The sequence below is a fragment of the Micromonospora sp. NPDC003241 genome, from assembly GCF_053589795.1.
In genome coordinates, this window is the sequence record NZ_JBSFSO010000019.1 from 55,429 (window position 1) to 110,615 (window position 55,187).

The 55,187-nt window shown below is 71.1% G+C and carries 49 protein-coding genes and 1 riboswitch; of the genes, 37 read left to right on the forward strand and 12 right to left on the reverse strand.

Going from position 1 to position 55,187, the window contains the following annotated elements:
• Positions 1-9: 9 nt before the first annotated feature.
• Both ACWDVW_RS17250 and ACWDVW_RS17255 read right to left on the reverse strand, forming a co-directional pair.
• Positions 10-1,563, reverse strand: coding sequence for a hypothetical protein (locus ACWDVW_RS17250; protein WP_449949665.1), 1,554 nt, complete (start codon positions 1,561-1,563; stop codon positions 10-12).
• Positions 1,564-2,258: 695 nt separating this feature from the next.
• A complete protein-coding gene (locus ACWDVW_RS17255) occupies positions 2,259-3,818 on the reverse strand; it encodes an NlpC/P60 family protein (protein ID WP_449949667.1) in 1,560 nt (519 codons plus the stop codon).
• Between the two features lie 293 nt (positions 3,819-4,111).
• Between ACWDVW_RS17255 and mqnE the strand changes: the two genes are divergently transcribed.
• From mqnE to ACWDVW_RS17290, 7 genes are all read left to right on the forward strand, one after another.
• Positions 4,112-5,281 (forward strand): aminofutalosine synthase MqnE, encoded by a 1,170-nt coding sequence (gene mqnE / locus ACWDVW_RS17260; RefSeq protein WP_449949670.1) that lies wholly within the window; start codon positions 4,112-4,114, stop codon positions 5,279-5,281.
• Between the two features lie 24 nt (positions 5,282-5,305).
• Entirely contained in the window at positions 5,306-5,728 is a 423-nt protein-coding gene (locus ACWDVW_RS17265) for a hypothetical protein (RefSeq protein ID WP_449949673.1), read from the forward strand.
• 76 nt (positions 5,729-5,804) lie between these two features.
• Positions 5,805-6,146, forward strand: a complete 342-nt coding sequence (locus ACWDVW_RS17270; RefSeq protein ID WP_449949676.1) for a DUF4229 domain-containing protein — start codon at positions 5,805-5,807, stop codon at positions 6,144-6,146.
• Between the two features lie 142 nt (positions 6,147-6,288).
• Positions 6,289-8,166 (forward strand): M14 family zinc carboxypeptidase, encoded by a 1,878-nt coding sequence (locus ACWDVW_RS17275; protein ID WP_449949678.1) that lies wholly within the window; start codon positions 6,289-6,291, stop codon positions 8,164-8,166.
• A gap of 171 nt (positions 8,167-8,337) precedes the next feature.
• A riboswitch (cobalamin riboswitch) is annotated at positions 8,338-8,398 on the forward strand.
• A 107-nt stretch (positions 8,399-8,505) separates the two neighbouring features.
• Positions 8,506-9,441, forward strand: coding sequence for an ABC transporter substrate-binding protein (locus ACWDVW_RS17280; RefSeq protein ID WP_449949680.1), 936 nt, complete (start codon positions 8,506-8,508; stop codon positions 9,439-9,441).
• Positions 9,442-9,473: 32 nt separating this feature from the next.
• A complete protein-coding gene (locus ACWDVW_RS17285) occupies positions 9,474-10,562 on the forward strand; it encodes a FecCD family ABC transporter permease (protein WP_449949683.1) in 1,089 nt (362 codons plus the stop codon).
• Positions 10,559-11,356, forward strand: coding sequence for an ABC transporter ATP-binding protein (locus ACWDVW_RS17290; protein ID WP_449949685.1), 798 nt, complete (start codon positions 10,559-10,561; stop codon positions 11,354-11,356). Before ACWDVW_RS17285 ends, ACWDVW_RS17290 begins: the two co-directional genes overlap by 4 nt.
• 20 nt (positions 11,357-11,376) lie before the next feature.
• On the opposite strand, the gene ACWDVW_RS17295 is transcribed toward ACWDVW_RS17290, so the two are convergent.
• The 4 genes from ACWDVW_RS17295 to ACWDVW_RS17310 all read right to left on the reverse strand — a co-directional run bounded on the left by ACWDVW_RS17295 (position 11,377) and on the right by ACWDVW_RS17310 (position 15,989).
• Positions 11,377-12,141, reverse strand: a complete 765-nt coding sequence (locus ACWDVW_RS17295; RefSeq protein WP_449949688.1) for a VOC family protein — start codon at positions 12,139-12,141, stop codon at positions 11,377-11,379.
• A gap of 96 nt (positions 12,142-12,237) precedes the next feature.
• The gene (locus ACWDVW_RS17300; RefSeq protein WP_449949690.1) at positions 12,238-12,975 is read right to left on the reverse strand and encodes an ABC transporter permease; all 738 of its coding nucleotides are present in this window, start codon (positions 12,973-12,975) and stop codon (positions 12,238-12,240) included.
• Between the two features lie 13 nt (positions 12,976-12,988).
• The gene (locus tag ACWDVW_RS17305) at positions 12,989-13,873 is read right to left on the reverse strand and encodes an ABC transporter ATP-binding protein (protein WP_449949693.1); all 885 of its coding nucleotides are present in this window, start codon (positions 13,871-13,873) and stop codon (positions 12,989-12,991) included.
• Positions 13,874-13,934: 61 nt separating this feature from the next.
• Positions 13,935-15,989 carry a HelD family protein gene (locus ACWDVW_RS17310; RefSeq protein ID WP_449949696.1) on the reverse strand — a complete coding sequence of 685 codons (2,055 nt, stop codon included), beginning with the start codon at positions 15,987-15,989 and terminating at the stop codon, positions 13,935-13,937.
• Positions 15,990-16,350: 361 nt separating this feature from the next.
• Between ACWDVW_RS17310 and ACWDVW_RS17315 the strand changes: the two genes are divergently transcribed.
• Entirely contained in the window at positions 16,351-17,202 is an 852-nt protein-coding gene (locus tag ACWDVW_RS17315; RefSeq protein ID WP_449949698.1) for a menaquinone biosynthetic enzyme MqnA/MqnD family protein, read from the forward strand.
• Between the two features lie 90 nt (positions 17,203-17,292).
• On the opposite strand, the gene ACWDVW_RS17320 is transcribed toward ACWDVW_RS17315, so the two are convergent.
• Positions 17,293-18,231 carry a serine hydrolase gene (locus ACWDVW_RS17320; protein ID WP_449949701.1) on the reverse strand — a complete coding sequence of 313 codons (939 nt, stop codon included), beginning with the start codon at positions 18,229-18,231 and terminating at the stop codon, positions 17,293-17,295.
• Positions 18,231-19,214 carry a hypothetical protein gene (locus ACWDVW_RS17325; protein ID WP_449949704.1) on the reverse strand — a complete coding sequence of 328 codons (984 nt, stop codon included), beginning with the start codon at positions 19,212-19,214 and terminating at the stop codon, positions 18,231-18,233. The genes ACWDVW_RS17320 and ACWDVW_RS17325 overlap by 1 nt, the downstream gene beginning before the upstream one ends.
• Before the next feature lie 360 nt (positions 19,215-19,574).
• Between ACWDVW_RS17325 and paaA the strand changes: the two genes are divergently transcribed.
• The 26 genes from paaA to ACWDVW_RS17455 all read left to right on the forward strand — a co-directional run bounded on the left by paaA (position 19,575) and on the right by ACWDVW_RS17455 (position 47,713).
• Entirely contained in the window at positions 19,575-20,630 is a 1,056-nt protein-coding gene (paaA, locus tag ACWDVW_RS17330) for a 1,2-phenylacetyl-CoA epoxidase subunit PaaA (protein ID WP_449949706.1), read from the forward strand.
• Positions 20,631-20,744: 114 nt separating this feature from the next.
• On the forward strand, positions 20,745-21,035 hold the full coding sequence (gene paaB / locus ACWDVW_RS17335) for a 1,2-phenylacetyl-CoA epoxidase subunit PaaB (protein WP_449949709.1): 291 nt from the start codon (positions 20,745-20,747) through the stop codon (positions 21,033-21,035).
• Positions 21,032-21,757 (forward strand): 1,2-phenylacetyl-CoA epoxidase subunit PaaC, encoded by a 726-nt coding sequence (gene paaC / locus ACWDVW_RS17340; RefSeq protein ID WP_449949711.1) that lies wholly within the window; start codon positions 21,032-21,034, stop codon positions 21,755-21,757. The genes paaB and paaC overlap by 4 nt, the downstream gene beginning before the upstream one ends.
• A gap of 19 nt (positions 21,758-21,776) precedes the next feature.
• Positions 21,777-22,253 carry a 1,2-phenylacetyl-CoA epoxidase subunit PaaD gene (paaD, locus tag ACWDVW_RS17345; protein ID WP_449949713.1) on the forward strand — a complete coding sequence of 159 codons (477 nt, stop codon included), beginning with the start codon at positions 21,777-21,779 and terminating at the stop codon, positions 22,251-22,253.
• Positions 22,250-23,371, forward strand: coding sequence for a 1,2-phenylacetyl-CoA epoxidase subunit PaaE (paaE, locus tag ACWDVW_RS17350; protein WP_449949715.1), 1,122 nt, complete (start codon positions 22,250-22,252; stop codon positions 23,369-23,371). Before paaD ends, paaE begins: the two co-directional genes overlap by 4 nt.
• Before the next feature lie 199 nt (positions 23,372-23,570).
• Positions 23,571-24,371: an SGNH/GDSL hydrolase family protein gene (locus ACWDVW_RS17355; protein WP_449949718.1), complete on the forward strand. Its 801-nt coding sequence runs from the start codon at positions 23,571-23,573 to the stop codon at positions 24,369-24,371.
• Positions 24,372-24,578: 207 nt separating this feature from the next.
• Complete coding sequence (mqnC, locus tag ACWDVW_RS17360) at positions 24,579-25,769, forward strand: cyclic dehypoxanthinyl futalosine synthase (protein ID WP_449949721.1); 1,191 nt, start codon at positions 24,579-24,581, stop codon at positions 25,767-25,769.
• A 294-nt stretch (positions 25,770-26,063) separates the two neighbouring features.
• Positions 26,064-27,239 carry an LPXTG cell wall anchor domain-containing protein gene (locus ACWDVW_RS17365; RefSeq protein WP_449949724.1) on the forward strand — a complete coding sequence of 392 codons (1,176 nt, stop codon included), beginning with the start codon at positions 26,064-26,066 and terminating at the stop codon, positions 27,237-27,239.
• Positions 27,240-27,389: 150 nt separating this feature from the next.
• Positions 27,390-28,097 carry a demethylmenaquinone methyltransferase gene (locus tag ACWDVW_RS17370; RefSeq protein WP_449949726.1) on the forward strand — a complete coding sequence of 236 codons (708 nt, stop codon included), beginning with the start codon at positions 27,390-27,392 and terminating at the stop codon, positions 28,095-28,097.
• 75 nt (positions 28,098-28,172) lie between these two features.
• Positions 28,173-28,379, forward strand: coding sequence for a hypothetical protein (locus ACWDVW_RS17375; protein WP_350697430.1), 207 nt, complete (start codon positions 28,173-28,175; stop codon positions 28,377-28,379).
• A gap of 167 nt (positions 28,380-28,546) precedes the next feature.
• A complete protein-coding gene (locus ACWDVW_RS17380; RefSeq protein ID WP_449949729.1) occupies positions 28,547-29,821 on the forward strand; it encodes a geranylgeranyl reductase family protein in 1,275 nt (424 codons plus the stop codon).
• Between the two features lie 109 nt (positions 29,822-29,930).
• Positions 29,931-30,296: an NADH-quinone oxidoreductase subunit A gene (locus ACWDVW_RS17385; protein ID WP_350697428.1), complete on the forward strand. Its 366-nt coding sequence runs from the start codon at positions 29,931-29,933 to the stop codon at positions 30,294-30,296.
• Positions 30,297-30,309: 13 nt separating this feature from the next.
• Positions 30,310-30,987 (forward strand): NuoB/complex I 20 kDa subunit family protein, encoded by a 678-nt coding sequence (locus ACWDVW_RS17390; protein ID WP_117229654.1) that lies wholly within the window; start codon positions 30,310-30,312, stop codon positions 30,985-30,987.
• Positions 30,984-31,718, forward strand: a complete 735-nt coding sequence (locus ACWDVW_RS17395; RefSeq protein ID WP_449949732.1) for an NADH-quinone oxidoreductase subunit C — start codon at positions 30,984-30,986, stop codon at positions 31,716-31,718. The genes ACWDVW_RS17390 and ACWDVW_RS17395 overlap by 4 nt, the downstream gene beginning before the upstream one ends.
• Before the next feature lie 55 nt (positions 31,719-31,773).
• Positions 31,774-33,099: an NADH-quinone oxidoreductase subunit D gene (locus ACWDVW_RS17400; protein ID WP_131054079.1), complete on the forward strand. Its 1,326-nt coding sequence runs from the start codon at positions 31,774-31,776 to the stop codon at positions 33,097-33,099.
• Positions 33,096-34,142, forward strand: a complete 1,047-nt coding sequence (nuoE, locus tag ACWDVW_RS17405) for an NADH-quinone oxidoreductase subunit NuoE (RefSeq protein WP_449949734.1) — start codon at positions 33,096-33,098, stop codon at positions 34,140-34,142. The genes ACWDVW_RS17400 and nuoE overlap by 4 nt, the downstream gene beginning before the upstream one ends.
• Positions 34,139-35,455 carry an NADH-quinone oxidoreductase subunit NuoF gene (gene nuoF, locus ACWDVW_RS17410; protein WP_449949737.1) on the forward strand — a complete coding sequence of 439 codons (1,317 nt, stop codon included), beginning with the start codon at positions 34,139-34,141 and terminating at the stop codon, positions 35,453-35,455. Before nuoE ends, nuoF begins: the two co-directional genes overlap by 4 nt.
• A gap of 58 nt (positions 35,456-35,513) precedes the next feature.
• Positions 35,514-38,009, forward strand: a complete 2,496-nt coding sequence (locus ACWDVW_RS17415; protein WP_449949740.1) for an NADH-quinone oxidoreductase subunit G — start codon at positions 35,514-35,516, stop codon at positions 38,007-38,009.
• A gap of 61 nt (positions 38,010-38,070) precedes the next feature.
• Positions 38,071-39,423 carry an NADH-quinone oxidoreductase subunit NuoH gene (gene nuoH / locus ACWDVW_RS17420; protein ID WP_396741125.1) on the forward strand — a complete coding sequence of 451 codons (1,353 nt, stop codon included), beginning with the start codon at positions 38,071-38,073 and terminating at the stop codon, positions 39,421-39,423.
• Position 39,424: 1 nt separating this feature from the next.
• Positions 39,425-40,066, forward strand: coding sequence for an NADH-quinone oxidoreductase subunit NuoI (gene nuoI / locus ACWDVW_RS17425; protein WP_449949744.1), 642 nt, complete (start codon positions 39,425-39,427; stop codon positions 40,064-40,066).
• Entirely contained in the window at positions 40,063-40,830 is a 768-nt protein-coding gene (locus ACWDVW_RS17430) for an NADH-quinone oxidoreductase subunit J (RefSeq protein WP_449949746.1), read from the forward strand. Before nuoI ends, ACWDVW_RS17430 begins: the two co-directional genes overlap by 4 nt.
• A 109-nt stretch (positions 40,831-40,939) precedes the next feature.
• Complete coding sequence (gene nuoK / locus ACWDVW_RS17435; protein WP_013731028.1) at positions 40,940-41,257, forward strand: NADH-quinone oxidoreductase subunit NuoK; 318 nt, start codon at positions 40,940-40,942, stop codon at positions 41,255-41,257.
• A 12-nt stretch (positions 41,258-41,269) separates the two neighbouring features.
• Positions 41,270-43,228 (forward strand): NADH-quinone oxidoreductase subunit L, encoded by a 1,959-nt coding sequence (gene nuoL / locus ACWDVW_RS17440; RefSeq protein ID WP_131054361.1) that lies wholly within the window; start codon positions 41,270-41,272, stop codon positions 43,226-43,228.
• 79 nt (positions 43,229-43,307) lie between these two features.
• Positions 43,308-44,840, forward strand: coding sequence for an NADH-quinone oxidoreductase subunit M (locus ACWDVW_RS17445; protein WP_449949750.1), 1,533 nt, complete (start codon positions 43,308-43,310; stop codon positions 44,838-44,840).
• A 148-nt stretch (positions 44,841-44,988) separates the two neighbouring features.
• A complete protein-coding gene (gene nuoN, locus ACWDVW_RS17450; RefSeq protein ID WP_449949753.1) occupies positions 44,989-46,539 on the forward strand; it encodes an NADH-quinone oxidoreductase subunit NuoN in 1,551 nt (516 codons plus the stop codon).
• 106 nt (positions 46,540-46,645) lie between these two features.
• Positions 46,646-47,713 carry a polyprenyl synthetase family protein gene (locus tag ACWDVW_RS17455; RefSeq protein ID WP_449949756.1) on the forward strand — a complete coding sequence of 356 codons (1,068 nt, stop codon included), beginning with the start codon at positions 46,646-46,648 and terminating at the stop codon, positions 47,711-47,713.
• A 47-nt stretch (positions 47,714-47,760) separates the two neighbouring features.
• Here the strand turns inward: ACWDVW_RS17455 and ACWDVW_RS17460 are convergent, their stop codons facing one another.
• On the reverse strand, positions 47,761-48,948 hold the full coding sequence (locus ACWDVW_RS17460; RefSeq protein WP_449949759.1) for an MFS transporter: 1,188 nt from the start codon (positions 48,946-48,948) through the stop codon (positions 47,761-47,763).
• A 154-nt stretch (positions 48,949-49,102) separates the two neighbouring features.
• On the opposite strand from ACWDVW_RS17460, the gene ACWDVW_RS17465 reads away from it, so the two are divergent.
• Positions 49,103-49,885, forward strand: coding sequence for an IclR family transcriptional regulator (locus ACWDVW_RS17465; protein WP_396692105.1), 783 nt, complete (start codon positions 49,103-49,105; stop codon positions 49,883-49,885).
• A 135-nt stretch (positions 49,886-50,020) separates the two neighbouring features.
• Here the strand turns inward: ACWDVW_RS17465 and ACWDVW_RS17470 are convergent, their stop codons facing one another.
• A complete protein-coding gene (locus tag ACWDVW_RS17470; RefSeq protein ID WP_449949762.1) occupies positions 50,021-52,144 on the reverse strand; it encodes a PhoX family protein in 2,124 nt (707 codons plus the stop codon).
• A gap of 243 nt (positions 52,145-52,387) precedes the next feature.
• Between ACWDVW_RS17470 and ACWDVW_RS17475 the strand changes: the two genes are divergently transcribed.
• The gene (locus tag ACWDVW_RS17475) at positions 52,388-52,882 is read left to right on the forward strand and encodes a sigma-70 family RNA polymerase sigma factor (RefSeq protein ID WP_233527450.1); all 495 of its coding nucleotides are present in this window, start codon (positions 52,388-52,390) and stop codon (positions 52,880-52,882) included.
• Positions 52,879-53,574, forward strand: a complete 696-nt coding sequence (locus tag ACWDVW_RS17480) for an anti-sigma factor family protein (RefSeq protein ID WP_449949765.1) — start codon at positions 52,879-52,881, stop codon at positions 53,572-53,574. Before ACWDVW_RS17475 ends, ACWDVW_RS17480 begins: the two co-directional genes overlap by 4 nt.
• Positions 53,575-53,621: 47 nt before the next feature.
• On the opposite strand, the gene rarD is transcribed toward ACWDVW_RS17480, so the two are convergent.
• Positions 53,622-54,557 (reverse strand): EamA family transporter RarD, encoded by a 936-nt coding sequence (rarD, locus tag ACWDVW_RS17485; RefSeq protein WP_449949768.1) that lies wholly within the window; start codon positions 54,555-54,557, stop codon positions 53,622-53,624.
• Complete coding sequence (locus ACWDVW_RS17490; RefSeq protein ID WP_449949771.1) at positions 54,554-55,051, reverse strand: GNAT family N-acetyltransferase; 498 nt, start codon at positions 55,049-55,051, stop codon at positions 54,554-54,556. Before ACWDVW_RS17490 ends, rarD begins: the two co-directional genes overlap by 4 nt.
• Between the last annotated feature and the right edge of the window lie 136 nt (positions 55,052-55,187).

Sequence of the window (55,187 nt, forward strand, 5' to 3'; positions counted from 1 at the left end):
ACCCGCTGTTCACCCCGGCAGAGCGCCGGTCAGACCGCTCAGGGCGTCGTTGGTCAGCAGGACGACCAGCACGCTGAACGCCACCAGCAGGCCCAGCGCGACCGCCAGCACGATCGCCACCCGCAGGGTGCTACCGGACCGCTCGGCCGGAGTGTCCGTCCAGCCCTGCGCCAGGATGTGACCGGTGAGTGACCCGGAGTTCTCCTCGCCGGCCGGGAAGGCCACGGTGTTGGCCCCCGGCCCGTCCGCGTAGTAGGCGCTCAGATCGGACCCGCGGGGACGGTGCGTCGCCGATCCGGCCTGACCGGAGGCGTCCGACCGAGGTCCGGGACCGGCCGCCGCCGGTGGCCCGGCCGCCGTCGACGGCGGGTTCGGCCGGAGGACCGGCCTGGTGACGTCGGGGTCGTCCAGCGGCACCGGGCGGGTCCGGTCCGGGTCGGTGCCGAGCGGGGCCGGCCGGGTCCGGTCCGGGTCCGTGCCGAGCGGGGCCGGCCGGGCTCGGTTCGGATCGGTGCCGAGCGGGGCCGTCGGTGGCTCGGCCGGAAGCAGCCCAGGCCGTGCCGAGACCCGAGGTGCGACCCCCGGTGCGCCGGAGACCGGCTCGTCCCGACGCCCGGCCGGAGTGGTCGGCGGCGGCCACACCGGCAGCGCCGGAGCGGGCACCACCGGCGGTGCCGAGCCGGGCGCGGCCGACGGCCTGGTGACCGGCGGCACCGCTGCCGACGCTGCCGCAGCCGCCGTGGTCGAGGTAGCCGTGGCCGATGCTGCCGTTGCGGAGACGGTGGTGGCCGGTGGCGGCGGGAACGGCGGTGCGGGCATCGGGCCGGGCGGCGGCGGGGGCGGCGACACGGGTGGGCCGGGCGGAGGGGACGGCGGGCCGGGCACCGGCGGTGCCGGCCGGGGAGCGGGTGGCGGTGCGGGCACCGGTCCCGGCGGGTACGGCCCGGGCGTCGGCGGTGCGGGCACCGGGACGGGTGGCGTCGGCGACGGCGGATTGGGTCCCGGCACCGGCGCGGGCGGCGTCGGCGCGGGCTCCGCCGGTGCCGGATCCGGCACCGGCAGGGGCTCCGGCGTCGTGGGCTGCGGTGGCTCGGCCGGTCCGGCGGGCTCAGCCGTTTCCGGGGCGACCGGCGTCGACCGGTAGACCCCGCTGGCCCGGCCACCACCGGCGGCTGCGGCCTCGTCCGCGCTCACCTGGCCCATGCCGGCGACCCGGACGCTGGCACGAGCCGCAGTGGGCGGCACCGGCTCGCGCTGCCCCGGCACGCTCGCCGTCCCGACCTTGGCGGCACCGCTCACGCCCGCGCTGCCGACAGCCCTGTTCATGCCCGTGCCGCCGGTGAGGGCGCTGGTGCCCGTGCTGCTCGCGGCTCCACTCGTGCCCGCGACGCTGGCGGTGCCGTTCGTGCCCGCGACGCTGGCGGTGCCGGTGACACCGCTCCCGCCTGCAACGGCCGACGGTGCGTTCGAATCGGCGGGCTGGGTCGTGCCGGCACCCGCTGCGCCGGCCACGCTGACCTGCGCTCGGGCGATCACCGGCGGCCGATCGGACTCGGAGGACACCGGGGAACCGGCCCGGTACGTGGTGCCGCCGCCCGTCGCGGGAGCGCCGGTTCCGGGCCCGCCGGTGGCCGGGGCGGCTGGTCCGGTGCCGACGACCGCCGAACTCCCTGGGACGGTTACGCGGGCGACTCCCGCCCGGCCGCGTGCCGGTGGCGGATCCGTGTCGCTCGGCGCCGCCGGTGACGGCGCGGGGCCCGTGCCGACCAGGTCGGCAGCGGTGCCGATGACGGCCGCCGGGCCGGATGCGGATGGCGTCGGCTCCAGGCTGGAAGTGGATGGCGTCGTCTCGGGGCCGGACGCGGAAGGCGTCGGCTCCGGGCCGGCCGGAGCGGGCTCAGGGACCGTCGGAGCAGGCTGCGCAGCCGAAGCCGCAGGCTCGGAGGCGGAAGGCGCAGGCTCAGGGGCGGATGGCGCAGGCTCAGGGCTGGAGAGTGCAGGCTCGGCGGTGGCCGGAGGCGGTTCGGCGGTGGTGCTCGGCGCGGCGGTGGACGCAGGGTCGGCCGGCTTCGCCGGAACCTCGTGCTCGGTCATCCTCGTCCTCCGTGCCACGCTCGCACCCGGATCCGTGCCCCGGACCGGCAGTGCCTGTGTGACACCGTGCCACATCCCGACCGGCTGGCACACCTGTAGCCCGCACAGTGTCCCTCGTGTACGGGCGGGTCGGGCCGAAGATCGCCTCGGCGGGCCCCGTCCGGTCAGCGACCGCCGACGGTGGACGGGGAGGCCGAGGCGCTCTCCTCGACAGCCCTGCTGCTCGCCGCCGTGGTCGGGGCGAGGTTGCTGCTCGTCGGGGCGAGGCTGCTGCTCTCCGTGCTCGGGGTCGCCGGGGCCGACGGGCTCTCCGACGGCGAGGTGGTCGGCGACGGCGTCACCGACGGCGAGGGGGAGGGGGAGTCGGTCGGCTTCGGCGTGGGCGAGCCCGTGGGCGAGGGGGACGGCGACGTGGGTCGCGGCGTCGGCGTCGGCTTCGGAGTGGTGGTGGGCTTCGGCGTCGGCTTCGGAGTGGGCTTGGGTGCCGGCGGCTGCGACGGGGTGGGGGGCGTGGCGGGGGCGGGCACCGCACCGACCACCCGGGTCGCGGCGTAGAACCGGGACCAGCGCACCGTCGAGATCTTCACCACGTCGCCGGTGGTCGGTGCGTGGATCATCTTGCCGCCGCCGACGTACATGCCCATGTGGTGGATGGTCCGCCAACTGCTGCCGGAGGCGAAGAAGATCAGATCGCCGGGGAGCAGCGCGTTGCGCGGCACAGTGCGGGACCGGGTCGCGTAGTACTGGTCGCGGGCGACCCGCGGCAGTTTGTAGTGCCCGGCCGACCGGTACGCCGACCAGACCAGACCGGAGCAGTCGAACGAGTTCGGCCCGGTGGCCCCCCAGACGTACGGGTCGCCGAGCTGGCGGCGGGCGTACGCGAGGGCGGCCAACGCGGTGGGGTGCGCGACCAGCCCGTCGGCCGACTGGTCGCCGTAGTCGGTGCCGAGTCGCTGCTCGGCGGCCTCCTGCTGGCGGGCCAGCGTGATCAACTGCGCCGAGTTCTCCTCGCGCAGCTTGACCAGCTTGGCCTCTTCCTCCCGCAGCGACTGCTGGGTGGCGGCGTACTGCTGCTGGACGCCGCGCAGCCGCTGCTCGGCGGCGGTGTACGCCTGCGTGGCCACCTGCTCGTCGGCGCGGGCGCGGCTGACCTGGCCGGCGGCCGGGCCGGTGGCGCCCTCGCTGCGCTCACCCCGGTTGGCCCGGTGCAGCAGTTCCAGGTCCCGGAGGGTGGCCGCCCAGTCGCCGGGCGGTTGGGCGGCATCGACCTTGATCGCCTCGGCGGCGACCTGGTCGGCGCGCTGCTCGGCCTGCGTGACCGCGGCCCGGGCGAACTCCAGGGTGCGTCCGGCGGCGGTGTGCTGGGACTCGGCCTCGGTGCGCTGCTGTTGCAGGTCGAGGAGTTGGGTGCCGAGTTCACCGATCCGTGCCTCGACGGCGTTGATCTGAGTTTCGAGCGCGTTGCCGGCGGGGGTGACGATCGGCGCCACCACACCGGGGGTGCCGCCGGTCGGTGCGCCGGGCAACTGGAGTTGGCCGGCGACGGCCGGGCGGGAGCCGGTGTCGGGCACCGTGACCGGGACGCTCGGCTCGGCGTACGCGGGAGCCGCGAGGACTGCGGTGGCGACGGCGCTGAGCAGGGCGGACCAGAGCATCGGCCGCAGCACCGGCGAGACCACCGGACTCCGTCGCCGTCGCCGTCGTCCGTCCGTGCTGTCGACCATTGCGCTCCCGTCCGGACCTGCTACGCCGCGCCGGGGGTCGGACGCGGCGGTGGGGACGCTACCGCCAGGTGTCGCCAGATCGCCAGGTGTCACCGGTGTGAGGTGTGGCGTGCCCCATCCTGTCTTACCTCACCTGGTGCGTGGTGTCGATGTTTGGACGGGTTAAAGAAAACTGTGAGTTCGGGAGACGCTGGTCACCGATGGACCACGGTGTGAGCAGCCCGGGTGTGCGACGTAGGCTCTGACTGCGGCCGGTAACGGTCGCGGACGCAGGGGAAAGGGACGGGCTTTCGATGGACGCCGGACTCAAGCGCGAGCTCGAAGCGAAGGTGTACGCCGGGGAGCGGCTGACCCGTGAGGACGGCATCGCGCTCTACTCCAGCGACGACCTGACCTGGTTGGGGCGGCTGGCCCACCACGCGCGCACCGAGCGCAACGGCGACCGGGTGATGTTCAACGTCAACCGGCACCTCAACCTGACCAACGTCTGTTCCGCCTCCTGCGCGTACTGCTCCTTCCAGCGCAAGCCGGGCGAGAAGGACGCGTACACGATGCGCATCGACGAGGCGGTCCGCAAGGCCAAGGAGATGGAGGACGAGCAGCTCACCGAGTTGCACATCGTCAACGGCCTGCACCCCACGCTGCCCTGGCGCTACTACCCGAAGGTGCTGCGCGAGCTGAAGGCCGCGCTGCCGAACGTCAAGCTCAAGGCGTTCACCGCCACCGAGGTCCAGTGGTTCGAGAAGATCAGTGGGCTGACCGCCGACGCGATCCTCGACGAGCTGATGGAGGCCGGTCTGGAGTCGCTGACCGGCGGCGGCGCGGAGATCTTCGACTGGGAGATCCGCCAGCACATCGTCGACCACGCCTGCCACTGGGAGGACTGGTCGCGGATCCACCGGCTGGCGCACAGCAAGGGCATGAAGACGCCGTCGACGATGCTCTACGGCCACATCGAGGAGCCACGGCACCGGGTCGACCACGTGCTGCGGCTGCGGGAGCTCCAGGACGAGACCGGTGGCTTCATGGTCTTCATCCCGCTGCGCTACCAGCACGACTTCGTCGACTCGGCGGACGGCAAGGTCCGTAACCGGATCCAGGCCCGCACCACGATGGCCTCGCCGGCCGAGTCGTTGAAGACCTTCGCGGTCTCCCGGCTGCTGTTCGACAACGTGCCGCACGTGAAGTGCTTCTGGGTGATGCACGGGCTCTCGGTGGCCCAGCTCTCGCTCAACTTCGGCGTGGACGACCTGGACGGCTCGGTCGTCGAATACAAGATCACGCACGATGCGGACTCGTACGGGACGCCGAACACGATGCACCGGGACGACCTGCTGCACCTGATCTGGGACGCCGGCTTCCGCCCGGTCGAGCGGAACACCCGCTACGAGGTGGTCCGCGAGTACGACGCCGCGCCGAGCATGGCGGAGCGCCGTTCCGAGCCGCAGCAGGTCTGGGCCTGAGTCGACGCGTACCCTGGCACGACGATGAGCGAGCAGCAGGGCGCGTTTCCGCGCCGGGACGACGACGGGCGCATCCGGTTCCTGGGTGATCTGCTCGGCGTCAGCCTGGCCGGGGTGGTCATCGGGATGCTGGTGCTGGTGCTCTTCGACACCGCCTTCGCCTGGTTCGGTGCCGGTGACTTCGGCCAGGCCAACGGGTGGCTGGCGGTGATCCTGGCGGTCTGGTTGTTCTGGGAGGACTTCCGGGCCTGGGAGTTCGGCGCGCCCCGGGTGGTGGCCGGGTTGGTGGCGCTGGCGATGGCGGTGGTCTCCGGCCTGCTGGTGGCGGGCGTGGTGACCGGGCTGCCGCCGCTGCTCTCCGGCGGTCTGGCGGCGGTGACGTTCACAGTCGTGTACGCGCTGGTCTGGTTCCCCGGCGTCCGCTGGTTGGTCGATCGGACGACCTGAGGTCGCCCTGCGTCGTGCGGCGGGGCCGCACGGAGGAGCTGAGAGACGCCGCCCCCGGCGGAGAATGGAGTACGACGTGAGCGCGGCGGCCAAGTACACCCTCGGCCGGATCGGCCTGTTCGTGGTCGTGATGCTGGCCCTCTGGCCGGTCGACATGGACATCTTCCTCAAGCTGATCCTGGCCCTGCTGTTCTCCGCTACGGTCTCCTTCTTCCTGCTCAAGGGCGTACGCGACCAGATGGCCGAGGAGATGGCCGCCGCCGCCGAGCGTCGCCGCTCGGAGAAGGAGCGGCTGCGGTCCGCACTGGCCGGCGAGGACCAGGCCGAGGCCGACACGGTCTCCGGCGGCCAGGCCGACGGCGGATCGGCCGACCAGCCCGGCTCGTCCACCGAGCCGGGGCGCGGTCCCTCCTCCTGACCTGCGGCGACGGGACCATGTCGTCGGCATGAGGATCCGACTGGGATGGGCCGGACAGCGATCGATGTTGATATGACCATGTGACCGGTGGTGGGCTGTCCGCTGCCGGGCGGGGAACCCCCGCGCCTCCAGGAGGTTGTCCATGGCCTTCCGTTCGATCCCCGTCCGCCGTGCCCTGGCGCTCATCGTCGCCGCCGGGCTCGGCCTGCTCACCATCTCCGCACCACCGGTGTCCGCCGACCCGGCCCCGAACCGGGACGAGCAGCCGGCCGCCGTGCCCTACCGGGTGCTCGGGCCGAAGACGCTCGCCGACCGCAACGCGATCGCCGGCACCGGTGCCGCGATCGACTACTCCGAACACGGCGTGCTGCACGTCTCGGCGACCCGCGCCGAGGCCGCCGCGATCAGCCGCCTCGGGTTCCGGCTGGAGGCTATCGCCGCCCTGCCCACCGATCGGGGCGCGACGGACGGGCAGGTCGGCGCGTTGGCCTTCCCGCCGGCCGACGCGAACTACCACGACTACGCGGAGATGACCGCCGTGGTCAACCAGGTCGTCGCGGACCACCCGTCGATCGCCCGCAAGGTCAGCATCGGCAGCTCGTACGAGGGCCGGGACCTGGTGGCGGTGAAGATCTCCGACAACGTCGCCACCGACGAGAACGAGCCGGAGATCCTCTTCAACGCCCAGCAGCACGCCCGCGAGCACCTGACCGTCGAGATGGCGATCTATCTGCTCAACCTCTTCACCGACAACTACGGCTCCGACTCCCGGATCACCAGCCTGGTCAACAACCGGGAGATCTGGATCGTGCCGACCGTCAACCCCGACGGCAGCGAGTACGACATCGCCACCGGCTCCTACCGGTCCTGGCGGAAGAACCGGCAACCCAACAGCGGCTCGTCGTACGTCGGCACCGACCTGAACCGCAACTGGAGCTACAACTTCGGGTGCTGCGGCGGCTCGTCCGGCTCGACCTCCTCGGACACCTACCGGGGCCCGTCGGCGTTCTCCGCTCCCGAGACGCAGGCGCTGCGCAACTTCGTCAACAGCCGGGTGGTCGGCGGGGTGCAGCAGATCAAGGCCAACATCGACTTCCACACCTACTCCGAGCTGGTGCTCTGGCCGTACGGTTACACGACCAGCAACACCGCCACCGGGATGAACGCCGACCAGTACAACACCTTCGCGACCATCGGCCAGCAGATGGCGGCGACCAACGGCTTCACCCCGCAGCAGTCCAGCGACCTGTACATCACCGACGGCAGCAGCATCGACTGGATGTGGGCGACGCACGGCATCTGGGCGTACACCTTCGAGCTGTATCCGGGCTCGGCCTCCGGCGGCGGCTTCTACCCGCCCGACGAGGTCATCCCGGCGCAGACCTCGCGCAACCGGGAGGCGGTGCTGATCCTCTCCGAGTACGCCGACTGCCCCTACCGGGCCATCGGCAAGCAGTCGCAGTACTGCGGCGGTGGCAGCGGGACCACGGTCTGGTCGGACACCTTCGAGACCGCGACCGGCTGGACGATCAACCCCAACGGCACCGACACGGCCACCTCGGGGCAGTGGGAGCGGGGCGCCGCGCAGGCCACCAACTCCAGCGGCGCCAAGCAGCTCACCCCGTTCGCCGGTAGCAACGACCTGGTCACCGGCCGGTTGGCCGGCAGCGCCGCCGGAGACTACGACGTGGACGGCGGCGTGACCAGCGCCCGGTCCCCGGCGGTCACCCTGCCGTCCAGCGGTACGTTGACCCTGTCGCTGGCCTGGTACCTGGCACACGGATCCAACTCGTCGTCGGCCGACTACCTGCGGGTCAGCGTGGTGCACAACGGCGGCACCACGGCACTGCTGACCCAGGCCGGTGCGGCGAGCAACCGCAACGGCGCCTGGACCCAGGCCAACCTCAACCTCACCCCGTACGCGGGACAGTCCGTCCGGATCCTGGTGGAGGCCGCCGACGCGTCGACGGCCAGCCTGGTCGAGGCGGCTGTGGACAACGTCACCATCACCGCCTCCTGAAATCGGCGGGGCCCCGCCACACCCCCTCGCGCGGGGCCCCGTCCCAGGGGCCAAACGGACAACAGCGAACTAGACGGGCTGCCGGTGGCCGCTCGTGACCGGGACCGCGACCTGCTCAGCGGGGTCGCGGTCCCGCCGTGCGCTACCGTCGTACCGACCCGCCGCAGCGAAGCCGGTGCGAAACCGGCGCTGTCCCGCAACTGTGATGCCCCGAAGCCGGGGACGAGTCAGGTCGCCTGGGGCGCGTCGCGATCCGCGCTCTCGAGGAAGGGCGCCTCGCGGACGGGTCGCTCCGGCTCCTGTCGGCGAAGCAGCACTCCTCGACCGACAGGAGGACCGATGTTCAGCCGTACCCCCCGGGTCTTCGCCGCGACTCTCGCGGTGGCCGCGCTCGCCCTCGGCGCCTGCGCCGAGACCAGCAGCGAGACACCCAGCACCGGCGAGCGCCCGAGTGGCGCCGCCTTCCCCGTCACCGTCGGGTCGTTGACCCTGGAGCAGCGTCCCGAGAAGATCGTCTCGCTCTCCGCGACCGCCACCGAGATGCTCTTCGCCATCGGTGCCGGGCCGCAGGTCACCGCCGTGGACGACCAGTCGAACCACCCGGCCGACGCGCCGAAGACGGACCTCTCCGGTTACCAGCCGAACGCCGAGGCGGTCGCCGCGAAGAACCCCGACCTGGTGGTGCTCAGCGACGATCGCAACAAGATCGTCGACCAGCTCACCACACTGAAGATCCCGGTCTACCTGACCCCGGCGGCGCAGACCCTGGACGACTCGTACCGGCAGATCACCGAGCTGGGCACGCTCACCGGTAACGCCGACGCGGCGGGCGACGTGGTGCAGCGGATGAAGGACGACATCACGAAGATCGTCGCCGAGGTGCCGCAGCGGGTCCAGGCGCCCACCTACTTCCACGAGCTGGGGCCGGAGCTGTACACCGCCACCAGCAAGACCTTCATCGGCTCGATCTATGCCCTCGCCGGGCTGGAGAACATCGCCGACGCGGCGGACGCCGACGGCAAGAACGGCGGCTACCCGCAGCTCTCCCAGGAAGTGATCGTCCAGGCCAACCCGGACTTCGTCTTCCTCTCCGACGTGAAGTGCTGCCAGCAGAGCGCCGCGACGGTCAAGGCGCGCAGCGGCTGGTCCGGCATCGAGGCGGTCAAGAACGACCAGATCGTCGAGCTGGACGACGACGTCGCCTCGCGCTGGGGCCCGCGTGTGGTGGACCTGCTCCGCACCATCGTGGACGCCACCAGCAAGGTTGCCGAGTGACCGACGTCAGGCGTTAGCAGGGGACCCTTCCTATGCACCAGGCGTTAGCAAGGGACCCTTCCTTACCGGTCGTCGCCCGGCCGGCGGGCCTGCGGAAACGCTGGCTCGCCATCGGCGTGCTCGCCGTCTTCGTCGCCCTGGTGGCCGGCGTCTCGCTCGGGCCGGTCAGCCTGCCGCCCGGCAGTGTCGCGATCGAACTGCTCAACCTGCTGCCCGGGGTACGCCTGGAGAGTGGGCTGACCGAGCGCGAGATCGCCATCGTCACCGAGTTGCGGCTGCCCCGGGTGGTGCTGGGTCTGCTGGTCGGTGGACTGCTGGCCCTGGCCGGTGGCGCCTACCAGGGTGTGTTCCGCAACCCGCTGGCCGACCCGTACCTGCTCGGTGTGGCCGCCGGGGCGGGCCTCGCGGTCACCGTCGTGCTGACCCTGGGCACCGCGACCGGCGGTGCGCTCAGCGGGCTGCCGCTCACCATCCCGCTGGCCGCCTTCGTCGGCTCGCTCGGTGCGGTCGCCATGACGTACCTGCTCGGGGTGGCCGGCGGACGCAGTCGTTCGCCGGCCACGCTGATCCTGGCCGGGGTGGCCGTCTCCGCGTTCCTCTCCGCCGGGCAGACGTACCTGCTGCAACGCAACGCGGACAGCATCCAGGAGGTGTACTCCTGGCTGCTCGGGCGGCTGGCCACCGCCGGTTGGCACGACGTCCGGCTGGTGCTGCCGTACTTCCTGCTCACCAGCCTGGTCATCCTGCTGCACCGGCGGGAGTTGGACGTGCTCTCGGTGGGTGACGACGAGGCGGCCGGGCTCGGCCTGCACCCGCAACGCTCCCGGTACCTGCTGATCGCCGCCGCCTCGCTGGGCACCGCCGCCGCGGTGTCCGCCTCCGGCCTGATCGGCTTCGTCGGGATCATCGTGCCGCACACCGTGCGGCTGCTCGCCGGATCGAGTTACCGGGTCATCCTGCCGCTGTCGTTGCTGTTCGGCGGCGCCTTCCTGGCCCTGACCGACGTGGCGGCCCGGACCGCCGCCGCGCCACAGGAGATCCCGATCGGGGTGGTCACCGCGCTGCTCGGCGGTCCCTTCTTCGTGTTGATCCTGCGGACCGCCCGACGGGTGCTGACATGACCGCGCCCGACGCGTCCGGGGCCGCCGCCGTGCGGGTGCGAGACCTGCGGATCAGCCTGGACGGCACGCCGATCCTGGGCGGCGTCGACCTGACCGTCCAGCCTGGCGAGTGGGTCACCGTGATCGGTCCCAACGGCGCCGGCAAGTCGACCCTGTTGCGGGCCGTCGGCGGCTTGCTCGCCGCGCCGGGCGCCGTCCACCTCTTCGGTACGCCGCTGAGCGCCCTGCGCCGCCGCGAACGGGCCCGGGTGGTGGCGACCGTGGCCCAGTCCCCGGTCGTACCGCCCGGAATGGCGGTGCTGGACTACGTCCTGCTCGGACGTACCCCGTACATCCCGCCGCTGGGCCGGGAGTCCGCCGCCGACCTGGCCGTGGTGCACGAGGTGCTCGGCCGGCTGGACCTGGCCGGCTTCCAGGGCCGGGAACTGGCCACCCTCTCCGGCGGTGAGCGGCAGCGGGTCTTCCTGGCCCGCGCGCTGGCACAGGGCGCCACCCTGCTGCTGCTCGACGAGCCGACCAGTGCGCTGGACATCGGTCACCAGCAGGAGGTCCTGGAACTCGTCGACCAGCTGCGCCGTACGCACGGCCTGACCGTGCTGGCCACCATGCACGATCTCTCCATCGCCGGCGAGTACGCCGACCGCATGGTGCTGCTGGCCGACGGCCGGATCGTCGCCGAGGGCACCCCGACCGAGGTGCTCACCGAGGAGATGCTCGCCCGCTACTACCGGGCCCACGTCACGGTCGTCCCCGGCCCCCACGGCCCCCTGGTCCTCCCCACCCGCCCCCGCTGACGGGTGGGGGTGGGAGCGGGTCAGGAGGTCAGGGCGATGAGGGAGAAGAGCGCGCCGTGCGGGTCGCGTAGGGCGGTGACGCGGCCGGCGGGAATGTCCCGGGGCGGGACGAGGATGGTGCCGCCCAGCTCGGCGGCGCGGGCGGCGGTGGCGTCGGCGTCGGCGACCGAGAAGTACAGCGTCCAGTACGCCGGTGAGTCGGCCGGGAACTCCGCACCCACCGGCGGCATCATCCCGGCCACCAGGCGGTCACCCAGGCGCCAACCGGTGTAGGCGACCTGCCCCATCGGCTCCTCCTCGGGCTGCCACCCGAAGACCAGCTCGTAGAAGACCCGTGCCCCGTCCGGGTCGGGGGTGACCAGTTCGGTCCAGCACATCGCGCCCGGCACGTCGAAGACGTCGGCCCCGGCGAAGGTCATCGGCTGCCACACGCTGAACGCGGCACCGGCCGGGTCGCTGAACACCGCCATCCGACCCCGGTCGAACACCTCGAACGGGGGTACCACCACCTGCCCGCCGGCCCGCTCCACCCGGCCCGCGACCAGGTCGGCGTCGTCGGTGGCGACGTACGTCGACCAGATCGGCACCTGGTCCGGTACGGCCGGCGGCCCCACACCGGCCACCGGTCGCCCACCGAGCAGGAAGACCGTGTAACCGCCCGCCTCCGGTTCGGGATCGACCCGACCGGTCCAGCCGAACAGCTCGGGATAGAACCGTCGGGCCGCGTCCAGCTCAGGGGTGGCCAGATCGGCCCAGCAGGGGGTGCCCGGCGCGACGTCGACCACTCCCCGCCCCTCTCGGCTCGGGGCGCTCGACGCTCGACCGCCCTCACCGGCATCGTGGCACCGCCCGGCCGCCGCCCGAGGGAAACGGCCGGAACGTCAACTGAACCGGCGACCCTCGTCCCGCCGGTACGCCCACGCCCCGATCGCGGCCAGCGCCACCACCCAGACCCCGAGCATGACCAGCGACAACGTGCTGACCTGGAAGTCGCCGACGGCCGCCCACATCAGCTCCACCGCGCCCCGGGTGGGCAGGAACGGCGCGATCGCCTCGATGAAGCCGGGCGCGTCACCGGGGGAGGAGAGCAGCCCACCGCCGAAGGCCATCGGAAAGAAGACGACCTGGGCCACCACGATCGCCGCCTTGCTCGGCAGTGAGTACCCGATGGCGAGCCCCAGCAGGGTGAACGGCACCGCGATCACGGCCACGGTGGCCAGCGCCAGCAGGAACCGGAGCGGGGTGATCTCGGCCGCCGTCAACGTCGCGGCGATCACCACCAACGGGATGAGCGACAGGTAGGTGATCAGCAGTCCGGCCAGCACGCGGCCGGCGAAGCGTGGTCCGGGCCCGACGGGCAGGGTCCGGGTGTACGGGTCCCAGGGCTGTTGGCGATCCTCGGCGACGCCCATGCCGTACTGGAAGATGTTGGCGCTCATCACCGAGAAGGTGACCATCGAGGCGGTGGCGAAGGTGGCGCCGACCGGGTCGTCGCCGGCCCACGGCACGACGAAGAAGAGCATCGCGACGGCGGGGAAGAAGGCGCTGCCGAAGAGCGCGATCGGGATGCGGACCGTCTCCAGCAGTTGGTAACGCGCGTGGGTCAGGGCGAGTGGCACGGCAGGCACTTCCTCAGACGGGGGTCGGCTCGGTGTCGGCGGTGGTGATGGCGAGGAACGCCTCCTCCAGCGAGGTCGGCCGTACCTCCAGGTCGCGGAAGTCGACGCCGCTGGTTACCAGGTCCCGGACGAGCTGGTCGGCGTCGGCGGTGAGCAGGTGCGTCCGGCCGTCGACGTGTTCGGTGCGGGCCACCCCGGGCAGCGTGGGCAGCGCGTCGGTGGTCAGGCTGACCCGGCGTACGCCGACCACGGCCCGGACGGCGTCGACGCTGTCGTCGGCGAGTACCCGACCGTGCCCGATCACCACGATCCGTCGCGCCAACGCCTCCACCTCCTCCAGGTAGTGGCTGCTCAGCAACACTGTGCCGCCGTCGGCGTGAAAGGAGCGGATGGCTTCCCACAGGGTGTGTCGGGCCTCCACGTCCAGCCCGGTGGTCGGCTCGTCGAGCACCACCAGCCGGGGGCGACCGACGAAGGCCAGTGCCACGGCCAGCCGCCGTTTCTGGCCACCGGACAACCCGCCGCTCTGCCGCTTGACCTGGGCGGTGAGGCCGAACCGGTCGAGCAGTTCACCCCGGGGCACCGGGTCCGGGTAGTGGGCGGAGACGAAGTCGATCACCTCGCCGACGCGCAGGGTGGCGGGCAGCCCGGTCTCCTGCGGCGTCACACCGATCCGTTGGCGGTTCGCCGCGTCCCGGGGGTCGCCGCCGAACAGCTCCACCCGGCCCGAGGTCGGCCGGCGCAACCCGACCAGCAGGTTGAGCAGGGTGCTCTTGCCGGCACCGTTCGGCCCGAGCAGACCGACCAGTTCGCCCGCGCGAACCTCCAGGTCGACCCGGTCCAGCGCGAGGACTTCGCCGTAGCGGCGGCTGACCTGGTCGGCGCGGGCGAGAATCACGGGAGGCTCCTTCCACGTTGCTCCGTGTACAACGGTCTATCGGGTCGGTGCCACCGCGCAATCAGCCGAGTGGGGCGGGAAGTGGCGCGACGTGCACCACCGAGAGCCGGGACACCGCCCGGGTGAGCACCACGTACAGGCGGTGCAGGCCACGCGGTTCGGCCGCCACGATGGCGGCCGGTTCGGCGACGACCACGTGGTCGTACTCCAGACCCTTGACGGTGGTGGCCGGCATGACCCAGACCCGCGTACCCGCCGTCGGTTCGTCGACGGTGGCCGTCTCGATCCCCGCCGCCGCCAGCGCCGCGCGCAGCCCGGGCACCGCGCCGTCGGCGGCGATCACCGCGATCGACCCCTCGTGCGCGAGCGCCGCGCGCACCTCGGCCACCGTCGCCTCGGCCAGCTCGGTCACGGTACGCACCGTCAGCGTGCCGTCGTGGCGTAGCGACTCGGCCGGCGGTACGTCGACGGCGAGCGCCGGCAGCAGCCGGTTGGCGAAGGCGAGCACCTCCGCCGGTACCCGGAAGCCGACCGTCAACGGCACCACCGTGGCGTCCGGCTTGCCCAGGTGCCGCAGGGTCTCCCGCCAGTCGGTGGCGGCCCACGGCGCGGTCGCCTGGGCCAGGTCGCCGAGGAGGGTGAGTGAACCGTGCTCGCTGCGCCGGGCGATCACCCGGCACTGCATCGCAGAGAGGTCCTGTGCCTCGTCGATGACCACGTGCCCGAAGCCGGTCGGCCGCTCGATCAGCCCGGCCGCCTCGTCGATCAGGACGGCGTCGGCGGCGGTCCACCGGGTGGCCTTCGGCGTACGGGCCAGCTTCCCGGCGGTGAGCAGGGCCTGCTCGTCGCCGGTGAGCAGACCCTGCGCCGCCGCCGCGAGCCGGGCCGGGTCGCCGAGCAGGGCGTGCACCAGCCCTTCCGGGGTGAGCGCGGGCCAGACCGCGTCCAGGAACGTGGTGACCGGCGTCGAGCGGCCCGTCCGGCGTAGCCAGGCGTCGCTGGGCGACTCCGCCCGCCGGGCCTCGGCCTGCCGTTGCAGCAGCCCGACCACCCGGGCGCGGATCCGTTCCCGGCCGACGGCGTACGGCAGCCCTTCCGCGCGGGTCTCGTGGACCAGCCGGTGCAGCGGCTCCAACCCGATCCGCCAGCGGTACGAGCCGTCGGAGACGGTCATCGCCTCGGTCGGCTCGCCCACGTACGCGTCGACGGCCCGGCGCAGCACCTCGGCCATCCGGGCGTCGTGTTTGATCCTCGCCACCTCCGGCGGTTCCACCGCGCGCACCGCCACCCGGTCGACCAGGTCCTCGACGGTGGCCTGCGCGACCTCCACCTCACCGAGGGCGGGCAGCACCGCCGCGATGTACCCGAGGAAGGCCCGGTTCGGGCCGACGACCAGCACCTTCGACCGGCGCAGCCGCTCCCGGTGCAGATAGAGCAGGTACGCGGCGCGGTGCAACCCGACCGCAGTCTTCCCGGTGCCGGGCGCGCCCTGTACGCAGATCGAGTCGGCCAGGTCGGCGCGGACCAGCTCGTCCTGCTCCGGCTGGATGGTGGCGACGATGTCGCGCATCGGCCCGATCCGGGGGCGTTCGATCTCGGCGGTGAGGATCCGGCTGGCGGTGCCGAGTTCCTCGCCACGGTCGAGGTGCTCGTCCTCGAAGCTGGTCAGCACGCCGTCGCCGAAGCCGAACCGGCGGCGGACGGCGAGCCCCTGCGGGTCGCGGGCGCTGGCCCGGTAGAACGACCGCGACACCGGGGCCCGCCAGTCCAGCACCAGCGGTTCGCCCTGCTCGTCGGTGACGTGCCGGCGGCCGACGTGGTAGCGCCGCCCAGCGTGCTCGGCGTCGGCGTCACCGAAGTCGAGCCGACCGAAGAACAGCGGCGTCCGTGGGTCGTCGGCCAGTTCGGCCACCCGACGGGCGAGGTGCCGCCCGAGCTGCTCGGCGGTGTACGAGTCACCGGCCACCGTGTCGCCGGTGGCGAAGAGCGCCTCGGCGCGTTCGCGCATCCGGTGCAGTGCGGCTCGGGACCGGGTCAGGTGCGCTCGTTCGGCAGTCAGCTCGTCGTCGAGGCCGGACGGCGGCGGGTGCGGGGTCTGTGGGGCGTGCAGGCTCATCCACGTGCTCCTTGACGGGGAGGAAGGCTGCCGCTCGCGTGTCCGACCACGGGTCGGCGCGGGACGTCCGCTCCGGTGCTACTCACCTCGGCCGTCGGGCGGAAACGGCCAGCCTACTCCCCGACGGGCGGGCGGCAACCGGTTTACCGCGCCCCACCCCAGCCGGGGTCGGTGCAAGGAGGGGTCCCCTACTAACGCCGCGTGTAGTACAGGGGTCCCCTCCTAACAAACGGACGCATCACGCATCTCACGCCGCGCGGCCGGGTCCGGGGCTGGGGCTGGGCTGGTCGGGAGTGCGGGGTTGGCCACTTCCGGGGCGGCTCGCTGAGCCGATCAGGGAGGGCGGCGATACGGTCGGGGCATGGTCGAGCGCGTCGCCCGCCCCCGGGTCGGGCACATCCAGTTCCTCAACTGCCTTCCCATCTATTGGGGGCTGATGCGCTCGGGCGCGCTGCTCGACGTCGACCTGCACAAGGATTCGCCGGATCGGCTCAGCGCCGCGCTGGTCTCCGGTGACCTGGACATCGGGCCGATCACCCAGGTCGAGTACCTGCGGCACGCCGACGAGCTGCTGCTCCTGCCGGACCTGGCGGTCGGCAGCGACGGCCCGGTGCTGTCGGTCAACCTGGTCAGCACCCGCCCGTTGGCCGACCTCGACGGGGCCCGGATCGCGCTCGGATCCACCTCGCGGACCGGTGTGCTGCTCGCCCGGCTGCTGCTCCGCGAGCGGTACGGCGTCGACCCGGAGTATTTCCGGTGCCCACCGGACCTGACCCAGATGCTGCTGGAGGCCGACGCCGCGGTGCTGATCGGCGACGTGGCGCTGCGGGCCATGTACGAAGCGCCCCGGCAGGGGCTGACCGTGACCGACCTGGGGCTTGCCTGGCGGGAGTGGACCGGGCTGCCGATGGTCTTCGCCGTCTGGGCGGTCCGCCGTGACTTCGCCGCCGCCCATCCCGGCCTGGTCAAGGAGGTACACGAGGCGTTCCTGCGCTCGCGTGACCTGTGCCTGGCCGAGCTGGACCAGGTGGCCGAGTCGGCGGCCCGTTGGGAGCCCTTCGACGCGGCCACCCTCGCCGAGTACTTCCGGGCCCTGGACTTCTCGCTCGGCGAGCGTCAGGTCGCCGGGCTCCGGGAGTTCGCCCGCCGGGCCGCCGAGATCGGCGAAGCCCCCGCGCTGCCGGCCGGCGGACCGGCCTTCTTCACCCGCTGACCGCACCCCGAACCGACGGCAGCGCGGCCGTCGAGCCACCGCCGCACGTCGCCGCCGGCACTGCGGTCGGCCGCTGACCGCCCCGCACCCTCAGGTACGCGTCAGCAGCGCCTCGGTGATCTCCTGGCAGTTGTCCATGCCGTACTCGTAGCCCTTGCTGATGGGGTAACGGAGCATCACGCCCATCGTCCAGGTGTCGCCGACCGCCAGGCAGTTGACGTGGATCTCCTGCTCCCGGGTGCGGTCCACCCAGCCGTTCTTGATGGCGATCTGCTTCGCCTCGTCGGCCGGGAACGCCTTACGGATACCGAAGTCGCCGGCACCGCGTACCAGGCGCATCTCCTTGAGCAGCCACTTGGTCCACTCGGGGCCGGCGGCCCGACCGTCGGCGATGCAGTTGCCCAGCCGGGCGGTGTCGCGGGGCGACAGCTCGGTGCGGCTCCAGCCGAGGTCACTGGAGACCTTGCTGTCGGTCAGGTCGCAGACCGACAGCAGCCGCTTGATCGACGCGGCCCGCCCGATCTGGGTGTAGAGCTGCTCGGTCCGGGTGTTGTCGCTGTCCCGGATGATCCTGGTCAGGTCGTCGAGCTTCGCGTCGCTCGGCGTCTGTCCCGCGTTCGCGGTGCGGCGCAGGTAGTCGGCGACGACCCAGGACTTGATCAGCGAGGCGGTGGTGTTGGTCTCGTCCATGTTGTCCGAGCCGATGATCTCGCCCGAGCGGCGGTCCAGCACGCTCCAGCCGTACCAGCCGTCGATGTCCAGGTCGAGCTGCTTCGCCGCGAACGGCAGCGGCTCGGGCTCCGGCGACGGGCTGGGCGAGGGCGATGGTCGCGTGTGGCGGTCGGTGAGCGAGCCGTCGCGGGACACCGGCGGCTCGGCCCGACCCCACTCGGCGGCGGCGCGGGACTCGAAGGGCGAGCCGGGAAGCAGACGCAGGGAGACCAGCACCAGGCCGAGCAGGACGCAGGCGATCGCGACGAGCCGTAGCGGGGATGTTCCGCCCTCCCGGTCGCGCTTGCGGGCGGCCATCAGAGCTTCCCGACCGGCTGCTGCGGGACCTTGAGCGCGCCACCGGGCTGCGGGGTCACCAACTGGGCGGCGACGGTGGCGCAGACGTCGGCCCCGTAGTCGAGCTTTTCAGCGATCGAATAGCGAAGCATGACGGCCAGACTCCACTTCTCCGTGACCGCGAGGCAGTTGACGTGCCAGTTGCGGTCGTAATAGAGGCGGGTCCAGCCGTTCTTCATGCCGACCGGGCCCTGACTGGTGATCGACTCAGGTAGGCCATCGATGATGCCCCACCGGCCGCCGCCCCAACCCTCTTCCTCGTGCTGGTCCTTGTCGGCGGTGGTGCCGCGCACCTTGCTCATCTCGGAGAGCACCCATTCGGTCCACTTCGGGCCGGCTGCCCGGCCGTCGGCGATGCAGTCGCCGAGTCGGACCGCGTCGCGCGGGGACATCCTGGTGAAGCTCCACCAGCCCTCGTACCCCTTGATGTTGCCCCGCTTGGTGTCGGTGAGGTCGCAGATGCTGATCGCGCGCTTGATCACCGGGCCGGGTTGGCCGCCGGCCGGCACCGCGTACGAGCCGCCGGCCTGCCGGTAGACGACGTTCGTCGATGAGTCGTCGCTGTCCCGGATGGCCCGGCTGGCCGCCTTCTTGAACGCCGCCGGCGGCTCCTCGTCGCCGAGTTGGCGCAGGTAGTCGGCGACGATCCAGGCCTTGATCATCGACTCGGTGGAGCTGGTCGCGGCCATGTTCTTCGAGCCGGAGATCTTGCCCGACTCGCGGTCCATCAGCGCCCACGAGAAGAACTCGCCCTCGAAGTTCACCGAGACCTTGCCTGCGGCGAGGGTCGGCGGCGGCGGTGGCGCGGGCGGCGGGGCCGCGACGCTCTCCTGGGCGGCGTTCGCTTCGTCGCCGCTGAGTCGGGCGTACGCGGCCGGCACCAGCATGACGCCGCCGAGCAGCACCGCCGTGACGGCGAACACCATGATCACGCGAGATCGCATGAGCGGGTGAGCTCCAGATGTCAGGGCCGGGGGACCGGCTTGTTGCCAGGACTGACCGGTGTGGATCGCTTGCGGGGCGGGGGAGGTGCCCCATCGGCTCGCGATCGTCCTGCACCGATCGGTGTGACCTGCGAAGTCTACGTCCGGATTCGCATGACGCCAGGATCCGACACCGGTCAACTCGCCGCGAAGGCGGGATAAGAACCCGCTACGCGGCTGTTGCGAGGATTTGCCGCTCGTTTGTGACCCAGTTCATAGTCACGGGCGCTACCCGTGGCGTGCGCCTGGTAACGCTCGGGTATCTCGTATTTCTATGACACCCCTCTGGTGTCGCAAGTTGCAAGCTGTAACACTGAGTCCATGTATGGCAATGACTTCCCGGGCGAGGACCCGCCCGGCGGCCTGCTCGGCGAGGTCGAGGCGGCGGAGGCGGCACTGCGGGCCGCGGCGGAACGGGGGCGGGCGGACGCCGATCCCGGAACGGACCTGGCGGCGTACTTCACCGCCGTGGTCGACGCCGACCAGAAGATCGAGCCGCGCGACTGGATGCCGGAGGCGTACCGGCGGACGTTGATCCGGCAGATCGCCCAGCACGCGCACTCCGAGATCATCGGCATGCAGCCGGAGGGCAACTGGATCAGCCGGGCCCCGTCGCTCAAGCGCAAGGCGATCCTGCTCGCCAAGGTGCAGGACGAGGCCGGCCACGGGCTCTACCTCTACGCCGCCGCCGAGACCCTCGGGGTGAGCCGGGACGAGCTGGTCCAGCTCCTGCTGGACGGCCGGCAGAAGTACAGCTCGATCTTCAACTACCCGACTCTGACCTGGGCCGACGTCGGCGCCATCGGATGGCTGGTGGACGGCGCGGCGATCGTCAACCAGGTGCCGCTGTGCCGCTGCTCCTACGGCCCGTACGCCCGCGCCATGATCCGGGTCTGCAAGGAGGAGTCGTTCCACCAGCGCCAGGGCTACGAGATCCTGCACGTGCTGGCGCACGGCACCCCGGCCCAGCGCGCGATGGCGCAGGACGCGGTGGACCGCTGGTGGTACCCGTCGCTGGCCATGTTCGGCCCGCCGGACGGCGACTCCACCCACTCCGCCCAGTCGATGGCCTGGAAGATCAAGCGTTTCTCCAACGACGAGTTGCGGCAGCGCTTCGTGGACATGTGTGTCGGCCAGGCGGAGTCGCTCGGGCTTACCCTCCCCGACCCGGACCTGCGCTGGAACGAGGAGCGGCAGGCGTACGACTACACCCAGCCCGACTACGCCGAGCTGATGCGAGTGATCAAGGGCAACGGGCCGTGCAACCGGGAGCGGATGGCGCACCGGCGCCAGGCGCACACCGACGGCGCGTGGGTGCGCGAGGCAGCCGAGGCGTACGCGGCCAAGCGGCGCACCAAAGAAAAGGTGGCAGCGTGAGCGCGAGGAGTGAGCCGATCTTGCGAGCCCCGCAGTCGCGAGCCAGGGGGGTGCTGTGAGCGCGAGGAGTGAGCCGATCTTGCAAGCCCCGCAGTCGCGAACCGAGGTGACCCGGTGACGGCGAGGGAATCCGCACCGCTCTGGGAGGTCTTCGTGCGGGCCCGGCGGGGGCTGTCGCACACGCACGTGGGCAGCCTGCACGCGCCCGACGCCGAGCTGGCCCTGCGTAACGCCCGGGACCTCTACACCCGCCGCCAGGAGGGGGTGTCGATCTGGGTGGTGCCGGCCGGGGCGATCACCGCCTCCAGCCCGGACGAGAAGGACGCCTTCTTCGACCCGGCCGCCGACAAGGTCTACCGCCACCCCACCTTCTACGAGGTGCCGGACGGGGTGGCGCACCTGTGAACGGTCCCTTCGCCTTCACCCTGGCGCTCGGCGACGACGCGTTGATCGCGGCGCAGCGGCTCGCCGAGTGGACCACCCGGGCCCCGGAGATGGAGGAGGACATCGCGCTGGCCAACATCGCCCTCGACCAGCTCGGCGCGGCCCGGCTGCTGCTGACGTACGCGGGCGAGCTGGAGGGCGCGGGCCGGGACGAGGACGCGCTGGCGTACCTGCGCGACGACCGGGAGTTCCGCAACTGTCTGCTGGTCGAGCTGCCGAACGGCGACTTCGCGGTGACCATGGCGAAGCTGCTCGTGCTGTCGGCATACCAGCTTCCGCTCTACACCGCGTTGGCCGGCTGCTCCGACGAGCGGCTGGCCGCGATCGGCGGCAAGGCCCGCAAGGAGTCCGCCTACCACCTGGACCACGCCGCGCTCTGGGTGAAGCGGCTCGGTGACGGCACCGCCGAGTCGCACCGGCGGATGCAGGCCGGGATCGACCAGATCTGGCCGTACGCCGACGAGCTGTTCAGCCCCTGGCCGGATGCCCCGGTCGACCCGGCCACCCTGCGGGACGAGGTCGGCCGTACGGTCGCCGAGGTGCTCGCCGAGGCGACCCTCATCGTGCCGGAGTCGGCCTGGGCACCGGCCGGCGGGCGGGACGGCGTGCACACCGAACACCTGTCGTACCTGCTCGCCGAGGCGCAGGTGTTGCACCGGGCCCACCCCGGGGCGCGCTGGTGAGCGCGGACGGGCCGTCGCGATGACCGATCCGCGCGTGGCCGTCGCGTCGGTGGTGGACCCCGAGATCCGGGTGCTCACCATCGACGACCTCGGCATCCTGCGCGCGGTGGAGGAGGACCCGGCGACCGGCCGCGTCGTGGTGACCATCACCCCCACGTACACCGGCTGCCCGGCGATGGACGTCATCCGGGCCGACATCCGGCGTGCGCTGGCCGCCGCCGGGCACCCGGACGCCGAGGTGCGTACGGTCCACAGCCCGGCCTGGAGCACCGACTGGATCAGTGACGCCGGACGGGCCAAGCTGGCCGCCGCCGGCATCGCCCCACCGCAGGCGGCATCCCGCGACGGCGTGGTCCCGCTGACCCTCGCCGTGCGCTGCCCGCGCTGCGGTTCACCGGAGACCGAGCAGCTCAGCCGCTTCGGCTCCACCGCGTGCAAGGCGCTGTGGCGCTGTCGCGCCTGTTCCGAACCCTTCGACCATGTGAAGGCGCTGTGACTGTCACCATCACCCGTCCGGTCCGCCGTCGCCCGGTGTTCCACCCGTTGCCCGTCGTCGCGGTGGACCGGCTCACCTCCGACGCCGTCGCGATCACCTTCGACGTGCCCGAGGAGTTGCGCGGGACCTTCGCCTTCCAGGCTGGGCAGCACCTCACCGTACGGCTGCCCGCCGACGTGGGCGGGGGTGCCGGCCAGGACGTGCGCCGGTCGTACTCGATCTGCTCCACGCCGCAGGACCTGGCCCGGCACGGGCGGCTGCGGATCGGCGTGCGGGAGATCCCCGGTGGTGCGTTCTCGGCGTACGCGTGCGGGGTGCTGCGGCGCGGCGACACCGTCGAGGTGCTGCCGCCGCTGGGGCACTTCGGCACCGCGTTCGCCCCGGACCGGGTCCGCCGCTACGGCGCGGTGGTCGCCGGGTCCGGCATCACGCCGGTGCTGTCGCTGGTCGCCACCGCCCTGGCCGTCGAGCCGGCCAGCACCTTCACCCTGGTGTACGGCAACCGCACGGCCAACTCGGTGATGTTCGCCGAGGAGTTGGCCGACCTGAAGGACCGCTACCCGACCCGGTTGCACCTGGTGCACGTGCTGTCCCGGGAGGAGACCGAGTCGCCGTTGCTCTCCGGCCGGATCGACGCCGCGCGGCTGGGCCGGTTGCTGGACACCGTGGTACCCGGCGACGCGATCGAGGAGTGGTTCCTCTGTGGCCCGTACGGGCTCGTGGTGGACGCCAAGGCGGTGCTCGTCGGGCGGGGCGTCGTCGAGTCGGCGGTGCACACCGAGCTGTTCCACGTCGACGCGCCACCGGATCCGGTCCGCCGCCCGGGCGACGAGCCGGGCACCGGCACCGAGGTCACCATCCTGCTCGACGGTCGGTCGTCGCGTTTCACCATGCGCCGTGACGAGCGGGTCCTGGACGCGGCGTTGAAGGTCCGCAGCGAGTTGCCGTACGCCTGCAAGGGCGGCGTCTGCTCGACCTGCCGCGCGAAGGTGGTCTCCGGCCAGGTCGAGATGGCCCGCAACTATGCGCTGGAGCCCGACGAGGTGGCCGCCGGTTACGTGCTGACCTGCCAGTCCAGCCCGGTGACCGACACCGTCACCGTCGACTACGACGCCTGACCTCCACCCGCCTCACCCGCTCGGTCGGAAGATCGCCGATCGGGATCTGAACATGCGCGGGCTTCGCACCGTCTGTGTCGCCGAGGGATGAACGAGAGCATCGTCCGGTTCTCGATGGCTGGACCGACTTGGTCCGCTTCGGAGGAGCGCTGATGCGGCCATCCCGGCCAGTTCCGGCTTCACAGTCAGAAAGGAAGCCATGCGCAAATTCACCTCGGTGGTGGTTGCCGCAGCCATGGCGTTCATCGCCATGGAGGCGGTCGTCGGTGCACCTGCCCGCGCCGCAGCCCCCCAGGAGTACGTGGCACTCGGCGACTCGTACGCCTCCGGCGTCGGGGCCTTCCCGTACGACTCGGCCAGTGGCGCATGTCTGCGCAGTCCGAGGAGCTACCCGAGGTTGCTGGCCTCCAGCGTCGGCGGGTACACGCTCAAGGACGTCACGTGCAGCGGTGCCACCATGGCCGACGTGCGGAGCAAGCAGCTCTCCGCGCTGAGCAGCAACACCGCGCTGGTCAGCATCACGGTGGGCGGCAACGACGCGCAGTTCTCCTCGGTGGCGACGGGCTGTCTCACCGAGAGCGAGTGGTACTGCGAGACCGCCACCATGTACTCCTCGTACTACGCCCGTAACCAGATGGTGGGCGAGCTCGCCGGCCTCTACGGCGAGATCAAGCGCCGGGCGCCCAAGGCGAAGGTGGTCGTGCTCGGCTACCCGAGGCTGGTCGCCCCGACCGGCTCCTGCGGCGCGATCAGCCCCAGTGCCGCCAAGCGCACCTTCATGAACGGCAACGCCGACGCGGTGGCCGAGGGCACCCGCGCGGCGGCGAGCCGGGCCGGCGTCACCTTCGTCGACATGCGTCCGGTGCTCGCCGGGTACGAGGCGTGCAGCCCCAAGCCGTTCATCCACGGGGTCAACCTGACCCGCCTCACCGAGACCTTCCACCCGAATGCGGAAGGGCACGCCGCGTACACCATGTTGCTGGCGGCGTACCGCTCCTGATCCGACCAGGTCGAGGCCCGACGGGGCCGTTCGTGTCCCGAGGGACGCGGGCGGCCCCGCGTCATCGGCGCACCCCAGACCGGATCTTGGTACGACACCGCCCTTCCGTACCAAGATCCGCTCTGCGGCGGGCGCCGGTCCGATCTTGGTCACAGGGTGGCCGGGCCTGGGGGCGGTCGGTGGGAGTCGCGACGTAGGCTCGGTGGCGTGACGACGAGCCGGGAGATCGACGACATCCTGCAGCGTGGCGCGGACGGTGGGCGGATCACGCCCGAGGAGGCGCTGCTGCTCTACACCGAGGCGCCCTTCCACGCGCTGGGCGAGGCCGCGGACGCGGTACGCCGTCGGCGGTACCCGGACAACATCGTCACGTACCTGATCGACCGCAACATCAACTACACCAACGTCTGTGTGACGGCGTGCAAGTTCTGCGCCTTCTACCGGGCTCCCAAGCACAGCGAGGGGTGGACCCACCCCACCGAGGAGATCCTGCGCCGCTGCGGCGAGGCGGTCGAGCTGGGCGCGACCCAGGTCATGCTCCAGGGCGGCCACCACCCGGACTACGGGGTGGAGTACTACGAGGAGCTGTTCTCCTCGGTCAAGAAGGCGTACCCGCAGCTCGCCATCCACTCGATCGGCCCGAGCGAGATCCTGCACATGGCCAAGGTCTCCGGCGTCAGCCTGGACGAGGCCATCGCCCGGATCAAGGCCGCCGGACTGGACTCGATCGCCGGTGCCGGCGCCGAGATGCTTCCGGAGCGCCCGCGCAAGGCGATCGCGCCGCTGAAGGAGTCGGGCGAGCGCTGGCTGGAGGTCATGGAGCTGGCGCACCGGCAGGGCGTCGAGTCGACCGCGACGATGATGATGGGCACCGGCGAGACGGCCGCCGAGCGGATCGAGCACCTACGGATGATCCGCGACGTGCAGGACCGCACCCAGGGCTTCCGGTCCTTCATCCCGTGGACGTACCAGCCGGAGAACAACCACCTCAAGGGCCGGACCCAGGCGACCACGCTGGAGTACCTGCGCCTGGTGGCGGTGGCCCGGCTGTTCTTCGAGACCGTGCCGCACCTGCAGGCGTCCTGGTTGACCACCGGCAAGGACGTGGGGCAGCTCGCGCTGCACATGGGCGTGGACGACCTGGGCTCGATCATGCTGGAGGAGAACGTCATCTCCTCGGCGGGTGCCCGGCACCGGTCCAACCTGCACGAGCTGATCGGGATGATCCGCTCCGCCGACCGGATCCCGGCGCAACGGGACACGCTCTACGGGCGACTGGCCGTGCACCACACCCCCGCCGACGACCCCACCGACGAGCGGGTGGTGTCGCACTTCTCGTCGATCGCGCTGCCCGGCGGCGGTGCCGGTCGCTCCCTGCCGCTGGTCGAAGCGAACTGAGTCTCCCCAAGGTCACGAGTGGTCCCCGGAAAGGTCACGGTTCGCCAACGGTGCCGACGCTCGGCTGATCACCCGAACGGCTCGCCCCGCCCATCCAACCGGCTCGAAGCGTAGTGCCGGAGCGGCGCGGGGGCGCGCTCCCTCGGGCAACAAGAGCCATCAATCCGGACAAACCTTAAATGACCATTAGCTGAGCAGCTTGTGGCGGGTGTGATCCGGGGTGGCGCGTGTGATCGCCGACGGCTAACGTCCCCGGCCGTACGCTTCTCACCACTCCACGGGGGAGACCCTTCAATGATCTTCCGTACTCGCCGTGCCGCGAGTCTGGCCACGGCCGCGCTGCTCGCCTCGGGCGCGGTTGCCGCGTTCGGTGCGCCGGCCCACGCCGCCGGCACCGAGACCGATCTGGCGATCACCTCGGCCGGCACCAAGGTCACCGACGGTGCCTGGGGCAAGGTCGCCTGGGCCAAGGTCGCCAATCAGGGCAAGAACACCCCGAGCAAGGTTTCCCTCAAGGTCGACGCCTCCAAGGTGGACGAGAGCAAGCTCTGGTTCGTGACGTTCACCGAGGGCGGGTGCACGACCGACAGCGACCCGACCCTGTTCGTCTGCGAGCTGGGCAAGACCGAGATCCCCGGCCCCGGCGAGACCATCGAGCTGCCGCTCCTCATGATCAAGCCCGATGGAACGGCCACCGGGCCGTACAAGGCCCCGGTCACCATCACCGTCGAGTCGCCGGACGACACCGACGACAGCAACAACAGCGTCACCTTCGACGTCGAGGTGACCCCGGAGAGCGGCGTCGACCTGGGCGTCATCGTCCCGGACGTGAAGACCAGCTTCGACTTCGAGACCGGCAAGGAGGGCAAGAAGCTGCACCCCGGCGACACCGCCCTCGTCTACGGCGAGGTCGCCAACCAGGGAGACCTGGTCGCACAGGGCCTCAAGCTGACCTACAAGCTGCCCGAGCACGTCAGCCTGGCCTTCCCGATCGACGGCTGCAAGACCGGCGCCGAGCGCACCGTGGTCTGCGAGGACAAGGACTTCCTGCTCGAGCAGGACAGCGTGCTGATCCTCCCGCTGCCGGTCGTGGTGGACGAGGACGTGAAGGCGCCGGTGGCCCTCAAGGACGGCTGGTTGAAGGCGGAGGCCCACGGCGCGTTGCCGCCCGGTGCCCGGATCAGCAAGCAGGCGACCGTCCCGGACTTCGACCGGGCCGAGGTCCGGGAGATCGAGGACACCGAGTTCGCCGACATCGACCCGTCGGACAACAGCGACGACTTCGCCGTGATCGTCGCGGCCACCGGTAACGGTGGCGGTGGCGGTGGCCTGCCGGTCACCGGTGTGCAGGCCGGCGCGATCGGCGCCGTCGGCGCGGGCGTCGTGCTCGCCGGTGCGGCCATGTTCCTGGTGTCCCGTCGTCGCCGGGTGGTCCTGGTGGCTCCGGGGGACGAGAAGACCAACTCCTGAGGTAGGTCCTCAATCGGCCCGCGCGGGCCGTTCACATAACGCACGGCAGTAGGGGCGGGATGGGCGACCATCCCGCCCCTACTGTCTGTGCGGTGGGCACCGGCGACCCTGGCGGTGAACGGTCGGAGGTCGGGCTGGCAGAGTGGAGGGGTGAGCACCCCGCAGGGCCAGCGCGCCAGCCTGGACAAGCAGCCGCACGAGGTCGCCGCGATGTTCGACGGGGTCGCGGCCCGCTACGACCTGACCAACACCGTCCTCTCCTTCGGGCAGGACCGGTTCTGGCGGCGGGCCACCCGGGCCGCGCTGGCCCTGCGCCCCGGGGACCGGGTGCTGGACGTGGGCGCGGGCACCGGGGTCTCGACCGAGGAACTGTCCCGCTCCGGGGCGTACGCGGTCGGCGCCGACCTGTCGCTGGGCATGCTGTACGCGGGCAAGAAGGTCCGTCCACAGGTGTCGTTGCTGGCCGGTGACGCCCTCCGGCTGCCCTTCGCCGACGCGAGCTTCGACGCGGTGACCATCTCCTTCGCGCTGCGCAACGTCAGCGACACCGACGCGGCGCTACGCGAACTGGCGCGGGTCACCCGGCCGGGCGGCCGACTGGTGGTCTGCGAGTTCAGCACCCCGGTCAACCCGGCCTTCCGCACCGTCTACCTGTCGTACCTGATGCGGTCGTTGCCGGCGGTGGCGCGGACGGTGTCCAGCAACCCGGACGCCTACGTCTATCTCGCCGAGTCGATCCGGGCCTGGCCGGACCAGCCGGCACTGGCCGCCCGGGTGGGCGCGGCCGGGTGGGGCAAGGTGGCGTGGCGGAACTTGAGCGGCGGCATCGTGGCGCTGCACCGGGCCACCCGGGACTGACCGACTTGCCCGTTTCTCGCCGCCATTTAGGTGAATTGGGTCGTTTGGTATTGCCTGCCCCTTAGGCTGGCCCGCATGACGGATGCGAACCGCGTGGCCACCGATGATGCCGCCGAGCTGGTCGACCAGCTCAGGGATCTGGCCGGCGCGGATCCGGCGGACGTGCGCCAGGTGGTGTCCGAGGTGCTCGCCGCACTGGACCGGGCCGCCGGTGGCGCGTTGCGGGAGCACCTGCCGGAGACGATCCGCGCAGGGCTGGACGCCGCCAGCCCCACCGCATAGGGCTGCTCCGATGTCCCGGATCGCATGGCCGCAGCGTCCGGGAGTTCCATCAGTGTCCTGTTTCCGTGATGTTAGGTCGCCCTAACAAACCGAGCGTACGGCGGCGGTCATAGACTCGTCCCGGCTGGCTTGTGAAGCATTTCACGAGCACTCGGGAGGAGGCGCGAATGACCGCGGTGGAGAACGACGCCGACGTGATCGTCGTGGGCGCCGGTCCCGGTGGGTCGGCGACCGCGTACCACCTGGCCCGGCACGGCGTACGCGTGCTGCTGCTGGAGAAGACCGAGTTCCCGCGCGAGAAGGTCTGTGGGGACGGGCTGACCCCGCGCGCGGTGCGGCAGTTGATCCGGATGGGTGTGGACACCTCACCGGAGGCCGGCTGGCTGCACAACCGAGGTCTGCGGGTGATCGGCGGCGGCGTCCGGCTCGAACTCGACTGGCCGGATCTGGCCAGCTTCCCGAACTACGGGCTGGTCCGCACCCGGCTCGACTTCGACGACCTGCTCGTCCAGCGGGCGATGTCCGCCGGGGCGACGCTGCGTACCAACGTGAACGTGACCGGCCCGGTGCTCGACGGCAACGGCCGGGTGATCGGTGTGGAGGCCGAGGACGGCCCGGACAAGGCCCCGGCCACCTTCCACGCGCCGCTGGTGGTCGCCGCGGACGGCGTCTCCGGCCGCTTCCCGCTCGCCCTCGGGCTGGCCAAGCGCGAGGACCGTCCGATCGGCGTGGCGGTCCGCCGCTACTACCGCTCCGAGGCCCGGCACGACGACGACTACCTGGAGTCGTGGCTGGAGCTGCGGGCCAAGGGCACCGGTGCCCTGCTGCCCGGGTACGGCTGGATCTTCGGCCTCGGCGACGGTCGGGTCAACGTCGGCCTCGGCATCCTCAACTCCTCGTCGGCCTTCGGCAAGACCAACTACCGGCGGCTGCTCACCGACTGGCTGGCCAACACGCCGCCGGAGTGGGGGATGACCGACGAGGCCAACGCCGAGGGCTCGATCCTCGGCGCGGCGCTGCCGATGGGCTTCAACCGGGTGCCGCACTACACCCGGGGGGTCATGCTGGTCGGTGACTCCGGCGGCATGGTCAACCCGTTCAACGGCGAGGGCATCGCGTACGCCATGGAGTCCGGCGAACTGGCCGCGGAGGTCGCGGTGCAGGCGCTGGCCCGTCCGGTCGGTGCCGAGCGGGAGCGGGCCCTGATGGCGTACCCGCAGGAGTTGAAGACCCGGTTCGGCGGCTACTACCGGCTGGGCGGGGTCTTCGTGAAGCTGATCGGCCGGCCCGAGATCATGCGCGTGGCGACCAAGCACGGCATGCCCCACCCGACCCTGATGCGCTTCGTGCTCAAGCTGCTGGCCAACCTCACCGACCCCCGTGGTGGTGACGCGATGGACCGGGTGATCAATGCGATGACCCGGGTCGCGCCCGCTGTGTAGGGGCGCGGACCAGGCAGGTCGACCCCCCGCCGACGGTCGCCGGGTGGGATGTGAATAGTGTGAATTTCGCCAACGAACGAGGGCAGGGAAGGACGAGCAGGAGAAGAAGATGTCACTCTCGCCTTACGTACCCATCATTGGGCTGTTCGCCCTCGCCGCCGCCTTCGCGCTGTTCTCGATAGGCGCTGCCCGGTTCGCCGGGCCCCGGCGTTACAACAAGGCCAAGCTCGAAGCCTACGAATGTGGCATCGAGCCCAGCCCGCAGCCGATCGGCGGCAGCCGGTTCCCGGTCAAGTTCTATCTGACGGCGATGCTCTTCATCGTCTTCGACGTGGAAATGATCTTCCTTTACCCGTGGGCTGTCTCCTTCGACCTCCTGCCGGTGTTCGGATTCGTCGCCATGTTGATTTTCATCGGTGCGGTCTTCGTCGCGTACGCCTACGAGTGGCGGCGCGGCGGTCTGGACTGGGACTGAGGGAGGAACGGCAATGGGTATCGAGGAGAAACTTCCCGCCGGCGTCCTGCTCACCTCGGTGGAGAAGCTCGTCAACTGGTCGCGCAAGTCGTCGGTCTGGGGTGCCACCTTCGGCCTGGCCTGCTGCGCGATCGAGATGATGGCCGCCGGTGGTCCGCACTACGACATGGGCCGCTGGGGCATGGAGGTCTTCCGGGCATCGCCCCGGCAGGCCGACCTGATGATCGTCGCCGGCCGGGTCAGCCAGAAGATGGCCCCGGTGCTGCGCCAGATCTACGACCAGATGGCCGAGCCCCGCTGGGTGCTCTCCATGGGCGTCTGCGCCAGCAGCGGTGGCATGTTCAACAACTACGCCATCGTGCAGGGCGTGGACCACGTAGTGCCGGTCGACATGTACCTGCCGGGCTGTCCGCCCCGGCCGGAGATGCTCATCGACGCGATCCTCAAGCTGCGCGAGAAGATCGGCCACGAGCCGCTCGGCCCGAACGGTCGCAAGATGCTGGCGGCCCGCGAGGCGCGCGGTGACGTGCCGGTGGTGCCGTACGGCTCGATGCCGTCGTCGTACCGCAACGACAAGGCCCGCCGCGCCGAGTGGACGAAGGCCGTCCGCGAGGGCCGCGAGGAGCAGTTGCGGATCGAGAACTGGATGAAGGCCCAGAACCACCTCCACCCGTACGGGGGGATCAAGTGACTGACGACAAGCGAGCCGAGGGCGGCGGCGTACCGGTTCCGGTGACGCCGGCCGGGTCGACCAGCGGTGCGCCCGCCGAGTTCCCACCGGCCTCGCCCGCCGGCCGGGGCATGTTCGGCAACCAGGGCACCGGCGACGTCTCCGGCTTCGGCGGCCTGGTCCGCCCGCGCCCGCAGCTCGCCGACTCGCCCCGGCCGTTCGGCGGCTACTTCGACGACGTGTACGACGCGCTGGAAGAGGCGTACCCGGCCTTCGGCGACGCGATCGAGAACGTGGTGGTCGACCGGGGCGAGCTGACCCTGCACATCCGCCCGGAGCGGATCGCCGAGGTGTGCCAGGTGATGCGGGACGACGCGGGGCTGCGCTTCGAGCTGCTCTCCTCGCTCTCCGGCGTGGACTACCTGGGTGCCGACGAGCGCCGGCTGCACGTGGTCTACCAGCTCACCTCGATGACCTACCGGCGACTGGTGCGGTTGGAGGCGGCCGTCTCCGTCGAGAACCCGCACCTGCCCAGCGTCACCTCGGTCTACCCGACCGCAGACTGGCAGGAGCGGGAGGCGTACGACATGTTCGGCGTCATCTTCGACGGCCACCCGGCGCTGACCCGGATCCTCATGCCGGACGACTGGGAGGGCCACCCGCAGCGGAAGGACTACCCCCTCGGCGGCGTGCCCGTGGAGTACAAGGGCGCCGAGATCCCGCCGCCCGACAAGCGGAGGTCGTACCAGTGAACGCGAGGAGTGCAGCGAAGCGGAGCCCCGCAGTCGCGAACGAAAGGTCGGCACTGTGAGCGCGTCCAACTACGCCACCGAGCGCGAGACCACCGAAGGTCGGGTCTTCACCGTCACCGGCGGGGACTGGGACGATCTCGTCTCGGGAGTCGACCCGATCAACGAGGGTCGGATCGTCGTCAACATGGGTCCGCAGCACCCGTCCACGCACGGGGTGCTGCGGCTGGTCCTGGAGCTGGAGGGCGAGACGGTCCGGGAGGCCCGCTCGGTCGTCGGCTACCTGCACACCGGCATCGAGAAGAACCTGGAATACCGCAACTGGGTCCAGGGCTCGACGTTCGTGACCCGGATGGACTACCTCTCGCCGATCTTCAACGAGACGGCGTACTCGCTCGCGGTGGAGAAGCTGCTCGGCATCACCGACGACATCACCGAGCGGGCCAACACCATCCGGGTGCTCATGATGGAGCTGAACCGGATCTCCTCGCACCTGGTCTGGGTCGCCACCACGGCGATGGAGCTGGGCGCGATCAACATGATGCTCTACGGCTTCCGCGAGCGTGAGTACATCCTGGAGATCTTCGAGCTGATCACCGGCCTCCGGATGAACCACGCGTACGTCCGGCCGGGCGGTGTCGCCCAGGACGTGCCGGACGAGGCGATCGTCAAGATCCGCGACTTCCTCAAGCTCCTGCCCAAGCGGCTCAAGGAGTACGAGGACCTGCTCTCCGGCCAGCCGATCTGGCTGGAGCGGACGAAGAACATCGCGGTGCTCGACGTGACCGGTTGTGTCGCGCTCGGTGTCACCGGCCCGGTGCTGCGCTCCGCCGGCCTGGCCTGGGACCTGCGCAAGACCATGCCGTACTGCGGCTACGAGGACTACGAGTTCGACGTGCCGACGCACCCCGACGGCGACGTCTGGGGCCGGTACCTGGTCCGGATGGCCGAGATGCGCGAGTCGCTCAAGATCGTCGAGCAGGCGCTGGACCGGCTCGAGCCGGGACCGGTGATGGTCGCCGACAAGAAGATCGCGTGGCCGGCGCAGCTGGCCATCGGCGTGGACGGCATGGGCAACTCGCTGGAGCACGTCGCCAAGATCATGGGCCAGTCGATGGAGTCCCTGATCCACCACTTCAAGCTGGTGACGGAGGGCTTCCGGGTGCCGCCGGGCCAGGTATACGTCGGCATCGAGTCGCCGCGCGGCGAACTGGGCGTGCACGCGGTCTCCGACGGTGGCACCCGGCCGTACCGGGTGCACTACCGGGAGCCGAGCTTCGTCAACCTCCAGGCCCTGCCGGCGATGGCCGAGGGTGGCCTGATCGCCGACGTGATCGCCGGCGGCGCCTCGCTGGACCCCGTCATGGGAGGTTGTGACCGGTGAGCACGACTGTTTTCACGGACCAGACGCGGGCTCGGGCGCGGGAGATCATCGCCCGTTACCCGGCCGACCGGTCCCGCTCGGCCCTGCTGCCCCTGCTGCACCTGGTGCAGTCCGAGGAGGGTTACGTCTCCCCGGCCGGAGTGGCGTTCTGCGCCGAGGTGCTCGGCCTGAACAAGGCCCAGGTCGGCGCGGTGGCCAGCTTCTACACCATGTACAAGCGCCGCCCCACCGGTGACTGGCTGGTCAGCGTCTGCACCAACACCATGTGCAACGTCCTGGGCGGGCAGGAGGTCTACGACGCCCTCACCGAGCACCTGGGTGTCGGGCACGACGAGACCACCGAGGACGGCTCGATCACCCTCGAACACGCCGAGTGCCTGGCCGCCTGTGACTACGGACCGGTCATGACGGTCAACTACGACTTCTTCGACGGGGTCGACCCGCAGAGCGCGGTCGGTCTGGTCGACGAGCTGCGCGCCGGTGGGCGGCCCACGCCGAGCCGAGGTGCCCGCCTCTGCACGCTCAAGGAGATGGCGGTGCAGCTCGCCGGCTTCGCCGACGAGCGCGAGGGCGCGGTCGCCGACGGCGTACCGGGTGAGCCGAGCCTGCGTGGCCTGAGACTGGCCGAGCAGCACGGCATCTCGGTGCCGGGCTTCGACCCGAACACCCCGATCCGCAGCGCCAAGGCCGGTGACAAGCCGGCCCCGGCCACCCCGGCCAAGGCCGCGCCGACCGGCACCACGGCTCCCGACGTACCCGCGCCGGACCGCAAGTCGCCGCAGGTGCGTACCGCCGAGACCCGGCAGCCGGACGCCCAGACGGCCGTGCCGGACGCACCCGGCACCAAGGTGCCGGTCGACGGGGCGGCGCCCACGTCGAGCGACGCCCGGGCGGCGGAGGCCGCTGGTGCGGCGGCCAACCGGCCCGCCGGTGACGGCAAGCCTGCCGGCGACGACGCCGAGGCTCAGGAGCGCAACCTCAGCGAGGCGGAGTCGTCCGGCGGTGGCCGGGGCTCCGCGAACGACAAGGGGGCTCAGAAGTGACCACGCCTCGGCCGGAGACCCTGGCCAAGCTGACGCCGGTACTCACCAAGCGCTGGCTGTCGCCGGACGCCTGGCGGATCGGCACCTACGAGAAGCTCGACGGGTACGCCGCGCTGCGTAAGGCGCTCAAGGCGCACCCGGACGACCTGATCCAGCTCGTCAAGGACTCCGGGCTGCGCGGTCGTGGCGGTGCCGGCTTCCCGACCGGGCTCAAGTGGGGCTTCATCCCGCAGGGCGACGGCAAGCCGCACTACCTCGTGGTCAACGCCGACGAGGGCGAGCCGGGCACCTGCAAGGACCTGCCGCTGATGACGCACGACCCGCACTCGCTGGTCGAGGGCGTGATCATCGCGTCGTACGCGATCCGGGCCAGCCGGGCCTACCTCTACATCCGGGGCGAGGCCGTGCACGCGGCGCGTCGGCTGCGCAACGCGGTGAACGAGGCCTACGCCAAGGGCTACCTCGGGCGCGACATCCTCGGTTCCGGGTTCGACCTGGACCTGGTCGTGCACTCGGGCGCCGGCGCGTACATCTGCGGTGAGGAGACGGCGCTGCTGGACTCGCTGGAGGGCTTCCGGGGCCAGCCCCGGCTGCGCCCGCCGTTCCCGGCGACCCACGGCCTGTACGCCAGCCCCACCGTGGTCAACAACGTCGGCACCATCGCGAGCGTGCCGTACGTCGTGCTCGGTGGTGCCGAGTGGTGGAAGACCATGGGCACGGAGAAGTCCTCCGGGCCGATGATCTATTCGCTCTCCGGCCGGATCGCCAACCCCGGCCAGTTCGAGTGCTCGATGGGCATCACGCTGCGCGAACTGCTGGAGCTTGCCGGCGGGATGCAGCCCGGACACCACCTCAAGTTCTGGACGCCGGGTGGCTCGTCCACCCCGCTGCTCACGGCCGAGCACCTGGACGTGCCGCTGGACTTCGAGGGGGTGGCCGGCGCCGGATCGATCCTCGGCACCACGGCCACGCAGATCTTCTCCGACCAGGACTGCCCGGTCTACGCGACCTACCGCTGGCTGGAGTTCTATCACCACGAGTCGTGCGGCAAGTGCACCCCGTGCCGGGAGGGCAACTACTGGATGGTCCGGGTCTACCGGCGCATCCTGGCCGGCCAGGGCACCCACGACGACCTGGACACCCTGCTCGACACCTGCGACAACATCCTCGGCCGCTCGTTCTGCGGTCTGGGTGACGGTGCCACCAGCTCGGTGACCTCGTCCCTGAAGTACTTCAAGCAGGACTACCTCGACTACATCGAGGGACGGACCGCGCCGAAGTTGTCCGACAAGCAGTTGGTGGGAGCCCACTGATGCGAGTGCGAGGAGTGAGCGGAGCGAGCCCCGCAGCCGCGAGCGAAAGGCGAGCACAGTGACCGACGTTGCCAAGTCGACCGAGACGGTCACGCTGACCATCGACGGCGTCGAGGTCACCGCCCCGAAGGGGGCGCTGCTGATCCGCGTCGCCGAGCAGATCGGCACGGAGATCCCCCGCTTCTGCGACCACCCGCTGCTGGCGCCGGCCGGTGCCTGCCGCCAGTGCCTCGTCGAGGTGGAGGGGCAGCGCAAGCCGGTCGCCTCGTGCACGCAGACGGTGGCCGAGGGCATGGTCGTCCGTACCCAGCTCAGCTCCCCGGTCGCCAAGAAGGCGCAGGAGGGGATCATGGAGCTGCTCCTGGTCAACCACCCCCTCGACTGCCCGATGTGCGACAAGGGCGGCGAGTGCCCGCTGCAGAACCAGGCGATGTCGACCGGCCGTACCGACTCGCGGTTCCACGAGCACAAGCGGGAGTACCCGAAGCCGCTGCCGATCAGCACGCAGGTGCTGCTCGACCGCGAGCGCTGCGTGCTCTGCCAGCGCTGCACCCGGTTCTCCGAGGAGATCGCCGGTGACAAGTTCATCGACCTGATGAACCGGTCGTCCGCCGAGGAGATCAACATCTATCGGGACGAGGAGTACGGCGAGGAGGGCGACGCAGGTGATGTGCCGTTCAACTCGTACTTCTCCGGCAACACCGTGCAGATCTGCCCGGTCGGCGCGCTGACCGGTACCCAGTACCGTTTCCGCGCCCGCCCGTTCGACCTGGTCTCCAGCCCGAGCGTCTGCGAGCACTGCTCGGCCGGTTGCGCCCAGCGCACCGACTGGCGTCGCGGCAAGGTGATGCGCCGGCTGGCCGGCGACGACCCGCAGGTCAACGAGGAGTGGAACTGCGACAAGGGCCGGTGGGGCTTCCAGTACGCCCGCGCCACCGACCGGCTGACCACCCCGCTGGTCCGCGACGAGCGCACCGGTGAGCTGCGCGAGGCGTCCTGGAGCGAGGCGCTCAGCGTCGCCGCCGAGGGGCTGCGTGCCGCTCGGGACGGCGGTCAGGGTTCGGCGGTGCTCACCGGCGGTCGGCTGACCGTCGAGGACGCCTACGCGTACGCGAAGTTCGCCCGGATCGCGCTGCACACCAACGACATCGACTTCCGGGCCCGCCCGGCCTCCCGTGAGGAGGCCGACTTCCTGGCCAGCAACGTCGCCGGCAGCACCGACGTCACCTACACCGACGTCGAGAACGCTCCTGCGGTGGTGCTGGTCGGCCTGGAGCCGGAGGAGGAGTGCCCGATCCTCTTCCTGCGGATGCGCAAGGCGTACCTCAAGAACCGACTCAAGGTGTACGCGATCGCGCCGTTCGCCACCCGTGGCCTGGAGAAGCTCGGTGCCAAGCTGGCCCGGGTGGTGCCGGGTGAGGAGGCCGGGGTGCTCGCCGAGCACGCCACGGTCGCCGAGGCGCTGAGCGCCCCGGGCGCGATCCTGATCGTCGGCGAGCGACTGGCCTTGGTGCCCGGCGGGCTCTCCGCCGCCGCCGAGGTGGCCGCGCGTACCGGCGCGAAGCTGGCCTGGGTGCCGCGCCGCGCCGGCGACCGGGGCGCCGTCGACACCGGTTGCCTGCCCAACCTGCTGCCCGGTGGCCGGATGGTCACCGAGCCGACCGCGCGGGCCGAACTGGGCGAGGCGTGGGACATCCCGGCCGGGGTGATCCCGAGCCAGGCCGGACGGGACACCGACGGCATCCTCGCCGCCGCCGCCGAAGGCCGGCTCGGCGCGCTGGTGGTGGCCGGCGTCGACCCGGCCGACCTGGCCGACCCGCGCCTGGCCGAGCAGGCCCTCGACGCGGTGCCGTTCCTGGTCAGCCTGGAACTGCGGGCCAGCGCGGTGACCCGACGGGCGAACGTCGTCCTGCCGGTCGCCCCGGTGGTCGAGAAGGCCGGCAGCTTCCTGGACTGGGAGGGTCGGCTGCGTCCGTTCGACGCGGTCCTGAACACCGCCGCGATGACCGACGGTCGGGTGCTCGACGCGCTCGCCGCCCAGCTCGACGTGCGGCTGGGCACCGGAGACGTGCTCTCCGTACGCCGCGAGCTGGGCAGCCTGCCGACGACCCGGGTGGGTCGTCCGGCCGCCCCGAGTGTCGAGCCGGGCACCGTCCGGGACCTCGCGCCCGGCGAGGCGGTCCTGGCGACCTGGCACCAACTGCTCGACCTGGGCAGCCTCATCGACGGTGACGAGCACCTGGGCGGCACCGCCCGTCCGCCGGTGGTCCGGCTGGGCAAGGGCAGCGCGGAGGCGCTCGGCATCGCCGACGGCGACCCGGTGACGGTGGGTACCGACCGGGGGGCGCTGACCCTGCCGGCGGCCATCACCGAGATGCCGGACGGCGTGGTCTGGCTGCCCACCAACTCGCCCGGCTCGACGGTACGGCGCAGCCTGGGCGCGACCTCCGGTTCGGTGGTCCGGGTCTCCGCACCTGGTACGGCCGAGCCGGTCGCCGCCGACGCGGCGGGTCGTTCGGGCCCGCTGCTCAACTCCTCCGGGGGTAACCAGTGAGTGCGAGGAGTGAACGAGCGGAGCGAGTGAGCCCCGCAGTCGGGAACGAAAGGTGGGCCCAGTGAGTCACTCGCTCCTCGCCCAGGCGCCGTCGCTGACCGACTTCGGTCACGACCCGTGGTGGCTGGTGCTTGGCAAGATCGTCTTTGCCTTCGTCGTCGCCCTGCTCGGCACGCTGCTGGGCGTCTGGTTCGAGCGGCGAGTGGTGGGGCGGATGGCGGTCCGGCCGGGCCCCAACCAGCTCGGCCCCTTCGGTCTGCTGCAGACGCTCGCCGACGGCCTGAAGATGGCCTTCAAGGAGGACATCCTCCCCAAGTCGGCAGACAAGGTCATCTACTTCTTCGCGCCGGCCATCTCGGTGATCTGCGCGGTCACCGCGCTGTCGGTGATCCCCTTCGGCCCGATGGTCAGCATCTTCGGCCACCAGACGCCGTTGCAGGTCACCGACGTGCCGGTGGCGGTGCTGGTGGTGCTCGCCTTCTCGTCGTTGGCGGTCTACGGCATCGTGCTCGCCGGTTGGGCCTCCGGCTCGACCTACCCGCTGCTCGGTGGTCTGCGGTCCACCGCCCAGCTGATCTCGTACGAGGTCTCGCTGGGGCTGTCCATCGTGGCGGTGTTCATGCTCGCCGGCACGATGTCCACCTCGGAGATCGTGGCCGCGCAGGGCACCGGCACGCAGGTGAACCTCTTCGGCTTCGACGTCCCGGCGCCCGGCTGGTACGCGCTGCTGCTGTTCCCGAGCTTCATCGTCTTCTTCATCTCCATCGTCGGTGAGACGAACCGGCCGCCGTTCGACCTGCCGGAGGCGGAGTCGGAGCTGGTGGCCGGCTTCATGACCGAGTACAGCTCGCTGAAGTTCGCGCTGATCATGCTCAGCGAGTACGTGGCGATGGTGACCATGTCGGCCTTCACCGTCACCCTTTTCCTGGGCGGTTGGTACGCGCCGTGGCCGATCAGCCTCTGGTCGGGCGCCAACACCGGTTGGTGGCCGCTGCTCTGGTTCTTCGGCAAGGTCATCCTGCTGGTGTTCGTCTTCGTCTGGCTGCGGGGCACGCTGCCCCGGCTGCGCTACGACCAGCTCATGCGGCTCGGCTGGAAGGTGCTGATCCCGATCAGCCTGGTCTGGATCGTGGTCCTGGGCTGGTACCGCACCATCGGCGACTGGGACACCACGGGTCGCCTGTGGGCCATCGGCATCCCGGCCGGGATCGTGCTGCTCGCCGCGATGTTCTGGCCGAGCCGCAAGCCGCAGCCGAAGCCGACCGTCGCCGAGCAGGTCGAGAACCGGCCGCAGGGCAGCTTCCCGCTGCCGCCAATGGATCTGCAGGTACCCCCGAGCCCGCGTACCCGGCGCATGGTCGCCGAGCGGGAGCCGGCCAACGTTCCCGCCGGCCAGGATTCTGAGGAGGTGTGACGTGGGCGCGATCACCGGAACGTTCAAGGGCTTCGGGGTCACCTTCTCGCACATGTTCAAGAAGGTCGTCACCACCGACTACCCCTTCACCCCGCCGAAGCCGGCGCCGCGCTACCACGGCCGGCACATCCTCAACCGGCACCCGGACGGCCTGGAGAAGTGCATCGGCTGCGAGCTGTGCGCCTGGGCCTGCCCGGCGGACGCCATCTACGTCGAGGGTGGCGACAACACCGACGAGCAGCGCTTCTCGCCGGGTGAGCGGTACGCCAGCAACTACCAGATCAACTACGCCCGCTGCATCTTCTGCGGGCTGTGCATCGAGGCGTGCCCGACCCGCTCGTTGACCATGAGCAACGAGTACGAGCTGGCCCGGGACAACCGGCAGGACCTGATCTTCACCAAGGAGCAGCTGCTCGCGCCGCTGCTGCCGGGGATGGAGCAGCCGCCGCACCCGATGCGTCTGGGCGACAGCGAGAAGGACTACTACATCGGCAGCCTGACCAACCCGGGCACCTCGGCCGGCGCCGAGCGCTCGCCGATGGGGCCGGGGCGGTACCAGCTGGACGAGCACCCGGGCGTCACCTTCCCCGGTGCCGAGCAGGCCGCCCAGCGCGCCGCGGCGGACAAGGGAGAGACGGAATGACCACCTCGACGGTGCTCGCCGCGGGTGCGGTCTCCGGCGGCGAGGCGGTGGCCTTCTGGATCCTCGCCCCGCTCGCGCTGGCCGGCGCGATCGGCATGGTCGCGGCACGCAACGCGGTGCACTCGGCGCTCTGGCTGGTGCTCACCATGCTCAGCCTGGGCGTGTTCTATGTGCTCCAGGCCGGACCGTTCATCGGCATGGTGCAGATCATCGTCTACACCGGCGCGATCATGATGCTCTTCCTGTTCGTGCTGATGTTGGTCGGCCGGGACGCCTCGGACTCACTGATCGAAGTGCTGCGGGGTCAGCGGATCGCCGCGATCGGGCTCGGTGTCGGCTTCGCCGCCCTGCTCGGCAGCGGGGTCTACCGGGCCACCCAGGGCACCGTCGCGGTGGGTCTGGAGGAGGCCAACGCGGGCGGCAACGTGCAGGGCATCGCCCGGTTGCTCTTCACCGACTACATCTTCGCCTTCGAGCTGACCGCCGCGCTGCTGATCACCGCCACCATCGGCGGCATGATCCTGGCGCACATCGAGCGGCGCAAGGAGGACAAGCGCGACCAGGTGGCCACCATGAAGGCCCGCTTCGCGCCGGGCAACTACCCCGGTCCGAAGCCCGGCCCGGGTGTCTTCGCCACCTCCTCGTCGGTGGCCACCCCGGCGCGCCTGCCGGACGGCCGGTTGAGCGACCGGAGCACGCCGGACATCCTTCCGGTGCGTGAGCTGGCGGCCGAGGAAACCACCCTGAAGGGCACTGAGAAGTGAGTGCGAGGAGTGAGCTTGCGACCTCCAGTCGCCCGCGCGAGGAGAGAGCGGAGCGAGCCCCGCAGTCGTGGGCAGAAGACTGCCCAGTCGCGAACGGAAGGCCGGTCCGGTGAGTGACTTCTTCTCCGTCGAACCGAACTACTACCTCGTCCTCGCCGCGGTGCTGTTCACCATCGGCGCGGCCGGGGTGCTGGTCCGGCGCAACGCGATCGTGCTGTTCATGTGCGTCGAGCTGATGCTCAACGCGGCCAACCTGGCGCTGGTCACCTTCAGCCGGATGAACGGTGACCTGAACGGCCAGATCATGGCGTTCTTCGTGATGGTGGTGGCGGCGGCCGAGGTCGTGGTCGGGTTGGCCATCATCATGGCGATCTTCCGCACCCGGCGCTCCGCCAGCGTCGACGACGCCAACCTGTTGAAGTACTAGAGGGGCCCACCGGTGGACGAAATTGTGACGTACGCCCAGGCTGCTCCGGCCGAGACCGTCTCGTACGCGACGGCCGACGGGCTGCTGAGCAGCGTCTGGCTGCTGGTGGCGATCCCGCTGGTCAGCGCGATGGTCCTGCTGCTGCTCGGCCGGCGCGCCGACCGGTGGGGGCACTGGCTCGGCGTGGCCGCCGTGGGTGCCGCCTTCCTGCTCGGGCTGACCTACTTCTTCAACCTGCGCGGGTTGGAGAACAAGTCGGTTGAACTGAGCCTCTGGGACTTCATCGCGGTCGGCAATCTCAACGTCGACTTCGGCCTGCTCTTCGATCCGCTGGCCGGGGTCTTCGTCCTGCTGATCACCGGCGTGGGCTTCCTGATCCACCTGTACGCGGTCGAGTACATGGCGCACGACCCGGGTCGTCGGCGGTTCTTCGCCTACTTCAACCTGTTCGTCGCGGCCATGCTGCTGCTGGTCCTCGGCAACAACTACGTGATGCTCTACTTCGGCTGGGAGGGCGTCGGTCTGGCGTCGTACCTGCTGATCTCCTTCTGGAACACCAAGCCGGCCGCGGCCACCGCCGGCAAGAAGGCGTTCCTGATGAACCGGGTCGGTGACGCCGGTCTGGCCATCGCCATCTTCATCATGTTCGCCACCCTGGGCACCACCCAGTACGACGAGGTGTTCAACGGGGTCGGCGCGCTGGCCGGCAGCACCGTGCTGGTGCTCGGCATACTCCTGCTGCTCGGCGCGGCCGGCAAGTCCGGTCAGTTCCCGCTCCAGGCGTGGTTGCCGGACGCGATGGAGGGCCCGACCCCGGTGTCGGCGCTCATCCACGCCGCGACGATGGTCACCGCCGGCGTCTACCTGATCGCCCGGTCCAACATCATCTTCTCGGCCAACGCCACGCTGCAGTTGGTGGTGGTCAGCGTGGGTGCGCTGACGCTGCTGATCGGCGCGATCATCGGCTGCGCCAAGGACGACATCAAGCGGGTGTTGGCCTGGTCGACGGTGAGCCAGATCGGCTACATGTTCCTCGGTGTCGGCCTGGGCGGCGCGGCGTACGCGCTGGCCATCGTGCACCTGCTGGCGCACGGCTTCTTCAAGGCCAACATGTTCCTCGGCGCCGGCTCGGTCATGCACGGCATGAAGGACCAGGTGGACATCCGCCGCTTCGGCGGACTGTCGAAGTACATGAAGATCACCTGGATCACCTTCGGCGCGGGCTGGCTGGCGATCATCGGCATGTTCCCGTTCTCCGGCTACTTCTCGAAGGAGCCGATCATCGCCGCCGCCTTCGAGCGGGACGGCTGGACGGCCTGGCTGTTCGGCGGGGCGGCGGTGCTCGGCGCCGCGCTGACCGCGTTCTACATGACGCGGCTGTTCGTGCTGACCTTCCACGGTCCGAAGCGCTGGACCACGGACATCGAGCACCCGCACGAGTCCCCGCCGCTGATGACCATCCCGCTGATCCTGCTCGGCATCGGCTCGATCGGCGCGGGTTGGCTGCTGGCCACCTCCGTACCGGACTGGCTGACCGCCACCGCCGGCCTCGGCGCGGCCGAGGCGCACCACGACGCGGTGCTGCCGCACTGGGCGATCGTGGTGCTGTCGCTGGGTGTCACCGTGCTCGGTGCCGCGCTGGCCTGGTTCCTGTTCCGCAACGGCACGGCCAACGAGCCGCAGCCGGCCGGTGTGCTGGTCACCGCCGCCCGCAAGAACCTCTACACCGACGCGGTGAACGAGGCGGTCTTCGAGAAGCCCGGCATCTTCCTCACCCGGGCGCTCGTCTACCTGGACAACCGGGGCATCGACGGTCTGGTCAACGGGCTGGCGGCCGGTGTCGGCGGCGGTTCGGGTCGACTGCGGCGGCTGCAGACCGGCTTCGTCCGGTCGTACGCCACCTCGATCCTCGCCGGGGCGCTGCTGATCGTGGGCGCGTTCCTCGCCGTGCAGGCGGGGTGGTTCGCGTGATCGACCTCAAGAGGCCGACGGTCTCGCAGGCGGCCGTCGTCGGCGGACCGCGCATCGACGACGGAGGTAAGGCCGCATAATGTCCGACTTCCCGTTCCTCTCGGTGCTCACCGTGGCGCCGCTGGTCGGCGCCGTGGTGGTCGCCCTCCTGCCGCGCAGCCGGCCGACGCTGGCCAAGCAGGTCGCGTTCGGTTGGTCGCTGCTGGTGCTGGCGCTCTCCGTGGTCATGTGGGTGACCTGGCAGGTCGACGGCGACCGGTTCCAGTTCCGCGAGTCGTACCCGTGGATCCCGAACTGGGGCGTCAACTTCACCTTCGCCGCCGACGGCATCGCGCTGGTCATGCTGATGCTGATCGCGGTGCTGGTGCCGCTGGTGATCCTGGCGTCCTGGCACGACGCCGAGTCGTCGAAGCGGTCGGTGCCGGTCTACTTCGCGCTGCTGCTCGTCCTCGAATGCACGATGATCGGCGTCTTCGCCGCCGCCGACGTCTTCCTGTTCTATGTGTTCTTCGAGGTCATGCTGGTGCCGATGTACTTCCTCATCGGCAGCTACGGCGGTCACCAGCGCCAGTACGCGGCCGTCAAGTTCTTCCTGTACTCGTTGGTCGGCGGCCTGTTCATGCTGGCTGCGGTGATCGGCCTCTGGGTCGTCGGCGGGAAGACCTTCGACTGGGTGGCGCTGTCCCAGGTGGACATCTCCACCGGTGCCGAGCGCTGGCTCTTCCTCGGCTTCTTCATCGCCTTCGCGATCAAGGCACCGTTCTTCCCGTTCCACACCTGGCTGCCGGACGCCGGTGGCGCGGCCCCCGCCGGTGCCGCCGCACTGCTCGTCGGGGTGCTGGACAAGGTCGGCACCTTCGGCATCATCCGGTACGGCCTGCCGCTGTTCCCGGACGCCGCCCAGTGGTTCGCGCCGTGGGCGATGGGCCTCGCGGTGATCGGCATCATCTACGCCGCACTGCTGGCGGTGGGGCAGAACGACCTCAAGCGGCTGGTGTCGTACACGTCGATCGCGCACTTCGGTTTCATCGGCGTGGGCCTCTTCGCCTTCACCACCCAGGCCGGCACCGGTGCGGTGCTCTACATGGTGAACCACGGGCTCGCCACCGGCCTGCTCTTCCTGGTGGTCGGCATGCTGGTCACGCGCCGGGGCTCGGCGTTGGTCAGCGACTTCGGTGGTGCCGGCAAGCTGGTGCCGGTGCTGGCCGGGGTGCTGTTCTTCGCCGGTCTCGCCTCGCTGGCGCTGCCCGGCACCGCACCGTTCGTCTCCGAGTTCCTGGTGCTGATCGGCACCTTCACGGTGAACAAGCCGGTCGCGGTGATCGCCACGCTGGGCATCATCCTGGCCGCCGCGTACGTGCTGTGGATGGTGCAGCGGACCACGCAGGGCACGCTCAATCCGGCGTTGACCCAGATCGACGCGATGAAGCGCGACCTCAACCTGCGTGAGAAGTTCGTGGTCGCCCCGCTGATCGCGCTGATCGTGGTGCTCGGCTTCTACCCGAAGCCGGTCACCGACGTGATCAACCCGGCGGTCCAGGCGACCATGGAGGACGTCGGCCGGACCGATCCGGCGCCGACGGCAGGCAACGTCCAGGAGGCCAGCCGGTGAGCGCGAGGAGTGAGCTCGCGAGCCCCGCAGTCGCGAACGAAGGCCAGTGGGTGAGCGCGAGGAGTGAGCTCGCGAGCCCCGCAGTCGCGAACGAAGGCCAGCCGGTGAGCGCAAAAGACAGCGCAGTCGCGAACGAAAGGTTGACTCGGTGAACGAGTTCGTACTGCCGCCGATCGACTACGCGGCACTCGCGCCGATCCTGATCATGCTGGGCGCGGCAGTGCTGGGGGTGCTGGTCGAGGCGTTCGTGCCCCGCCGGCTACGGCACCCCGTCCAGCTCCCGCTGGCCCTGCTGGCGGTGCTCGCCGCGTTGACCATGGTGGTGTTCAACGCCGACAAGCGGGTGATCACTATCGGGGTGATCGCGATCGACGGGCCCACGCTGTTCCTCCAGGGCGCGATCCTGGCCCTGGCCGGCGTGGCGCTGCTGCTGATGGGCGAGCGGTCGGTGGAGCGGGGCGGCGCATTCGTCGCCCAGGCCGCGATCACCGCCGACTCGCCGGACGACCGGCGGCAGGCGGCCAACTCCGGTGGTGCCGGTGAGGTCTACCCGCTGACCACGTTCGCTATCGGCGGCATGCTGATCTTCGTGGCGGCGAACGACCTGCTGACCATGTTCATCGCGCTCGAGGTCTTCTCGCTGCCGCTCTACCTGCTCTGCGCGCTGGCCCGTCGCCGGCGGATCCTGAGCCAGGAAGCGGCGATGAAGTACTTCCTGCTCGGCGCGTACGCCTCGGCGTTCTTCCTGTTCGGCCTGGCGCTGCTCTACGGCTTCAGCGCCGGTCTGGGCGACCGTCAGGCGGGCGTGGACTTCGCCACCCTCAACGCCGCCGTGGCCAACTCGACGGCCAGCCCGGTGCTGCTCTTCGCCGGTATGGCTCTGGTCGCCATCGGTCTGCTCTTCAAGGCCGCCGCCGCGCCGTTCCACGTCTGGACGCCGGACGTCTACCAGGGCGCGCCCACCCCGGTGACCGGCTTCATGGCGGCCTGCACGAAGGTCGCCGCGTTCGGCGCCCTGCTGCGGGTGTTCCACGTCGCGTTCGAGGGCGCACGGTGGGACTTCACTCCGGTGCTCGGCACGGTGGCGGTGCTCACCATGCTGGTCGGCGCGGTGCTCGCGGTCACCCAGACCGACATCAAGCGGCTGCTGGCGTACTCCTCCATCGCCAACGCCGGTTACCTGCTGGTCGGTGTGCTCTCCCCGGGCCGGGAGGGTCTGTCCGGCACGATGTTCTATCTGGTGGCGTACGGCTTCACCGTGCTGGCCGCGTTCGCCGTGGTGACCCTGGTCCGGGACGCCGACGGGGAGGCCACCCACCTGTCCCGCTGGGCCGGGCTGGGCCGCCGCTCGCCGGGGTACGCCTCGGTGTTCACCTTCATCCTGCTCGCCTTCGCGGGTATCCCGCTCACCAGCGGCTTCACCAGCAAGTTCGCCGTCTTCGCCCCGGCGCTCGACGGCGGTCAGGTGTGGCTGGTGATCGCCGGTGTGCTGACCAGCATGGTGCTCGCCTTCCCGTACCTGCGGGTCGTGGTGATGATGTGGCTCTCCGAGCCGGGCGACTCGACCCCGACCGTCACGGTGCCGGGGGCGATGACCTCGGCGGCGCTGGTGATCGGCGTACTCGCGACCCTGGTCCTCGGCATCGCACCGGGCCCGCTGCTCGACCTGACCACCGGCGCCGCGGACTTCATCCGGTAGCGGCGTCACCTTCCGTTTCGGGGGCCGGTCCACGGGTGTGGGCCGGCCCCCGCCGCGCCTCCCCGGTCCGCTGCAGGTAGAGCCCGTGTGGCATGGTGGAGTAGTGGTGATTAGGGGTGGCGAGCGTTCAGGTGGCACCGGCTCTGGTGGCCGCCGGAGCCGGCACGCGGGCCAGTTTGGCCCGCTCGGTCTGTATCTCGCCGACCCGCACACCGAGGCATCCGTGCTGGGCCTGCTGGACACCATCGAGGTGGAGTTGCGGGCCAGCGTGGCCAGCGCCGATCCGTTCGTGACCGAGGCGGCCCGGCACCTGGTGGAGGCGGGCGGGAAGCGCTTCCGGCCGCTGCTGGTGGCCCTGGGCGCCCAGTTCGGCGAGCCGTCTCGGCCGGAGGTCGTCTCGGCCGCCGTGGTGGTGGAGTTGACCCACCTGGCCACGCTCTATCACGACGACGTGATGGACGAGGCCGCGGTTCGTCGGGGAGCGCCGAGCGCCAACTCCCGCTGGACCAACTCGGTCGCCATCCTGGTGGGCGACTACCTCTTCGCGCGGGCCGCAGACGTCGCCGCAGAGCTGGGCCCCGAGGCGGTACGCCTCCAGGCGCGCACCTTCGCCCGCCTGGTGCACGGTCAGATCGCCGAGACGGTCGGCCCTCGGGACGACGCCGACCCGGTGCGGCACTACCTGGACGTGATCGCCGAGAAGACCGGTTCGTTGATCGCCACCAGCGCCCACTTCGGCGCGCTGTTCAGCGGCACCGCCCCGGAGCACGTGTCGGCGCTGGCCGGGTACGGCGAGATCATTGGTGTCGCCTTCCAGCTCTCCGACGACCTGCTCGACATCGCCAGCGAGTCGGAGGAGTCCGGCAAGACGCCCGGCACCGACCTGCGGGAGGGCGTACCGACCCTGCCGGTGCTCTATGCCCTCGCCTCCGACGACGCGGACGCCTCCTCGGTCCGGCTGCGGGAGATCCTGGCCAGTGGCCCGCTGACCGACGACGCCCTGCACGCCGAGGCGCTCGGACTGCTTCGGGAGAGCCCCGCGCTCAAGCGGGCCCGGGAGACGGTCCGCAGCTACGCCGAGGATGCTCGCGCCCGGCTCGCGCCGCTGCCGGACGTGCCGGCGCGTCGCGCCCTCGAATCGCTCTGCGACCACATCGCCGACCGCACGAGCTGACCGACCCTCCGCAGCGCCCCCACCGACGCCCGCGACCGGGTGTGCGGTCAGGCTGACGATGGCCGGGCGGAGAGCAGCCGGGTCGCGGTGAGCATGAGACCGGCTGCGGTGAGCATGGCGGCGGCTGCGGTGAGCCACATCGCCGGGTAGCCGGCGGCGGCCGCGAGCGGTCCCAGTGCCAGCGGGCCGAGGCAGCCGCCCGCGTACACGCCGGTCTGGGTGATGGAGGTGGCGGCGGCCGGTGCCTGCGGGTGCAGCCGGACCACGGCGAAGTTCATCAGCCCCGGCCAGGACCAGCCCAGGCCGAAGCCGAGCAGGACACCGACCACCAGTGCCCCGGAGCCGGCCACCGCGAGCAGGCCCAGCCCCACCGCGCCGACCACCAGCAGGCCGGCGATCACGGTGACGTGCCCGCCGGAGCGACGGTCGGCCAGCCAGCCGATACCGATCCGCGCGGCGACGCAGACCGCGCTGCCGAGGGTCAGCATGAGTCCGGCGAGGGCGGGGCCGTGACCCCGGTCCACGGAGGCGTCCACCAGGAAGGTGCCCAGCGCGTTCGCCGCGCCCGCCGCGAGCGTCGCGGCCACGCCGATCACCACCAGACCGACGGTCGCGTTCCCGGCCGGCCGGTTCGACCGGTGGACCGGTTGCGGTCCGTGTGACGGCACGAGCGGCAGCGTGGCCAGCGCGGCACCGGCGGCGGCCACGAACGCCCACCGCCAGCCGACGGTGAGCGCGAGCGTGGGTACCGCCGCGCCGGCCAGCAGGGTGGAGACCGGGATGGCCGCCTGCTTGACGCCGAAGGACAGGCCCTGTCGCCGCGTCGGTACGTGCCGGGCCAGCAGCAGGTTGCTGGAGAGTTGACCCAGCGCGTTCGCGGTGCCGGCCACGGCCAGCAGGACGAGCAGCATCGGGTACGAGCGGGCCAGCACCGCCACGGCGAGCAGCGAGCCGGCGGAGATCAGGATGCCGACCCGGGCGACCACGCCGCCGCCCCAGCGTTCCACGAGCGTGCCGGAGGGGACCGAGGCGAGCGCGCCGACGCCGAAATAGACCGCCACGGCGATGCCCAGGCCGGCCGGGTTGAAGCCCAACTCCTCGCGCATCTGCACGGCGAGCCCACCGACCAGGAAGACGGGCAGGACGCAGGCGATGGTGACGGCCACCGCGGTGGTGGCGGCCCGGACGGGTCGGGTGGCGGCCTCCGGAGCGGGGGACGGGGCGGTGTGGGTCATGGTGGGGCCAACCTACGCCTGCCGCATTCCGGCAACGGAAAGTGCGGTCAGCATCACATCGGGTATCCGACGAACGGTGATCCTCCACCCGATCAGGCGTTTCGCACCGGGCTCCTTTTTCATATGGTGTAAGTCCCCGGTGGCGGAGGTGGTTGTGCGTGACCCCCTGGCGGAACCTTCGGACCTGATCCGAAGCGTCTCCCGCGCACTTCGAGTGCTCGAGTCGGTCGGCCGTGCCCCGCGGGGGCTGACGGTGAAGCAGATCGCCCGGCGATGCGAGCTGACCGTGGCCACGACGTACCACCTGGTCCGCACACTCGCGTACGAGGGTTACGTGATCCGCCGGGAGGACGGCACGTACATCGTGGGGCTGGAGGTGGCCGACCGCTACCGCGAGTTGGTCGCCGCGTTCCGGGGCTCGCCCGCAGTGGGGGAGAACCTGCGTCGGGCGGCCATCGAGACCGGGTGGAGCCACTACCTCGGCCGCTTCGTGGGCGGCCAGGTCGCCATCACCGCCGTCGCGGAGGGGAACCGCTCGCCGTACCTGGAGGATCTCGTCCCCGGGTTCGACGAGGGCGCGCACGCGACCGCGCTCGGCAAGGCGCTGCTCGCCACGCTCACCGCCGAGCAGCGGCACCGCTACCTGCGGGAGTACGGCATGCGGCCGTTCACCAGCGCCACCCTGACCACCCCCGAGGCGTTCGAGGCCGATCTGGCGGCCGGCGAGCGGCGCGGCATGCAGCTGGAACTGGGTCAGTTCCGGCAGGGGGTGGCCTGCGCGGCCGTCCTGGTCACCCCGGACAAGGACATGGAACGGCGTACGGTGCTGGCCTGCGCGCTGCCGGCCAGCGAGATGATGACCTCCGCCCGGGTGGTCCGGACGAAGCTGATCGCCACCGCCCGCGCGATCGCCGACTGCCTGGCCGCCGAGAACTGACCGGAGTCGACCGAGCCGCCGCCGAGAACCGAGCCGCCGAGGGCTGACCCGCGAGGGCCGACCCGGCGCGAGACGGCCCCCTTCCTGGTGGGAAGAGGGCCGTCGGGAAGCGGCCGGCGCGGAGCCGGGGCGGGGTCAGCTACCGACCGGTCCGCCGTCCAGCCGCCAGGTCACCACCACGCCGGGTTTGGCGTAGTCGCCGTCCGGCCAGGTGGAGGCCGGGTTGTCGACCGAGGCACCGGTGACCTCGCCCGGGTGTTGCACGGCGACGAAGAGCGAGCGGTTGTCGCCGGTGATGAACGGCCCGCAGGTCTCCGCGCCACGCGGCACGGTGAGGAACTGCTTGAGGTGACCCCGCTCCGGCCCTTCGGTCGGCGTGGCGAAGAGGCCGTCGTTGCTGCCCAGGGCGTTGCCGTCGGTGGAGATCCAGAGGTTGCCGGTGGCGTCGAAGGCCACGTTGTCCGGGCAGGAGATCGGCGACACCTTGGTCTTGTCGTACCCGGAGAAATAGGTCGACGGGTCCGCCGGGTCGCCGCAGACGATCGGCAGCGACCAGGTGAACGTCTCGGCGGTGTTGTCGCCCCGGTGCTCGACCAACTCCAGGATCTGCCCGTGCCGGTTGTTGCTGCGCGGATTGGCCTCGTCCGGCCCGGGGTTGCTGCCGACACCCCGGTTCGTGTTGTTGGTCAGCGCCACATAGACCTTGCCGGTGAGCAGGCTCGGCTCGACGTCCTCCGGGCGGTCCATCTTGGTCGCGCCGACCTTGTCACCGGCGAAGCGGGTGAAGGTGAGCACCTCGGCGGCGGTCATCCCGTCCACGAAGGAACGGTTGCCGCTGACCAGCTTGATCCAGCGGCCCTTGCCGTCGAAGGCGCCGTCCGAGGGCAGCCGGCCGGACCCGTCGATCTCGTCGGCGCTGGTCTGGTCCAGCCGGGCGACATAGAGCGTGCCGGACTCCAGCAGCGTCAGGTTGTGCTTGCGGGCGACCCAGGAGTTGCCCTTCATGAACTTGCGGTCCGAGACGAACTTGTACAGGTAGTCGAAGCGCTCGTCGTCGCCCATGTACGCGACCACGTGCCCGCTGCGGGCCACGATGACGTTCGCGCCCTCGTGCTTGAAGCGGCCCAGCGCGGTGTGCTTGCGGGGACGGCTCTCCGGGTCGTACGGGTCGATCTCCACGATCCAGCCGTGCCGGTTCGCCTCGTTCGGGTGCTTGGCCAGGTCGAAGCGGTCGGCGGCGCGGTCCCACTTGCGGTTGCCGCTGGGGTATCGGGTGGTGGTGTTGACGCCGTACCGGGCCAGCCGGGGCTTGTCCGTCGCCGGTGCGGCGTCGCCGCCGACGAAGTACTGGTTGAAGTTCTCCTCGCCGGAGAGCACCGTGCCCCACGGGGTCACCCCGCCGGCGCAGTTGTTCAGCGTGCCGACGACCGTACGCCCCTTGGGGTCGGCGGCGGTCTTCACGAAGGCCGAGCCGGCGGCCGGACCGGTCAGCTCGAAGGTGCTGCTCAACGCGTCGACCCGCCGGTTGTACGGGCGGCGGCCCGAGGCGACCGCACGCCACTGCCCGGTGCCGGCGACCCGCTCGATCTCCACCACCGACATGCCGTGCGCGGCCATCGACACCTTCACCTGCTCGACGGTGAGCGCGTCGAGGCTGGTGAAGCCGGGGAACATCAGGTCCTCGTTGGTGTACTCGTGGTTGACCACGAGCAGTGCCCGCCGCCCGCCCTTGTCCAGCGGCAGCACACCCACGAAGTCGTTGTTGTAGCCGAACTGGCGGGCCTGTGCGGCGGCGGTCTGCCGGCGCAGGTCGAAGGCGGGCGCGCCGGGCAGCACCGGGTCGCCCCAGCGGATGACGACCGCGTGGTCGTAGCCGTTCGGCACCACGAAGGTGTCCAGCGTGTTCGGCGGGATCGACGAGAAGGTCAGCGCTCCGCTGCCGACGCCTCGGCCGCCGACGGCGAAGGTGGTGGTCTCGGGCACCACCGGGGAGCCCGGCGCCGCTGCGGCGGCACCGCCGCCGGCCAGCGCACCGGCGCCACCGCCGAAGCCGAGTACCAGCGCGCCGACCGCCCCGGCGCGGACCAGGCCACGGCGGGAGACCTCGGCGTCGACCAGGTCGCCGAAGTAGGCGTTGTCGGAGGTGTTGGGCACCGGGTGGTCGCAGGCGTTGCCGCAGCGGTAGAGACAGGTCATGGCGTCGCGGCTGCCGTGGCGGGGAGTGCCCAGCAGTGGGAGCAGCCGGGGACGGTCGCTCATGGGAGGAGCCTCCTGAGGGTCACGCGCGCCGGTGCAGCTCACCGACGGGTACCCGCCGGACGCTAGGAGGGCGTGGTGAGCGGTAACCGGCGTCGATGTGAACCAGCGATGAACTCCCCCGTCGGGAATCCCAGGTCGCGCAGGCGGTGAACCGATCGGCGTGACCGCACGTATCCCTGGTCGTAACGCCGCGCCCGCTCGGTCGAGAGCGAGGAGAGGACCATCAGCGACCACGACGCCCACCTGCTGCGCGCCCTGCACGACGAGCATGCCGAGGCGCTGTACGCGCACGCGTTGCGGCTGGTCAACGGCGACCGGCAGCGCGCCGAGGACCTGGTGCAGGAGACGCTGCTGCGGGCCTGGCGGCACCCGGAGTCACTCGACCCCCGGCGCGGTTCGGTCCGCGCCTGGCTGTTCACCACCGCGCGCAACCTCGCCATCGACGCCTGGCGGCGACGGTCGACCCGGGTCGGCGAGGTCTACACCGACGAGCTGCCCGAGCCCAGCGAGGTCGTCGACGAGACGGAACGCGCCGTGGAGGCGTGGACCGTGGCGGAGGCGCTCAACCGGCTCAGCCCGTCCCACCGGGACGTCCTCGTCGAGTGCTTCTACCAGGGCCGTTCGGTGTCCGAGGCAGCCTCCCGGCTCGGGGTGCCGCCGGGCACCGTGAAGTCCCGTACCCACTACGCGCTGCGCTCACTACGGTTGGTGCTGGCGGAGATGGGGGTGACCGGATGAGCCGCTGCGACTACGCCTTCGACGACGGCGCGTACGTGCTGGGTGCCCTCTCGCCCGCCGACCGGGCCGCGTACGAACGGCACCTCGTCGGCTGCCCCGACTGCCAACAGTCGGTCTCCGAGATCGCCGTGCTCCCCGGCCTGCTCGGTCGGCTGGACCCGTCGAGCCTGGAGCAGTTCCTCCCACCGCCGGAGAACCCCCGGGTGCCCGAGCTGCTCAACGCCGCGCGGGACCGCCGGCGTCGGGAGCGGCAGGCCAACCGGCTGCGGTACGCGGTCACCGGCCTCGCAGCGGCGGCGTTCGCCCTGCTGGTCGGCTTCGGCGTGGCGACGATGCTGCCGAGCGAGCAGCCGGGCCGGCCACCGCTGGCACAGGTGCGTCTGGTCGCGATGGAGCCGGTGACCGGGTCGGTGCCGGTGCACGCCGAGATCGGCCTGCGGCACACCGACTGGGGCACCGAGGTGACCATGCACTGCGGGTACGACGAGCACGCCGGTTACGGCAAGGCGCACGCCTTCCGGCTGGTGGCGTACGGCCCGGACGGCGCGCAGGAGCAGATCGGCTCGTGGCGTGCCGCGCCCGGTGACGACCTGCGGATCACCGGTGCGACCCGGTTCACCAACGCCGAACTGGTCCGGCTGGAACTCATCCGCGCCGACGGCACCCCCGTGCTCGCCTACGACGTCCGCTGAGCCACCCGGCGTCGAACAGCGGACCGGCCAGCGTGAGGGCAGACCGGTCAGCGTGGGGCGGGCACCGCCGCCGCCGCGCCGACCTCGCTGTCCGGGCGCGTGCGGCGGTTGCGCCGGGCGTTGCGGAGCGCGTCGGCGGTGAAGACGATCAGCGCGAGCCAGACCAGCCCGAAGCCGACCAGGCGGGCCGGCGGCATCGGCTCGTGGAAGATCAGCACACCGCAGGCCAGTTGGATGATCGGCGCCACGTACTGGAGCATGCCCAGGGCGGTCAGCGGCAGCCGGTTCGCGGCGCCCGCGAAGAGCAGCAGCGGGATGGCGGTCAACGCGCCGGCCAGCACCAGCAGCAACGCGTGCCCGACCGAGACCTGACCGAAGGTGGCGTCGCCGGTGGTCGCGAGCCAACCGAGGAACACCAGCGCCGGCACGGCCAGCACGGCGGACTCGACGAAGAGCCCCTCCGCCGGGGGCAGCCCCAGCCGCTTCTTCACCAGGCTGTACCCGCCGAACGTGAAGGCCAGCGTCAACGCGAGGTACGGCAGCCGGCCGTAGTCGACGGTGAGTACGGCCACCGCCAGCGCGCCGACCCCGAGCGCCGCCCACTGCGCCGGGCGCAGCCGCTCCCGCAGCACCAGGACGCCGAGCAGCACCACCACCAGCGGGTTGATGAAGTACCCGAGGGCGGTCTCCACCACCCGGTCGGAGTTCACGCCGTAGATGTAGGTGAACCAGGTCACCGCGATCAGGGCGGCGGCGGCACCGACCCCGGCCAGGGCGCGCGGCCGACGCAGCAGGGCACGCAGGAACCCGATGTTGCGCATCACGGCGAGCAGCAGGGCGACGAACACCACCGACCAGATGACCCGGTGGGCCAGGATCTCCAGCGGGCCGGTCGGGCGCAGCAGCTTGAAGTACAGCGGGAAGAACCCCCACAGCAGGTACGCGACCAGGCCGTAGAGGTATCCGAGGCGGAGCGGCGTCACGTGTTCACCGTAAGGGGCGGATCGCCCTGTGGATCCTTGCTGGTGAGCGGCGTCACGGTCGACTCACGGCGGTCGAACTCCATCCACCGGTCCGCGCGTACGCCGGTGAAGCCGAGCTTCGCGTACACCCCGTGCGCGTCGTTGGTGGCGAGCAGGATCCGGCGTACGCCGATCTCGGCGAGATGGTCGCGGACGGCACCGGCCAACCAGGTGCCCAACCCGTGGCCGCGCTCGGCCCGGTCCACGTAGACGTCACAGAGATAGCCGAAGGTGGCCCGATCCGTGATCACCCGGGCGACAGCGACCTGTCGGCCGTCCGTCGGCCGGTACACGCCGAACCCGAGCGAGCCGGCGAACGCCGCACCCACCGTCGCGCGGTCCCGCCCGAGCGCCCAGTACGCGTCGGTGGAGAGCCAGGTGTGCACCAGATCCAGGTCGAGCAGATCGGGCGAGGTGCTGATCGTGTAGCCGTCGTGACGGGTCCGGGTGAACATCCTCGGGATCCTAGGACCCGACCATTCACCCTTCGTGCCTCCGGGTCTGCGGGCGGCACTGCCGCTGCGTCGGGCCTTGCCGACGGGCGGTGTGCGGGGCTGCGGCCCGACATCGGCCTTGCCGACGGGCGGTTTG

Coding starts and splice junctions, on each gene's coding strand:
- paaD (WP_449949713.1), top strand. CDS start 21,777: ATGACCGATCCGCGCGTGGCCGTCGCGTCGGTGGTGGACCCCGAGATC.
- ACWDVW_RS17255 (WP_449949667.1), bottom strand. CDS start 3,818: ATGGTCGACAGCACGGACGGACGACGGCGACGGCGACGGAGTCCGGTG.
- ACWDVW_RS17280 (WP_449949680.1), top strand. CDS start 8,506: ATGTTCAGCCGTACCCCCCGGGTCTTCGCCGCGACTCTCGCGGTGGCC.
- ACWDVW_RS17285 (WP_449949683.1), top strand. CDS start 9,474: ATGCACCAGGCGTTAGCAAGGGACCCTTCCTTACCGGTCGTCGCCCGG.
- ACWDVW_RS17385 (WP_350697428.1), top strand. CDS start 29,931: ATGTCACTCTCGCCTTACGTACCCATCATTGGGCTGTTCGCCCTCGCC.
- ACWDVW_RS17290 (WP_449949685.1), top strand. CDS start 10,559: ATGACCGCGCCCGACGCGTCCGGGGCCGCCGCCGTGCGGGTGCGAGAC.
- ACWDVW_RS17315 (WP_449949698.1), top strand. CDS start 16,351: ATGGTCGAGCGCGTCGCCCGCCCCCGGGTCGGGCACATCCAGTTCCTC.
- ACWDVW_RS17325 (WP_449949704.1), bottom strand. CDS start 19,214: ATGCGATCTCGCGTGATCATGGTGTTCGCCGTCACGGCGGTGCTGCTC.
- ACWDVW_RS17390 (WP_117229654.1), top strand. CDS start 30,310: ATGGGTATCGAGGAGAAACTTCCCGCCGGCGTCCTGCTCACCTCGGTG.
- ACWDVW_RS17365 (WP_449949724.1), top strand. CDS start 26,064: ATGATCTTCCGTACTCGCCGTGCCGCGAGTCTGGCCACGGCCGCGCTG.
- paaA (WP_449949706.1), top strand. CDS start 19,575: ATGTATGGCAATGACTTCCCGGGCGAGGACCCGCCCGGCGGCCTGCTC.
- ACWDVW_RS17310 (WP_449949696.1), bottom strand. CDS start 15,989: ATGAGCCTGCACGCCCCACAGACCCCGCACCCGCCGCCGTCCGGCCTC.
- ACWDVW_RS17320 (WP_449949701.1), bottom strand. CDS start 18,231: ATGGCCGCCCGCAAGCGCGACCGGGAGGGCGGAACATCCCCGCTACGG.
- ACWDVW_RS17460 (WP_449949759.1), bottom strand. CDS start 48,948: ATGACCCACACCGCCCCGTCCCCCGCTCCGGAGGCCGCCACCCGACCC.
- ACWDVW_RS17470 (WP_449949762.1), bottom strand. CDS start 52,144: ATGAGCGACCGTCCCCGGCTGCTCCCACTGCTGGGCACTCCCCGCCAC.
- ACWDVW_RS17375 (WP_350697430.1), top strand. CDS start 28,173: ATGACGGATGCGAACCGCGTGGCCACCGATGATGCCGCCGAGCTGGTC.
- ACWDVW_RS17275 (WP_449949678.1), top strand. CDS start 6,289: ATGGCCTTCCGTTCGATCCCCGTCCGCCGTGCCCTGGCGCTCATCGTC.
- ACWDVW_RS17380 (WP_449949729.1), top strand. CDS start 28,547: ATGACCGCGGTGGAGAACGACGCCGACGTGATCGTCGTGGGCGCCGGT.
- ACWDVW_RS17355 (WP_449949718.1), top strand. CDS start 23,571: ATGCGCAAATTCACCTCGGTGGTGGTTGCCGCAGCCATGGCGTTCATC.
- ACWDVW_RS17480 (WP_449949765.1), top strand. CDS start 52,879: ATGAGCCGCTGCGACTACGCCTTCGACGACGGCGCGTACGTGCTGGGT.
- ACWDVW_RS17265 (WP_449949673.1), top strand. CDS start 5,306: ATGAGCGAGCAGCAGGGCGCGTTTCCGCGCCGGGACGACGACGGGCGC.
- ACWDVW_RS17430 (WP_449949746.1), top strand. CDS start 40,063: ATGACCACCTCGACGGTGCTCGCCGCGGGTGCGGTCTCCGGCGGCGAG.
- ACWDVW_RS17490 (WP_449949771.1), bottom strand. CDS start 55,051: ATGTTCACCCGGACCCGTCACGACGGCTACACGATCAGCACCTCGCCC.
- ACWDVW_RS17445 (WP_449949750.1), top strand. CDS start 43,308: ATGTCCGACTTCCCGTTCCTCTCGGTGCTCACCGTGGCGCCGCTGGTC.
- mqnE (WP_449949670.1), top strand. CDS start 4,112: ATGGACGCCGGACTCAAGCGCGAGCTCGAAGCGAAGGTGTACGCCGGG.